We start from the raw sequence: 57,390 nt of genomic DNA on the forward strand, positions 1-57,390 counted from the left end.
CCCCCCCCCCCCCCCCCCCCCCCCCCCCCCCCCCCCCCCCCCCCCCCCCCCCCCCCCCCCCCCCCCCCCCCCCCCCCCCGACCCACCACCCGGCGCCAGGCGCTACGCGCGCGCCCCTCAGCCCGCGCCCGTGAAGTGCTCCCCCACCAGTACCCGCACCACATCCAGATCCCGGGCGATCAACGCGTCCAGCAACGCCGTGTGTTCATGCGCGTCCGCCACCAGTTCGGCCCGCCCCCGACCGCCCGGTCCGCCCCCGACCAGCGGCCACTGCGCCCGCCGGTGCAGGTCCTCCGCGATCTGGACCAGTTGCCCGTTGCCGGAGAGGGACAGCACGGCGCGGTGGAACACCCGGTCGGAATCCGCGTAGGTCGCGCGGCAGCCGGAGGACGCCGCGCGGACCGTCGCCTCGGCGAGCGGCCGCAGCTCGGCCCAGCGCTCGGCGGGAACGGTACGGGCCAGCTTCAGCATCACCGGGACCTCGATCAGGGACCGGACCTCGGCCAGTTCCGCCAGCTCCCGCGCCCCCCGCTCGACCACCCGGAACCCACGGTTCGGCACGACTTCGACGGCACCCTCGATGGCCAGCTGCTGCATAGCCTCCCGCACCGGCGTCGCCGACACCCCGAACCGCTCGCCCAGCACCGGCGCCGAGTACACCTCACCGGGCCTCAGATCCCCGGCCACCAGCGCGGCCCGCAGCGCGTCCACGATCTGCCCGCGCACGGAGGACCGCTGGACGACGGGCCTGGGCCGCGGGAGGGCCGGCTCACCGTGCGTGTGCTCACCGCGCACCGCGCCGTCGACCCCGGCCGCCCCGGCCTGCCGCGGCACCCGGGCCTGCCCGGCCGGCACAGCAGGCCACGGCTCCTCCGTCCCGGCGGAGCCCTGCGCGCCCTGCTTCAAGGGTCCTCCTCCGGACGTATCCCTACTTGGGGTCATTACGGCGGGTTGTCACTTGCCCGTCAAGCACCATAAGCGCCCCGAGCGCCAGTTCAAATCCCAGGGATCTTGAGTTAGGTTAGGCTTACCTCTGAGTAGATCGGTGATCCCATGCCCGAGCCCCGTTCGGCAGTCTCCGGCGCCTATGCCCGTCTGGCCGAGGTCCTCCCGGGGCTCGCCGTCACCGAACTGACCCCCGAGGACGCCACCCCGCAGGGCGGCGCCTGGGCCGCGGCCACCGACCTCGCGGCCGCCGGCCCCGCCCTCGAAGCCTTCCTGTCCTGGGACGAGGACCAGATACAGCGGGACTACGGCCAGCAGGCCCGCCCCGACGTCGTCGCCAGCTTCGGCCTGCACCGCTACGCCTGGCCCGCCTGCCTCCTGATCACCGCCCCCTGGTTCCTGAACCGCCGCGTGCCCCGCTACCCGGTGACGCACGTCTCGTACGACCGCACCGCCCCCGGCCACCCCATCGGCCGGATGGCCGTCCGCCCGGCCGGCTTCGCGTGCCTGCCCGGCGACGAGGCCGCCACGCTGCCCGGCGCCCGGGTCGTCCCGGACGAGGAGGCACTGCGGGCCGAGGTGCGGTCGGCGGTCGCCGAGCACCTGGAGCCGGTCCTGACCGGTTTCGGACCCCGGATGCGGCGTCGCGGCCGGGCCCTGTGGGGCATGGCGACCGACGAGATCGTCGAGGGGCTCTGGTACGTCGCCCAACTGTTCGGCGAGATCGAGGAACGGCGCGCGATGCGCGAGCTGGAGCTGCTTCTGCCGGGCGCGACGAAGCCGTACGTGGGCACGGCGGCGTTCCGGGAGCTGACCGGCCCCGGCGGCGAGCCGCTGCGCACCCGGGACCGCGCGAGCTGCTGCATGTTCTACACGCTGCGCCCGCAGGACACCTGCGCCACCTGCCCGCGCACCTGCGACGCCGACCGGGTCACCAAGCTGCTGGCCACCGCCAGTTGAGACGCCCTCGGAAAGAGCGGCTCCTCCCGTAAGATCATCGCGGAAACTCGCAGCAACTTTCCGCGGAACCACCCGTACGGGTAGTCTTGTTCGAACTCAACTCCCGCCCCTCACGCGGCAGTTCGAGCAGAACGCCGCCCTGAACATTCCCTTGCACTTCCTTGGCGGCCTCTTGCCCCGAAACCCCCTGAGGGCCGTTGGGATTGGGCCACTATGGCGGGCGTTACGCCCTATCCCAATGCAAGGGACCACCCAGATGAAACTGACCGACATATCGCTGAACTGGCTGCTTCCGGGCGCCGTGCTCCTCCTGGGCATGCTTGCGGCGATAGCGGTTCTCGCGCGCGGCAAGCGCTCCTCGGTCAAGGACACGAGCGCGGACGATTCCTGGGAGCGCAGCGAAGAACGCCGCAGACGCAAGGAGGCCCTCTACGGCACCGTCTCCTACGTCCTCCTCTTCTGCTGCGCGGCCGTGGCCGCCGCGCTCTCCTTCCACGGCCTGGTCGGCTTCGGCGAGCAGAACCTCGGCCTCAGCGGTGGCTGGCAGTACCTCGTCCCGTTCGGCCTGGACGGCGCGGCGATGTTCTGCTCCGTGCTCGCGGTGCGCGAGGCCAGCCACGGTGACGCGGCGCTCGGCTCCCGGATACTGGTCTGGACGTTCGCCCTCGCCGCGGCCTGGTTCAACTGGGTGCACGCGCCCAGGGGCATCGGCCACGACGGCGCCCCCCACTTCTTCGCCGGCATGTCGCTGTCCGCGGCGGTGCTCTTCGACCGCGCGCTGAAGCAGACCCGCCGCGCCGCCCTGCGGGAGCAGGGCCTGGTGCCGCGCCCGCTGCCGCAGATCCGTATCGTCCGCTGGCTGCGGGCCCCCCGGGAGACGTACAGCGCCTGGTCGCTGATGCTCCTGGAGGGTGTGCGCAGCCTTGACGAGGCGGTCGACGAGGTGCGCGACGACAAGCGCAAGAAGGACGAGGCCCGGCAGCGGCGCCGCGACCAGCAGCGCGTGGAGCGGGCCCAGCTGAAGGCGATCAGCCGCGGCCACCGCGGCCACTTCGGCCGCGGTGGCGGCCGGCAGCTGGAGGTGCAGGTGGAGCGCGGCTCCTCGCAGGTCTCCGCGGAGCCTGCCATATCCGCGCCGGAGCCGCTGCCCGTCCGCTCGCGTCCCTCCCTGCAGCCCGCTCGCAAAGGAGCTGACCCGGTGACCGTCGACCTCACCGCCGAGGACGACACCATGGCACTGCCGCGTCTGGACTCCCTGGAGCGCAAGCTCAAGGACCTGGAGCAGCAGTTCGGCTAGTCCGGCCGAACCGAGCCGGGAAGGGGGCGTGGCCTGCGGGCCGCGCCCCCTTCCCGTTCACGCCGCCTCGGCCTCCAGCTCGAACCAGACGGCCTTGCCCACTCCGTGCGGCCTGACGCCCCAGGCGTCCGCGAGGGACTGCACAAGGAACAGGCCCCTGCCGTTCGTACCGTCGTCGGCGATCGGTACGCGCAGCCGGGGTCTGCGGGCCACGAAGTCCCGTACCTCCACCCGTAGTCCACGCGGTCCGACCGTTGCCGTCAGGAGCGCGTCGCGATCGGTGTGGACGATCGCGTTGGTGACGAGTTCGCTGGTGAGCAGTTCCGCTACGTCCGATCGCCCGGTCCTCCCCCACTGCCCGAGCATTTCCCGCAGGGCCCTGCGGGCTTCCGGCACGGCCCGCAGGTCCGCCCGCCCGAGTCTGCGCCTCAGCTGAGGCACGGGCACCTGCTCCGTGTCGTCGTCGGTCTTGTCGTCCGCCGTCTTCGCCGAGAAGGCCCCGATCGTTATGGGACCGCCCCCTCGTGCCTGCCTCTCCATGACCCCCGCCCGCGCGCCGATGTCGGTTCCCCTCCTGCCTCGAACACGTTCACGGGGATCCATGCCCGATCGGACACGCGGCAGTCATGTCGAGTCGTCAACGACCGGGTGTTCGGCCAATCGGACGGGACCGGCGGGCCGGGCTGCGGGCCGCTGAGCGGTACGGCGGATGCGGAGAGGGGGACAAGAGAGTAGCCGGTACATGTCCTCGAGCGGATCGTGACCGCAGGAGATCGGCCGAAGTACCGAGGGCCGGCTGCCGATCCTTGCGTACGCGACGAAGGAGCGGGGCAGCCGGCCCCCGTGCGCGGCGGTCCGGTGAAGTTGGCCGAAGTACGACGGTCTCCCCCGGGCCCTTGACCGGAACAGAGCCGTCCTCCCCACCCCCGTGGCGGGAGGACGGCCCTGGTTCTCTCCGGTGGTCGCGCGGTCAGTACAGCTTCTTGACGGCGGTGGTCGTCGTCTTCTTGAAGGCGGCCACGGGGGCGTCGCCGAAGTCGCCCATCTGACCCCACTCCACGACGGTGACGGTCCGGCCGTCCTGACCGACGGACAAGAGCGCGATGTCCGTGGCCCCCCAGGAGGTCTCGGTGTGCAGTCCGCGGACGCGGGCGCCCTCCTCGACCGGCAGCGAGCCGTAGTCCCGGCCCTCGGCCTGGATGTCCGGGGAGGACTCCTCGATGCGGTCGGCGCAGGTGCGGATCAGGTCGTCGTAGTGCTTCGCCAGGGCCTTGGCCTGGGCGGCTGTGCCCGTCACGACGGTCAACTGCACTGCGCTGGTGTCCAGGTCGGTCCGGAACTCCCGGTGCCGGTAGTCGTAGTCGAGCACACCCTCCGTGCTCACGCAGAAGCCGAGTCCCTCCGGGAACCCCTCGGTGACCGGCCCGGCGGTCCAGGACGAGGTCGGGTGCGGCGGCAGCTGGGACGCCGACAGGAACTTGGGCGCGGCGGCCTTCGGCGCGGCGCCGGCGGCCGGTGCCGTGAGGACCGTGCCCGCCGCGAGGGCGGCGACGGTGAGTGCGGTGAGAGCGCTCGTTCGGATGCGCATGGACATGGGTGTTCCCCCGTGGATGAGTGCGTGGACGTGGATGCCGCGGCGACGCCGGTTGGTCCGTCCGGCCTGGTCGGTGCGACACCAAGAGCATCAGCGGTCACAGCCGGCGGGCGCAACAGCCCGCGGCCGATCGGTCACGGTGGAACCATCCCAGCCCTTCTGACGTGCAGGTACAGGGATGCCTGGGATGCCGTCCCGGGCCGGGTCGGACCTTACGAGGGCGGGGGAACCGTGTCGGCACAGGACGACATCGACGACGTCGGTGAGTTCGCGGCGCTGCTGAGGGCGCTGAAGGAGCGTACGGACCGCAGTTACGGTGCGCTGGCCCGCCGTCTGGCCATGAACACCTCGACCCTGCACCGCTATTGCGCGGGCGAGGCGGTCCCTGTCGACTTCGCCCCCGTGGAGCGTTTCGCCGCGCTCTGCGGTGCGACCCCGGAGGAACGGCTGGAGCTCCACCGCCGCTGGCTCCTGGCGGTGGCGGCCCGCCGGCGGCCTCGTACGGCGAGTGTGGTGGAGGAGGCGACACCTGCCGGGGAGGAAGCGGGCGACCCGGACCCGTCCCCGCTCCCCCTCATCCCCTGGTACCGCCGCAGACGCGTCGCGGTCGGACTGGCCGCCGCCTGCGCGTTGCTCGCGACGCTCGGGAGTCTGTCCGCGCTGCCGGACGGACGGCGCCCCGCCGCCGACCGTGCCCGTACGGCCGGACCCATCGCGTCCGGCACGACGGAAGCCAAGGCACCGGACCGAAGCAGCACCTCGCCCACCCCGAGCGGCTCCCCCAGCACCAAGCGGCCTTCTGCCACCCCGAAGAGCAAGAAGACGCCCTCCCCCGCCCCCTCCGCCCGGACCACCACCCCGCCACGCAGCGGGAAGAAGCCCGCCCTGCCTCTCACCTGGTCCGCCGACTCCCAGGCCTGGAAGCTCGGCTGCGGTCACGACTACGTCATCGCCAAGCCGCCCGGGCAGGTGCCCCCGCCCCCGGCCCCGCAGGACGCCGGTACCTGGGCGGCGACGCAGGGCGCGGTGCACGGCGGCGAGACGCTCGTGGAGCTGTCGGTGCAGGGGCGGACCGACACGGCCGTCGTGCTGAACGCGCTGCGCGTGCGCGTGGTGGGGCGCACGGCTCCCGCCCCGGGCAACGCCTACGCCATGGACCAGGGCTGTGGCGGTGCGGTCACCCCGCGCTTCTTCGACGTGAACCTGGACAAGGACCGCCCCATCGCCCACGCGGTCGCCGGGAGCGACACCGGCGTGCCGATCCCGGCGGTGCGCATGCCGTACCGCGTCTCGGCCGAGGACCCGGAGGTGCTGCTGGTCACCGCCAGGACCGTGACGTGCGACTGCCGCTGGTACCTGGAGCTGGACTGGTCCTCCCAGGGCCGCAAGGGCACGGTCCGTATCGACGACGCCGGCCGCCCGTTCCGCACCAGCGGCATCAAGGGCCTGCCCCGGTACATGTACGACACCTCGGCACGCCAGTGGGGGCCCTACAGCTGACCGCACTGACCCCGCTCAAGGCCGGGGCACGTTGCGCAGGTTGGAGCGGGCCATCTTGAGCATCCGGCCGACCCCGCCGTCCAGCACCATCTTGGACGCGGACAGGGCGAAGCCGGTCACCATCTCGGCCTTGATCTTCGGCGGGATGGACAGCGCGTTGGGGTCGGTGACGATGTCGACGAGGGCCGGTCCCTTGTGCTTGAAGGCGTCCTTGAGGGCGCCCGCGAGTTCCTTGGGCTTCTCGACCCGTACGCCGTACGCGCCGCAGGCCCGGGCGACGGCGGCGAAGTCGGGGTTCTTGTTGGCGGTTCCGTAGGACGGCAGCCCGGCGACCAGCATCTCCAACTCGACCATGCCGAGAGAGGAGTTGTTGAAGAGGACGACCTTGACGGGGAGGTCGTACTGCACCAGCGTCAGGAAGTCGCCCATCAGCATGGAGAATCCGCCGTCGCCGGACATCGACACGACCTGCCGCTTGCGGTCGGTGAACTGTGCGCCGATCGCCATGGGCAGCGCGTTGGCCATCGAGCCGTGGGAGAAGGAGCCGATGACGCGGCGGCGGCCGTTGGGCGTGATGTAGCGGGCGGCCCAGACGTTGCACATGCCGGTGTCGACGGTGAACACGGCGTCGTCGGAGGCCACTTCGTCCAGTACGGACGCGACGTACTCGGGGTGGATCGGCGTGTGCTTCTCCACCTTGCGGGTGTACGCCTTCACCACCCCCTCCAGCGCGTCCGCGTGCTTCTTCAGCATGCGGTCGAGGAAGCGGCGGTTCTTCTTCTCCCTCACCCGCGGGATCAGACAGCGCAGCGTCTCCCGTACGTCGCCCCACACGGCGAGGTCCAGTTTCGAGCGGCGGCCGAGGTGTTCGGGCCGGACGTCGACCTGGGCGATCTTCACGTCGTCGGGGAGGAAGGCGTTGTAGGGGAAGTCGGTGCCGAGCAGGATCAGCAGGTCGCACTCGTGGGTGGCCTCGTAGGCGGCGCCGTAGCCGAGGAGCCCGCTCATGCCCACGTCGTACGGGTTGTCGTACTGGATCCATTCCTTGCCGCGCAGGGCGTGCCCCACCGGGGACTTGACCTTCCCGGCGAACTCCATGACCTCGGCGTGGGCGCCCGCCGTGCCGCTGCCGCAGAAGAGGGTGACCTTGCCGGCCTCGTCGATCATCTTCACGAGCCGGTCGATCTCCTCGTCACCCGGGCGGACCGTCGGCCGGGAGGTGACGAGGGCGGTCTCGGCGGCCTTCTCCGGGGCGGGCTCGTCGGCGATGTCGCCGGGCAGGGAGACGACGCTGACACCGCTGCGGCCGACGGCGTTCTGGATGGCGGTCTGGAGCAGCCGGGGCATCTGCTGGGGGCTGGAGATCAGCTCGCTGTAGTGGCTGCACTCGGCGAACAGCCGGTCGGGGTGGGTCTCCTGGAAGAAGTTGAGGCCGATCTCGCTGGAGGGGATGTGGGAGGCGAGGGCGAGGACGGGTGCCATGGAGCGGTGGGCGTCGTACAGGCCGTTGATGAGGTGGAGGTTGCCGGGCCCGCAGGAGCCGGCGCAGGCGGCGAGCCCGCCGGTGATCTGGGCCTCGGCGCTTGCGGCGAAGGCGGCGGTCTCCTCGTGCCGGACGTGGATCCAGTCGATGGCGGAGTTGCGCCGGACGGCGTCGACGACCGGGTTCAGGCTGTCGCCGACGACTCCGTAGAGGCGTTTGACTCCGGCGCGGGTCAGGATGTCGACGAACTGTTCCGCGACGTTCTGTTTGGCCATGGTTCTCGTCTGCCCCTTCGGTCTCCTGGGAGTCCCTCCGGGTTCCATCAAGTCACAGGGTGCGCGCTCACGCCTCCCACACGGCGGCGGCCGTACGGTCGTCCGCGTAGCCCTTGACCCGCACCTGGGAGTCCGCGAGGAACGCGGCGAGGCCGGGCGGGTCGCGGCGGGACCACCGCTCGGCGAGGTAGTCGCCCAGTTCGGGTTCGCCGCGCAGCGGGTCGGCGAGGCCGCCGCTGCACAGCAGGAGCGTGTCACCCGGGCGGGCGACGGAGGTACGGAAGCGGAAGGGTTCGCGGGGTGGCTCGGGGGCCGGTTCGTAAGGGCTGGGCGGGGTCGGGATGCCCAGGTCCATGGTGAACCGGTCGCCCTCGGGCGTCTCGGAAGGCGGCGACCCGAACCCCATCACGGGCTCGCCCTTGATCTCGGCGACCTGCGGTTCGATGTCCTGCCACTCACCGTCCCGCAGCCGGAACAGCCCGCCGGGTCCGACGCCGAAGAAGACGCGCGTACGGCACTCCGGATCGGCCGACAGCAGGAGGCAGCGCAGGCCGGCGGCGTACTCCTCCGGGTCGACGCCCTGTTCGGCGGCGCTGGCACGGAGCTTGCCGAGGCTGCGGTCGGTGAGGCGGTGCAGTCCGGACTTGAGGTCGCCCCGCCGGCCGTCCCTTATGTCCGCGACGAGCCGGGCATGACTGCGCCCGACGGCCCGCCCGATCCAGTGACAGGCCTCGGCGGCGGCCCGGTGCGCCCCCGGCGTGGCACGGGCCCCGGTCGCCATCGCCACCAGCAGCAGCGCGTGCTCGCCCGTGCCGAAGCGCGCGGTCAGCAACGAGTCGCGCCGCGGCTCCCCCCGGTACCGCGCGGAGTCCCCCCGCACGGACACGGCCCGCAACGTACAGGCCCCGTACCGGGCCCCGTCGAGCACGGTGTCCGCGACCAGGTCATCGAGATCATCGGGGTCGGCCGCCGGAAGCGCGACGGGTTCGGCGTCGTAGGTGGGCGGCCGGGACCCCACGTACCCAAGGGGCCGCGGGGAGGACGCGGGCCGCTCGATCCGGGGGGCGGGCTGGTCGGAGGGGGTATGCGGCGGGGGCGGTGGCGCGGCCGGGCGAGGCGGGGCGAGCGCCGGGTCGGCGGGGCGGGGTGGCGCGGACGGCGCATCGGCTGGGCGTGGTGGCGCCGGCGGACGTTCGGCGGAGCGGGGTGGCGCGGACGGTGGGTCGGCCGGGGCGGGGAGGGCAGTCCCGCTGGGCTCGGTGGCCGGGAAAGCGGCCCTGCCGGACCCGGTGGCGGGGGCCCCGGTGCGGCCGGACTCAGCCACCGGAATCGCGGTCCCACCGGAGCCAGTCCCCGGAGACCCGATCCCACCGGGCTCAGCAGAGGGGAAGGCGGGCTCGGTGGGGCGGAATTCCGGGCTGGGCCAGGAGGGTGGGGTGGTGGGGAGGGGTGGCGCGGACGGGGGTGGGACCTCGGGGGTCCGCGAGGTGGGGGCCGTGGACGCGGAGGGCTCCGTCGGGCCCTCCGCGGACGGTGAGGTCGCGTCGGCCGTGGGGGGCCGGTCCGGTTCCTGCCCGGACCGCCCCGGCGGCTTCGCGGTGGTCGGGAAGGTCACCGGGTCCGTGAGCCGGGCCGACGGCGGCTCCCAGGGCGCGCGGCGCGGCGTGTCCGTGACCTCGGCGGCCCCTGCCCGGGGCGCCGGGACCACCGGCTCGGAGGCGGGCCGCTCGTCCGCCGGGTCCCCTACCGCCCCCGCCGCCGAGGCGAAGCGGTCGTCCAGGGAATCCGGGGCGGGTGTGGGGCCCGTGTCGTCGGTGGAGTCGTCGTACAAGTGCCTCCACCAGTCGTCGTCATGACCGGTGGGCCTTCCCCCCTGCTGACTCATGCCCCTGATTGTCCACCGCACGGCCGGGATGAAAACGGGGCTTCCGGAAAAACCGGCCCGTCCCGGCACGGTGAAACGGCGGCGCGAGTGATCCCTAGAACGGCCATGCGATATGGGCAGACGACGGGCCCCGGGCGGCTGACCTGCGGGTCCTGACCACCGCCACGCTCCTGACCTGCGTCTTCTCACGGATTCCGGCAGGCTGGTCAGATGGGAGTGTGGGACCTCCTGCTGGTCGGGCTGGTCATCCTGCTCGGTCTGTGCGGAGTGCTGCTGCCCGCGGTGCCCGGGTCGTTGCTGGTGTGGGCCGCGGTCATGTGGTGGGCGCTGAAGGATCCCCAGCCCGTCGCGTGGTGGGTCCTGGTGAGTGCCACGGTCCTGATGTTCGTCTCCCAGGGCGTGCGCTGGGCCCTGCCGCCCCGGCAGCTCCGGGCGAGCGGCACCAACCGCCGCATGCTGGCCTGGGCCGGAGCAGGATCCACCCTCGGCTTCGTCCTGCTCCCCGTGCTCGGCGCCATCCCCGGATTCCTGGCCGGTATCTACCTCTGCGAACGCCGCCGCCTCGGCCGCCACGGCGACGCGGTCGCCGCCCTGCGTCAGGTGATGCGCTCGGGCGGCTCCAGCATCCTGACCGAACTGTTCACCTGCCAGCTGATCGCGGCGGCCTGGATCGGCGCGGTCATCTGGGGCTGACACCACCCCGACGAGGCAGGCCTAGAGCACACCCTCGTGCGTGAGCAGCCGTACCTTGCGGTCCAGGCCGCCCGCGTACCCGGTCAGCGTGCCGTCGGCGCCGATCACCCGATGGCACGGCCGGACCACCAGCAGCGGATTGGCGCCGATCGCCCCGCCGACGGCCCGTACGGCCGCCCTGGGCGCTCCGATCCGCGCGGCGATCTCGCCGTAGGTCACGGTCGAGCCGTAGGGGATGTCGTCCAGCGCGGCCCAGACCTTCTCCCGGAAGGCCGTGCCCTCGGTGCGCCACGGCAGCCGGAACTCCTTCAGTTCCCCGGCGAAGTAGGCGGCGAGCTGTTCCTCGGCCGCGCGGAAGGGCCCGGCGTCCTGCCGCCAGTCGTCCAGCACCACGCGTCCGCCCTTCTGCCCGGGCACGGACAGCGAGGTCAGCTCGCCGGTCGGGGCGGCGGTGAGGAGCAGCGGCCCGAGGGGGCCGTCCGCGGTCGTCCAGTACGTCGTGGTCATCACAACTCCCACTCCCCTGCTGCGCGCAGGTGGTTCAAGGCGTACGAGCGCCAGGGGCGCCAGCTGTCGGGGACGTCGAGGCCGGGCGGGGCCACGTCCGGGTCGCCGAGGGCGCGGGTGCGGATCTCGGCGATGGTACGGGCGTCCAGGCCGGGCACGGCACACAGGGCGTCCTGCGCGTCGTCCCGGTCGGCGCCCGGGTCGAGGCGTACGGCGTGGTCGGCGAGGGCGGCGGTGAGCGCGCCGAGGGTGCCGCCGGGCTCGGCCCCGGCGAGGACGGCCGGCTCGGGGAAGAGGTGGGTGAGGCTGCCGCAGGGGGCGTCGAGCGCCTTGCCGTACCGCAGTACGAGCCGCTGTGCCTCCGTCCGGCCGGTCAGCGCGCGTACCGCGAGTTCCTCCGGGTCGGCGGTGCCCGGCGAGCGCAGCCCTGGCCGGGCACCGACCAGAGGCGCGAGCCGCGGGTCGGCGGCGAGGCGCTCGTCGACGGCGTAGGGGTCGGCGTCGAGGTCGAACAGCCGCCGCAGCCGCTGGACGGCGGTGGTCAGATCGCGGGGGTCGGTGAGGTGCAGCCGTGCGTCGAGCCAGCCGCCGGGGTGGGCGCCGAGCCCGGTCCGGGCGGTGCCGGGGCGCTCGTCGACGGCGACGATGCCGGTGCCGTAGGGGAGGCGGAGCGTGCGCCGGTAGGTGCGCGTTCCGGGCGGGCCGCTCACGTCCTCGACGCCGGGTACGGCCTCGCGTTCCAGCAGGTCGAAGACGGGTCCTGCCTGGTAGGGGCCGCGGTGGGCGAGCCGCAGCGGGATGCCGGCGTCCGGGGTGGCCGTACGACGGTTCCGGCCGCCCTTCGGGACGGCGGCGGCGCGCAGCTGGCTCGGGGTGGAGGCGTAGACGGCCCGGATCGTGTCATTGAATTGCCTGACGCTGGCGAAGCCCGACGCGAACCCGATCTCGGTGACCGGCAGCCCGGTGGTCTGGAGCAGCACGCGCGCGGTGTGGGCGCGCTGGGCCCGGGCTAGCGCGACCGGCCCTGCGCCGAGCTCGGCGGTGAGCTGCCGCTGCACCTGCCGTGCGCTGTAGCCGAGCCGTGCGGCGAGACCGGCGACGCCCTCCCGGTCGACCACGCCGTCGGTGATCAGCCGCATGGCCCGGCCCACCACATCCGCGCGGACGTTCCACTCGGCGGAGCCGGGCACGGCGTCCGGCCGGCACCGCCGGCAGGCCCGGAAGCCCGAGCCCTGCGCGGCGGCGGCCGTGGCGAAGAACCGTACGTTGGCCCGCTTCGGCGTGACCGCGGGGCAGCTCGGCCGGCAGTAGATGCCGGTCGTCTCGACGGCGAAGAAGAACACGCCGTCGAAGCGGGCGTCGCGGCTGCGTACGGCCTCGTACCTGGTGTCCTCGTCCGTTACCTGGTCTCTCACCCGTCCAGTCTCCGCTGTGGGCCGGACTGTCGCTGGCGGAAATCGGACATGGCACTTCGGGTGCCGGGCAGCGTCATGGAGCGGGCCGCGCCTCGCGGCGAGCCAGGTGGGCCTCCACGGCACCTCGGGCGACGGCGGCCACCCGGCCCTCGGACCAGGGCGTGGGCTCGGCCGTCAGCCGGTTGTGGTGCATGTGGAGCAGGGAGGCCAGCACCGCGTCGGCGTCGGCGGGCGCCTCGGCGAGACTCTGCCGCAGGCTGTCGGCGGCGGCCGCGCGGGTCTGCCAGGCGGCCAGGAGCGGCGCCGCCCAGGTCTCCTCGCGCAGGGCCGCGAAGTCACCGAACGGGTCGACGAGCCGCAGTGCCTGGGCGCGGTGGTCGCGGAAGGCACGGTGGTGTTCGTCGCGGGGCGCGACCGCGAGCAGGCACCGGGCGCGCTCGGCCGGGGTGCCCGGGACGAGGTGCCAGGCGAGATGGGCCCGGCCGGCCGCCGTCAGCGGCAGCGGGCCGGCCGGTGGCCGGGCGTGGTCGAGGAGGCGGAGTTGCGCGAGGGCCGCCGCGCTGTCGGCGTGGAACACCCGTTCCGCCGCCTCCATGGTCCGGGCGGTACCTCCGTACCGCTCCGTCTCCGGGTCGTAGGTGTCCAGGACCAGCCGGCCGACGAGCCTGTGCCGCCGCAGGTCCGCCGCCAGGTCGTGGAGCGCGGGGAGGATCTCCCCGTACAGCGTCCGGGGGGTGCCGTGCAGACGCAGCCGCAGGTGGGGGTCCGGGTCGGCGTACCGGACGAAGAACCAGCGGTCCGCCTCGGGCGGCAGGGCGTCCAGCAGCTCCGGCAGGTGGCGGGCGAGGACCGTGTCCTGGAGCGGGCCGGGGCAGTACAACTTGGCGTACAGCCAGGAGCCTCCCGGCAGGCCGCAGGCGGGGTCGTCGCCGCGGCGGACGAGCGGACGCCGGGTGCCAGCGGGGGCGGCCGGAGTCGTGGTGGCGGAGGGCGCGCGGCGCAGCAACGGTACGGAGATCTCGGCGGCGTGCGTGCCGTGCGGTCCGGTGAGCCAGCCCGTGCCGTCTCCGGTCAGGTCGGGCCGCTCGTGCAGCGGGGTGTCGGGATCGCGCCGCAGTTCCTCGCGCAGCAGACGGGCGTCCGCCGCGCGGGACAGGTCCAGCGGCAGCAGGCGGTCACCGCTGCCGGCCTCGACCACATCGGGCACCCGCAGCCGGTGCCGCCACGACCCCAGCGCCTCGGACCAGGCGGTGAACCCGGTGCGGTGGTCGAGGACATCGGCGTCCCGGACCAGCCACCGGGACCGGCACAGCACGGTCCGGCCGTGGCGTACGGCGGGCAGGTAGGGCCAGTCCCGCGCCGTCCCCCAGTCCCAGCCGAGCAACGGCCGGACGTGGTCCATGCTCAGCAGATGCAGCAGGCGTACGTGCGCGGGCGCCAGCCGCCTGGTGTCGAGCATGTGGAAGGTGCCCGCGGCGACCTCCTGCCCGTCGTGCCGGAGCGACACCAGCCGCAACCGGTCCGGCTCGCCGACCACCGCCAGGTCGTCGAGTGCGAGGTGACCCGGGTCCGAGCCCTCCCCGAACGTGCCGGTTGCCACGGTGTGTTCGACCCATCGGGGCGTGCGGACGACGTTGCCGGCGCGGGGCAACGCCGGGCGGAAGATCAGCTGGACCGGGAGGACCGGACCGTTCGGCGAGGCCGCACCGGCGAGCGCCGTGGGAGCCGTCCCGGCGAGCGCCGTGGGAGCCGTCCCGGCGAGCCGCCGCCCCGCCTCGGGCAGCAGGTGGGCGAAGCGCGCCGCGAGGGAGCCGGCGGGCCAGGTGCCGGTGAGATGAGCGGATACGACGAGGGTGAACTGCCCCGCGCCGAGCGCCTGTTCGGACGACGCCAGGAGCTGGAAGACCAGCTCGGCCGAGGGCGGAGGGACGCCGGAGTCGTCGCCGAGGGTGTCCAGGTCCCGGTCGCTCAGGACGATCTCCCGCACACCGGACGCGGTCGCCTCCTGGGCCAGGGCCGTCAGCACACGGTCCCGGGCACCCGCCCGCGGCGTCGCGTCCGGCAGCGGAGGGCCGAGTCCGCCGACCGGATCGAGGAGCTCGGCCACCGGTACCGCCCGTGCGAGGCCGTACCGTTCGAGGAAGTCGCGATGGTAGGAGGCGAGCGGACGCGTCGTCCCGGTGACCGGCGGGCCGAGGCGCCACAACAGGTCCGCCGCGCGCCGTGCCTCCTCGGCGACCGCGTACGGCAGGGTGATGTCCGCGTCGAGCGCGGTGTCCACGGCGAGGAGGTACGGGCGCTGGGTCAGGGCGTGCATGCGGTCCTCGGCCGCGCGCAGCGCGAGCAGCCCCTGGCCCGGCCGGCGTTCGGCGTAGTCGGCGAGTGCGGCGGCCACCCCCGCGAGCCGCCGTGCCTCGCCCGCAGCGGCCGGGACATCCGCCAGGCGGCCGGTCACATGGGCCAGCGGATCCGCTGCTCCGGGCGGCGGCGACAGGTCCGTCAGCAGGAAGCCGAGGGTGACGAGTTCCGTGACCAGGTTCTCGATCGCACCGGCGGGTGCGGCGGGCAGCCGGGCACGGAGATGTTCCGCGAGAGCGGCATGGGTCACGGGCCGGCGGGCGTGCTCGTAGGCCGCCGCCACGGCCGCCGTCCAGCGCACCGACACCTCACGCGGTTCCTCCGTCTCCGCCGGCCCGGCATCCGGCGCGGCAGGCGCGTACGGCAGGACCAGACGGTCGCCGCGGCGGACACACAGGCCGTTGGCCGACAGGCGCAGTCCGGCCAGGATCGCCGGGTCCCGCTCCCAGCGCCGCGTCAGACAGGCCAGCCACTCGGCGTCGGGGCGGGCCGACTTGCCGTGCGCCGAGCCGAGCCGCACCCGGGCGGTCTCGCCGAACCGGGCCTGTGCGACGCCCGCCAGCAGCCCGAACGGCGTGGGCCGGCCGGCCATTCGCGCGCGGTAGCGCAGCACCGCCCGCCAGGTGCGGCGCAGCGCGGACGGGGACACGTCCCCGCCCGCGCGCACGGACTCCAGCCGCCGGCCGAGGGACGGGCTGGACAGGGCCAGGGCCTCGTGCAGCAGCGGATCGTCGGTCAGTTCCGTGACGGCCGCGCGCAGCGCCTTGCCCTCGTCCGGCGCGTCCGTCACGTCGGCCGGATCCGGTGTGGCCGGTGTCCGCAGCGTGTCGACGGGGAGCAGCGGGGAGCGCAGCAGGGCCTCACCAAGGTGGTCGAAGACCGGGTCGGACGGCATCCGCGTCCGACCCGGTTCCGAAGGGCCGTTCCGGGTCACAGCGTCGGGAACGGCAGCGTGCCGTGCTGGGTCGCCTGCCGGGCCGCGCCGGACCAGGGGTTCAGAGTGCCTTGGCTGGTCAGCTGCCCGACGGCACCGGACCACGGGTGCAGGGTCTGGATGGTCGCCTGGCGGGCGGCTCCCGACAACGGGTGCAGGGTTTGGCTCGTCAGCGCGGCAGCGTGCCCCTCCCCCGCGCCGGTCTGCCGTGTGTCGAGGTCGAACGGATCGTCGTGCACGGTGTTCTCCTCTCGGTTCGTCGGATCGTCGTGGACCCGTCCACCGTCGCCCGGCCCGCTCTCGGCCCGGTCACGTCCGGCTCTCACCGGCACCCGCCACGCGAGAGTCACCCTGTGTAGCATCATGAACACGATGGGTGCGCGCTGCGAGTTCATGGTGCTGGGGCCGCTGGAGATCCGGCGGGACGGGGTGCCCGTGCCGATCGGCGCGGCGCGGCTGCGGGCCCTGCTGGCCGCGCTGCTGGTGGACGCCGGACGGACCGTGCCGGTGGAGTGCCTCGCCCGCCGGGTGTGGGGCGATCGGCAGCCCGCCCGCGTCCCCAACGCCCTGCAGAACTACGTGCTGCGTCTGCGCCGCGCCCTCGGCCGCGACCTTCTCCTGACCCGCCCGTCCGGCTATCTGCTCGACGTCGCCCCGCAGGACGTGGACCTGCACCGCTTCACGGCGCTGGTCCGGCACGGTCGTACGGCGCTGGAGGCTGGGCGGCCGGCCGAGGCGTCCGGCCCCCTGCACGAGGCCGTCCGGCTCTGGCGGGGCAACCCGCTGCCCGACCTGCCGGCGGAGTCACTGCGGGAGGTACTGCCGGCCCTGGGCGAGGCCCTTCTCGACGCCCTGGAACTGAGGATCGACGCCGATCTGGCGCTGGGCCGGCACGCGCGGGTGCTGTCCGAACTGCGCACCCTCGCCGGGGCACACCCGTTGCGTGAACGCTTTCACGAGCAGCGGATGCTGGCCCTGCACCGCAGCGGACGGCAGGGCGAGGCCCTCGACTGCTACCGGGAGGCGGCGGCCACCCTCGCACGGGAACTGGGCGTCGACCCGGGGGCCGGGCTGCGTGACGCGCACCGCCGGGTGCTGTCCGGTGACGACACTCCCGCCGCCTTCGCCGACCGGGACCGGACCGCGGGCCGGCTGCCCGCCGAGACCACGTCGTTCGTCGGCCGCGTGAGGGAACTCGACCACGTCGCCGACCTGTTGACGCGGACCCGGATGGTGACCCTGACCGGTGTCGGCGGGGTCGGCAAGACCCGGCTGGCGCTGCGCGCCGCGACCCGGTCGGCCCCTGTCTTCCCGGACGGGGTGTGGCTCGCGGACCTGGCCCCGCTGACCGATCCGGGCCTGCTGGACCGGGCGGTGGCGGAGTCGCTCGGCCTGCGCAACCACTCCAGCCGGCCCGTGGCCGACGCGGTGACCGAGCATCTGCGCGACCGACGGCTGCTGTTGGTCCTGGACAACTGCGAGCACCTGGTGGAACCGGTCGCCGCCCTGGTGCTGCGGCTGCTGCGGTGGGCGCCGGAGCTGACCGTGCTGGCCACCAGCCGGGAACGGCTGGCGGTCCCGGGCGAGCACGTCGTCGTGGTCCCCGGCCTCGCCCTGCCCGAGCGGGCCGACGACACCGGCTGCGAGGCGCTGCGGCTGCTCGCCGACCGGGCCGCGGCCTCGGCGCCCGGCTTCCGCGTCACGGAGGCGAACCGCGCCGCCGTGGCCGAGCTGTGCCATCGCCTGGACGGCATCCCGCTCGCCGTCGAACTGGCCGCCGTACGGCTGAACACCCTGGCCGCCGGGGAGATCCTGGACCGGCTCGACGACCGCTTCCGGCTGCTGGCCGCGCCCCGGGGCGGTGGCCCGGACGACCGGCGGCGCACCCTGCGCCAGGTCATCGACTGGAGCCATGATCTGTGCACCGAGGCCGAGCGGCTGCTGTGGAGCCGGCTCTCCGTCTTCACCGGCAGCTTCGACCTCGACGCCGCCGAGGCGGTCGGCACGGGCGGGGCGCTCGCCCCCGGGGACGTCCGTGATCTGCTGGCGGCGCTGGTCGACAAGTCGATCGTGTACGCCGGTCATACCGGACCGCGGGTCAGATACCGGCTGCTGGAGACGATCCGCCAGTACGGCCGGGACCGGCTCGACGAACGCGGTGACGTGTCGGCGGTACGGCTGCGCCATGTCCGCCACTACCGGGGCCTCGCCGCCCGGGCCGCCGCCGAGTGGTGCGGGCCGCGGGAGGTGGACTGGCTCACCCGGCTCCGCCTCGACCTGCCCAACATCCGTTCGGCCCTCGATCTGTGCGCGTCCGTTCCGGACCTGACCGGCACGGGCCTGGACATCGCGGTCGACCTGGGCCGTACCCGGTGCTGGTTCTTCAGCAGCACTCTCGGGGAGGGCCGGCACTGGCTGGAGCGGCTGCTCGCCCGCGCGGACGGCACCATCCGCCCGGACCAGGACGTCGCCGCCCGCGCGATGACGGCGTGGGTCGCCCTCTGCCAGGGCGACCGGACCGGTGTCCGGGCCTTCCTGGACGCGTGCCGGCCGGCCGGAGCCGCCGCGACGGCCCACCCCGCGGTCCGGTTCGTCGAGGGCGCCTGCGCGCTGCTCGTCGACGGCGACACCACGGCCGTCGACCGGCTCGCCCGGGCCCGCGAGGCGTTCCGGGCCGCCGGACAACCGGGGGACACCCACATGGCCACCATGATGTGGGCCATGGCCGCCGCCTTCCTGGGCCCGCGCGACACCGCCCTGGCCACCCGCGAGGTGTACGTCGCCGAGGCCGAGGCGTCCGGCGCCGAATGGGCCAGGAGCTGGGCGACCTGGTGTGCGGGGATCGCCGAGCTGCGGTACGGCGATCCGGTGCGGGCGCTGCCCCGGCTGCGGGACGCCCTGGCCCGGCAGCGGACGGTCGGCGACAACTGGGGGCCGGTGTGGGGAGTGGAGAGCCTGGCGTGGGCGACGGCCGCCGTCGCCCGGCCCGGCCCGGCGGCCACGCTGCTCGGTGCCGCCGAAGGGCTGCGCCGGGACATGGGGGTGGACCTGACCGGCCTGCTGCCGTTCCACACCGCGCATCTGTCCGCGGAACTGCGTGTCCGGGAGGAACTCGGCGACGAGGCCTACGTCGTGGCGCACGACGTAGGCTTCACGGCGGCCGACCGGGTGGCCCTGGCTCTGGATCTCACCTCGGCGAAGCGACCGGACGGTCTCTAGGGAACATAGAACTCGGTGTCGTAGTACCAGTCGTCGACACCGTTGAGCCGCAGCCGGCCGGCGACCACGAAGATCGACTCGTTGCCGACGTATTTGGTCGGCGCGAGGCATCCTCGGGTGAAGCCGGCGTTGAGCGTGAAGCCGGCGCAGTCCACGTTGCTGCCGAAGTTGCTGCTCACCGCACCACTGATCGACACCGCCACGCTCGCCGCGTTCTGCACGACCAGGACGGCCTGGCCGTACCTGCTGCCGTTGATGACGGCGCAGACCTTGAACTTGACGTTGTCGGAGACCTTGTGGGTCTTGTAGCCACCGCAGTGCCAGGTGGAGTTGGTGCTCACCGCCTGCCAGTTCTGCGCGGCGCCGGCCGGCGCGGCGGTGACCGCGAGGGCCCCCGCCACGGCCGCCGCCACACCCAGAGCTCTGAAACGCATATCGCCATCCCCCTCGATACGAACACTTGACCGCCCGTCGGGCGGCCGCTGATCATAGCGGGCCGACGGCGGCGCGCCTACGAACGCCAGTGCGATCCACGCTTGGCCTCCATCGCGGCCCGTCCGATCGCCCCCTTCCGCTTCCAGTCCTTGCGGATCTCCGCCCGGAGCCGGGCGTCCGTCTTGGCGACGATGCGCTGGTTCTCGCGCAGGAGCTTGCGGTAGCTGTCCAGCCGCCGCTCCGGCAGCTCACCGCTCTCGATGGCGGCCAGCACCGCGCAGCCCGGCTCGGCCTCGTGGGCGCAGTCGTGGAACCGGCACCGCTCGGCCAGTTCCGCGATCTCGGAGAACACCTGCCCGACGCCGGTCTCGGCGTCCCAGAGTCCGACGCCCCGCAGTCCGGGGGTGTCGATCAGGACACCGCCGCCGGGCAGGGCGAGCAGGTTGCGGGTGGTCGTGGTGTGCCGGCCCTTGCCGTCGGCGTCCCGGGTGGCCTGGACGGTCATGACGTCCTCGCCGAGCAGCGCGTTGGCAAGGGTCGACTTGCCCGCGCCGGACTGCCCGAGCAGCACGGACGTACCACCGGCGACGATCGCCGCGAGCACGTCGAGCCCGTCCCCGTCGAGCGAGCTGACGGGCACCACCGGCACGCCGGGCGCGCTGGTCTCCACGTCCTGGACGAGATGGGAGAGGGTGACGGCGTCCGGCACGAGGTCGGCCTTGGACAGGACGACGACGGGCTGCGCCCCGGACTCCCAGGCGAGCGCGAGGAACCGTTCGACGCGGCCGAGGTCGAGCTCGGCCGCGAGGGACACGGCGACGATGGCGTGGTCGACGTTGGCCGCGAGGATCTGCCCCTCGGACCGCTTGGAGGAGGTGGAGCGGACGAACGCGGTGCGGCGCGGCAGATACGTGCGGACGTAGCGCGGGTTCCCGCCGGGTTCGACGGCGACCCAGTCGCCGGTGCAGACGACCCGCATCGGGTCGTGCGGCGTGACGAACGCGGTGTCGGCCCGCAGGACGCCGTCGGCGGTGACGACATCGCACTGGCCCCGGTCGACCCGGATCACGCGTCCGGGCAGCAGTCCTTCGGTGTCGTAGGGGGCGAACTCGGCCGCCCATGCCTCGTCCCAGCCGTAGGGAGCGAGCGCGGAGGAAACGGATGAAGCAGAGCTGGAGGTCAAGGGTGACCCTTTCCAAGGTCGGCCCCCGGCCCGACAGTCGGTCGGGTCAGCCGGCGGCCATGGAGGTGGACTTGATGAACTGGATGCGGGCAGCGCTCATCGCAATGACAGCCATCGGTCAACACCTCCTCGTCCTTGGACTCTTCGGTTCTCTTCGGCTTCTCGTGGAACCGCCGTCACGGTATCCCGTCACGGCGGAGTCGCGTCAACCGGTTTTCGCGCAGTCCTCGCCGTTGAGCTCGAAGTCGTACGGCGGGGAGTTCTTGCCGCGCCAGGAGGCGAGGAAGCCGAAGGCCAGGTCGTCGCCCGCCTGGACCGACTTGTTGTAGTCGGCGGCGGTGGCGGTGACGCGGGAGCCGTTCTGGGAGACGGAGGCGTCCCACATCTGGCCGACCTGCTGGCCGTCCCGGAAGGACCAGGAGACGCGCCAGGAGTCGAGGGGCTCGTTGGTGGTGACGGTGACGGTGGCCTGGAAGCCGTCGGGCCACTGGTTGACCAGGTCGTACTCGACCCGGCAGGCGGGATCCTCGCTCTCGCGGTCCTCCGGGCGTTCTGTGGGAGAGGAGGTGCCCTGCGGTTCGGTCCGGCTGTCGCCGCTCTCCGGCTTGCCGGGCTTCTGTGACTTCCCCCTGTTCTCGGTGTGCTCGGTGGCCTTGCCGGCCGGCTTCGAGGTCGCGGGAGGCAGGGAAGGGACGGACGGCACGGAGAGGTCGGGGTCGGCCACCGGCTGACGGCCGGCGTCGCCGCGTGCTCCGAGGTCGTCGTCGCCGCCGAAGGGCATCATCGAGACGCCGAGCGCCAGGACGGAGACCAGGACGGCGGCGACGAGGAGGCCGTTGCGGGCGACACGCGCCTTCTGCGCACCCTCCTCCGATTCTCCGGGCGGCAGTTCCGCCCGGCCGGGACGGCCGGCGCCCAGACGCACCTCGGCGGCGCGGCGGCGGCGCTCCAGGTACGCGAGTCCGCCCCAGCCGATCACCCCACCGGCCAGCGCCCCGGGCAGTCCTCCGCCGTGCAGGCGAAGACAGGCGGCGGCCTCGGCGCACTGCACGCAGGTGGCGAGGTGCCGGGAGAGGTCGCCCGGGGCGTCGGCGGCGGGGGCACGGGTGACGGCGTCCAGCAGCCGGGCGTAGCTGCGGCACCGGGCGTCCATCGGCGTGTCGAGGTGGTTGCGGTGGCAGCGGTCCCGGAACAGGGTGCGCACCTGCTGGAGTTCGTCGTCGGCGGTGGCCGGGTCGAGGCCCAGGCGGCGGGCGACCAGGGACAGCGGCAGGGCCTCCACCTCGGCCAGCCACAGCAGTTCCGCGTCCGCCTGCTGCAGGTCGCGCAGTCCGCGCAGGGCCAGCGGGCGCTGCAGAGGCGGCCCGGTGTAGCGGGCGGCCTTGTCCGAGTTGAGCCACAGCCGCAGGTCGGGGTCGAGTTTGTGGCCCTGCCCCGCCTCCTCCCAGTCCGCGGCCGTGGTGCGTACGGCGGTCAGCAGCAGGGGTATGCGGGGCAGCCGGGCGGGACGGCGCCCGGAGGCACGGACCGGGCCGGCATCGGCGGCGCGTGCCTCACGTATGCCGTGTGCGAACGCCTCGCGGCCCAGCTGTGCGGCGGCCGTGGAACCGGACGTGCACAGGTCGGCGTACGCGAGGACCGCGTCCCAGCACTCGGAGAACAGCGCGGCCTCGGAGGCGTCCTGAGGGGTCGGCAGGTCGGGCATGAGTCTCCTGCATCCACAAGCGAGGTCAACTCACCATGTTGGCAAAGGAGTTGGGGGGAACCTCGGGGCGGGGGACGAGTTTTTCACGTTCTCGACACAACTGACAAGCCGCGTATTCAAATCCTGACGCGGCCGACTCCGGAAGTAGATACGTGCGGAACGCCGAAACGTCTCGACGGCGACCCGAAATCACATCGGGCCGCCATCGAGGCGCAGCAGGGCAGGAGTCCGGCGTCAGATCTCGACCGGCTCGTCCGCGGGCAGGCTGTCCATGAAGGAGCTGACCGAGAAGACCGCGTTGCCGGCGCCGGGGGGACCGTAGCCGGGGGGCGAGGAGAGGCCGAAGTCCTCCATCGTCTGCCGGTAAGCCTGGAGCAGACGGATGTGGTACTCCAGGGGCGCGCCCTGCGGGTTGGCCTTGCCGAGCGGGGTCGTCGGCTCCGGGCACCAGGTGGTGAAGCGGGGCGTGATGCCGTGGGACATGAAGAAGCGCAGGCCCTCGGTGGTGGAGTCGATGGCCTCGTCGACGGTCTTGAACCCGAAGGGCTCGGCCATCTCCACGCCCGCCACGAAGTTGGGGATGACGTTCCGTGCGCCGAAGATGTCCGCCGAGTCGAGGATGCGCTTGTGCCACTCGTCGCGGCCGACGTAGCGCTCCTTGCCCGGGCAGTACATCTTGAAGAGGTACTCGTCCCACACCTCGTAGTTGGGGTGGTAGATCTGCACGCCGTAGTCCTTGAACCGCTGGACGTCGTCCCTCGGCAGCGCCTGGGCCACCACCTTGCCGATCCAGCGGCCCGGGAAGTGCTCCTCGATGGCCTTGGCGTACCGCCCGTAGAAGTCCGCCTCGTCCAGGCCCTGGACCTTCGACGTGATCGCGCCACCGGTGAGCGTGTACGCGGTGGACACCTTCGCGGTGTCGTACCTGTCGATGATCTCGAGCGCCTCGAGGACTTCGTCTACGTCCTTCACGCCCGTGTACGGGCGGCCCGCCGCCTTGTGCTGGCGCCAGTTGTGGTTGATGTCGCAGTACTGGCACTCCTCCTTGGCACCGAAGTACTGGCAGACGCGGAACGCGGTCAGGTAGATCAGGTAGCCCCATTGGATGGTCGGGGCGACCTCCATGACCGACTTCCCGTTGGCGAGGGTGTGCCGGTAGTACTCGGGCATCGGCGGCACGCCGACGTCGGAGATCCGCTTGCCGTCGAGGTAGAGGCCGAGCACGCCGTCCTCGTTCGCGGCGACGCGGTAGGGCGAGGAGGGGTTCACCCGGACCGAGACGACGGTCCGCCGCAGGTCGTACGGGCCGCCGGTGAGGATGATCTCCTCGGGCGGTCGGCGCAGCGCGGCCTCGCCCAGCTCGGGCAGGGTGCCGTGGTCGAAGGAGAAGATGAAGTACGACTTCGGCTTGACCTCGCCGCCCTCATTGTCGCTGAGCGCGGACGGGTCGAAAGCCACTCCGCCCCGAAGCAGGTCCTCCTTGAAGACGGCCTCCCGCGGGACGTGCGGGAATCGCTCCATCAGATCCTCGACCAGCGCGGTACGGCTGCCGCTGCTCATCCCGTCTCTCCTCCCGACTCGGACGTACGACTCCTCACGGTATGCCCACGGCTGTGCGTGAGCGGTACCGGGTCCCCTCGAAGCGAGGCCGTTACCCCACCCCGGCGGGACACGCGCCGCCCCACGGCTGCCCGCGGACCGCCGCCCGGCCGATCGACGACAGTCCGTAGGTCCGCAACCGCTGGAGGGAACAGCCCCGACACGTCACCGACCGACGGCGACGCCAGGCCCGGTCGACGGCGACCATGACGGGCCGATGGGGCACGCGCCGGTCGGCGACACCGAGCCCCAGGAGCAACGGGCAGCGCCCGGCCGGCGGGGCACACGCTGCCCGCAACTGCCTGCAGACTGCAGCCCGGCCGGTCGGCGGGTGCCAACGGGCGGGAAACTGCCGGCGAGGACCCGGCCGCCGCGGAGGCACAGCCGGACACGAGAACGCCGCCGCCCGCACAGTCTCTCCCTCGGGGCGGTGGGTCTGTTCGCCCGGGCCGCCGCATCGGCGAGGGCCCGCCGGGTCACGCACCCCGCCCGGCCCATCGGGGCCCGCAGCAACCCGGCGGACAAGCACACGACAGCCGACCGGCTGCAGCCGATCCGAACCGGATCGATTCTGTCGATGTCAGCACATTCCGGCGCTGCTGACGCAGCGCACCGTCAGGCCTCGCGCTCCAGCGCCGCCAGGTCGACCGCGTAGGCCGGTTTCCCTCCGGCCCGCAGCCGTTCCGCCTCCTCCGCGACCGTCAGACCGAGGCGGGCCAGTTCGTTGCCCTGGGAGCCCGCGAGGTGAGGGGTGACGAAGGCGCCGGGGAGGTCGTAGAGGGGTGAGCCGGCGGGGAGCGGCTCGGGGTCGGTGACGTCGAGGATCGCGGTCAGGCGCTCGGCGCGCAGTTCCGCGACGAGGGCGTCGTGGTCGACGAGCGCGCCGCGCGCGGTGTTGACGAGCACCGCCCCGTCGGGCATCAGGGCCAGCTCGCGGCGGCCGATCAGGTGGTGGGTCTCGGGCGTCTCGGGGGCGTGGACGGTGACGATGTCGGAGGTGCGCAGCAGGTCGTCCAGCGGCAGCAGGGGGACGCCCAGCGCGGCGGCCTCCGCCTCGTCGACGTAGGGGTCGGTGAGGGCGGGCCGCAGATCGAAGGGGCGGAGCAGTTCGAGGACGCGGCGGCCGATGCGGGAGGCGCCGATGACGCCGACGCGGCGGCCGTAGTTGCCGATGCCGGGGACGATGCCCCAGCCGGAGGAGGTGCGGGACGTGCGCATCCGGTCGCGTGCGGCGAGGACGTCCTTCCCGGCGAGCAGGATCATGGCGAGGGTGTACTCGGCGACCGGCAGCGCGTTGGCGACGGCGGCCGAGGAGACGGCGATGCCGCGCCGCCAGATCCCGGGGGTGGCGAAGGACTTCACCGAGCCGGCCGAGTGCAGCACGGCACGCAGCCGGGGAGCCGCGTCGAGGACCGTCTCGTCGAGCCGGGGGCAGCCCCAGCCCGTCACCAGGATCTCGGTTCGGGACAGCGCGTCGAGCACTCGCGGATCGGTGAAGTCCCGCGCCACGAGGGCGGGATCGATGTCCACGGACTCCCGCAGCCGCGCCAGCACCTCGGGCGGGAAGACCTGCGGCACGTTCTCGGCGGCCATGGCGAACAGTGCCTGGGGGCGCTGGCTCAAGGAGGTGACCTTCCGGCTCGGCGGCAGAACGGCGCAACTGATGCGATAGAAAACGCTCTCTACAACGTCTCCACGGTAGGCCGGGCCGGGCGGCTGGAGCAATGGACACCCGGCCGAGGTAGGTTCCGGCCGGGGGCCTGCCGCCCCCACAGCCTCGGGGAAGGACGACGTGGATGACCGGGACCGTGACCAACTGGGCGGGCAACATCACCTACGCGGCCAAGGAGCTGCACCGGCCGGGCTCGCTCACCGCGCTGCGCGCGCTGGTCGCGGACAGCGACCGGGTGCGGGTGCTGGGCAGCGGGCACTCGTTCAACGGGATCGCCGAGCCGGGCGCCGAGGGAGTCCTGCTGTCGCTCGCCGCTCTGCCGCCGGAGGTGGACGTCGACACAGCGGCCCGTACGGTCCGCGTCGGCGGCGGCGTGCGCTACGCGGAGCTGTCCCGCCGGGTGCACGGGCAGGGTCTGGCGCTGCACAACATGGCGTCCCTGCCGCACATCTCGGTGGCCGGATCGGTCGCGACCGGCACCCACGGCTCGGGCGTCCTCAACGGCCCGCTCTCGACGGTCGTGCGCGAGGTGGAACTGGTCACGGCAGACGGCTCGACGGTGACGATAGGACGGGACGAAGAGCGGTTCGGCGGGGCCGTCACCTCGCTCGGCGCGCTCGGCGTCGTCACCGCGCTCACCCTCGACCTGGAGCCGGCCTTCGACGTCGAGCAGCACGTGTTCACCGAACTGCCCCTGGAGGGACTGGACTCGGGGACGTTCGAGACGGTGATGGCGACGGGGTACAGCGTCAGCCTGTTCACCGACTGGCGTGCGCCGGGCTTCCGGCAGGTGTGGCTGAAGCGGCGCACCGACCAGGCGCTGCCGGCCTTCCCCTGGGCGCCTCCCGCCACCGAGAAGATGCACCCGGTGCCGGGCATGCCCGCGGTGAACTGCACCGAGCAGTTCGGCGTACCGGGGCCGTGGCACGAGCGACTGCCGCACTTCCGGGCGGAGTTCGTCCCGAGCAGCGGGGCAGAGTTGCAGTCGGAGTATCTGCTGCCGCGCGGGCACGCCGTGGAGATGCTGCGCGCGCTCGACACGATCCGGGAGACGGTCGCCCCGGTGCTGCAGACCTGCGAGGTGCGCACGGTCGCCGGTGACGACCAGTGGCTGAGCCCGTCCCACGGCCGGGACACCGTCGCGGCGCACTTCACCTGGGTCGAGGACACGCGGGCGGTGCTGCCGGTGGTGCGGCGGGTCGAGGAGGCGCTGGAGCCCTTCGGGGCGCGGCCGCACTGGGGCAAGGTGTTCACCGTGCCCTCCTCCGTCCTGGGCGGGCTGTATCCGCGGCTGCACGACTTCCGCGCGCTGACGCGGGAGCTGGACCCGGAGGGGAAGTTCGCCAACGCCTTCGTGCGGGAGGTGCTGGCGCCGGCATAGGCCGCCGCCCTCTGACACGCCCCCCTCGCCGTGCCCCGCCCGCGCGCTCTGAGGCATCATGAACGAGCCACGGTCGGCCGCCACCGGTCCCACCAGGAGCGCACTTTATAAAGCCCCTTTCCAAACCCCTTGTCGAAAGTCCCGCCAGCCCATAGCCTTGCGCCGCGCCGGTGCCGACGACGACCCCGGCCAGGGCCGGTCCGGGAAGGAATGGGGCACTCCGGTGAAGCGCACATCACGCGACATCCGCACCGCGAACCGCTACGAGGTGCTGCGCCAGATCATCGCGGAGTCACCCACCTCCCGGCAGGAGCTGGCGGCCGCCACCGGCCTCAGCCTCGCCACGGTGGCCACGCTCGTGGGCGAGCTGCTCGACCTCCGCATGATCACGGAGGTCGGCTTCGAGGACTCGGCCGGCGGCCGGCCCCGGGGCCTGGTGGCGGTCAACGCCTCGGGGGGCGCGCTGATCGGTGTCGACATCGCCGAGACGTATGTCCATGTCGAGCTGTTCGACCTGGGGCTGAACGTCCTGGCTCGCGCCGAGGAGGACGTCCGCGCGAGTGAGAGCCTGCCCGAGCAGGTGGTCGGACATGTGGCCACCGCCGTCGGCTCGGTGGTCATGCAGGCCGGCATCGAGGGCGCCCGGGTGCTCGGGGTCGGGGTGAGCGTGCCGGGGCAGGTGGACCGCGCCACCGGCATCTCGGAGTACGCGCCCAACTGGGACTGGCACGACGTACCGCTGCTCGACCTGCTCACCGAGCACATCGCCTACCCGCTGTACCTGGACAATCCGCTGCGCGCCAGCGCGGTCGCCGAGCTGTGGTTCGGGGCCGCGCGCGGGGCCGGGACCGCCGTGGTGGTCAACCTCGGGACCGGGGTGGGCGCCGGGCTCGTCCTGGGCGGCGGGCTGCACCGCGGCGTGAGCAACAGCGCGGGCGAGTGGGGCCACACCACGATGGTGCTGGACGGGCGGCTGTGCCGCTGCGGCAACCACGGCTGTGTGGAGACGTACGTCGGCGCGCGCGGCATCATGCTGAACCTGCGGGAGATCGGCCCCGACAGCGCGCTGCTGCACGCGGAGGACCAGACGGCGACCATCGACGCGCTGGCCCGCGGGATCGCGGCGGACGACCCGGTGGCACGCCGGGCCGTCCACGAGACCGCCCGCTATCTGGGCGCCGGCGTCGCGGACCTGGTGAACCTGTTCAACCCCGAGATCGTCGTGCTGAGCAGCTGGGTCGCCCGCACCCTGGGCGAACCGCTGCTGCACGAGGTGCGCGAGGCCGTGACCCGGCACGCGCTGCCGCGGCCGCTGGCCGCCACCGAGATCGTCCTCTCCCCGATCCCCACCGATCCGGTGTGCCTGGGCGCGGCGACGTTCGCGCTGGAGGGCGCACTGCAGGCCGTCGGGCAGAAGAACGGCAAACGCACCGCCACCGTGAGGAGCCGAACCGCCGCCGCACCACCCTCATAGCGGCGGAAGCAACTCCTCCACTCCCCCCGCATGTTCGAAATCGCGAACCGGACACAACGCTTCGAACAGACTTCGTCCAACCCCTTGCCGAAGCCTTAGCCGAAGCTCTAGCGTCCCGCACCGCACCTCTCTTTGAGCCATCTGGCGCGAGCCCCCGGGCCCGTGAGCCAACAGGCAGTGAGCCGAAGAGCCGCAGCCGCACTCGAGACAAGGACGTCAGCATGTCGGCATCGAGCAACATGAACTGGGACCGCCGAACCGTACTGCGGGCCGCGATGGGCCTGGCCGCCGCCGGCGGACTCGCCGCGTGCGGCAGCAACACCGGGCGGGGCGGTGGGTCCGGGTCGGGCGAGGGCCTCACCCAGTACTTCCACGCGTACGGCGAGGCCGGCGTCGAGCAGGCCGTCAAGCGCTACGCGAAGGCCTACAAGGACGCCGACGTGACCACGCAGTGGATCACCGGCAACAACTACGAGCAGAAGCTCTTCGCCGCGCTGCTCACCAAGAACGCGCCGGACGTCTTCGAGTTCCACCCGCAGATCCAGCTCGTCAAGAGCGGTCAGGTGGCCGACCTGACGGACATCATCGAGCCGGTCAAGGACGACTTCAACCCGGCCGACATCAAGTCGCACACGGTCGACGGCAAGATATACGGCATCCGGATGATCGACGACCCGCAGTTCCTCTTCTACCGGCCCTCGCTGTTCGAGAAGGCGAAGATCGAGGTTCCGACCACGCTGGAAGAGCTGATCGAGGCCGCCGACAAGCTGACCACCAACAAGGTCAAGGGCATCTTCCTCGGCAACGACCTGACCTCGATCCAGCACAACGTGATCTGGTCGGCCGGCGCCGACACCCTCACCGCCGACAACAAGCCCGCCTTCAACACCGACGGCGTCGCCGACGGCCTCAAGCAGCTGCGCGGTCTGTTCACCAGTGGCAACCTGCTCCTCGACGCCCCCGCCGACTCGTGGGACCCGTCGGCCTTCAACCAGGGCCTGACCGCGATCCAGTGGTGCGGCATGTGGGCCATGCCGGCCATGCAGCAGGCGCTCGGCGACGACATCGGCATCTTCCCCTTCCCGAAGATCGGTTCCGCCGGCAAGGAGTCGGTCTACAACGGCGGCTGGTCGATGTTCGTCAACGCCAAGGGCGACAACGTCGAGGCGGCCAAGGAATACGTCAAGTGGCTGTGGATCGACCAGAAGAAGTACCAGGAGGACTTCGCCACCTCCTACGGCTTCCACATCCCGCCGCGCTCCTCCCTCGCCCAGTCCGCGAGCAAGCTGAAGTCCGGTCTGCCGGCCGAGGGCGTGAAGCTCTTCAACGAGTTCGGCCACTTCGACAACATCGGCTGGACCCAGGCCATGATCGCCGCGATCAACGACGTCATGGCGAACTCCGTCCGCAAGAACGGCGACCCCAAGGCGCAGCTCGCGGCCGCGGAGAAGAAGGTCAACGCCGAGCTCAAGAAGCTGTTCGGTTAGGCCCGGCGGACGGACCACGACATGTCGACCACCACCACACGCGGGGTCGCCCAGCCCGCCCCGGCCAAGGTCTCCGAGACCCGGCCGAGGCGGGGCCTGAGGGCGAGCAGCACCTTCAACTTCTGGCTTTTCACCGGGCCGTTCCTGATCGGCCTGGTGATCTTCGTCTTCGTGCCCATCGGCTGGAGCATCTGGCTCAGCTTCTTCGAGGCACGCTTCACCGTCACGCCGAGCGAGTTCGTCGGCTTCGACAACTACAGACAGATCCTGACGGACACGAACTTCCGGAACTCGCTCGTCACGTTCACCGTGTTCGCCGCGTTCATCGTGCCCGCCACCTGGGCCATGTCGCTGGGACTCGCCCTGCTGGTGAACCGGCTGCGGTTCATGCGGGCGTTCTTCCGTTCGGTGTTCTTCCTGCCGACCGCGGTCAGCTATGTCGCCGCCGCGCTGATCTGGAAGATGTCCATCTTCAACGGCGTCCGCTTCGGCCTCGCCAACACCGTCATCGGCTGGTTCGGCATCGACAACGTCGCCTGGCTGGCCAACCCCGACCCGCCCTGGTACTGGCTGGTCATCGTGACCGTCCGTCTCTGGCTGCAGTCGGGGTTCTACATGATCCTGTTCCTCGCGGCGCTGCAGAACATCCCGCGGGAGCTGTACGAGGCCGCCTCCATCGACGGAGCGAAGCCGGGCTGGCAGACCTTCCGGCACATCACGCTGCCCCAGCTGCGGGCCACGTCCACCGCGGTGATCCTGCTGCTGCTCGTCGCCGCCTACCAGGCCTTCGACGAGTTCTTCAACCTGCTGTCCAAGGCCACCTGGGGCCAGCCGCCCCTGGTCGAGTTGTACAAGATGGCCCTCGGCAACAACCAGAACTACGGCGCGGGCAGCGCGGGCGCGGTCGTCCTGACCCTGCTCATCTGCGTCGTCACACTGCTCCAGGGCAAGATCATGGGCTTCGGAAGGGGTGAGGAGTCCAAGTGACCACCACAGCACCCGACATCCGCGAGGGCGCGAAGCCGGCCGCCAAGGCCAAGCGTGGCGGCGGGGTCCTCGGCAACACCGGCCTGTACATCGCGACCGGCATCGCGGCCCTGCTCTTCCTGATCCCCTTCTATCTGATCGTCCGCAACGCGCTGATGACGGACCAGGAGATCACGGGCGAGGAGTGGAAGTGGTTCCCCACCTCCATCCAGTGGGGCAACATCACCGAGCCCTTCAACGACGTCACGGTCGACTTCGCCCAGTCCCTGTGGAACTCGGTGGTCGTGGCCGTCCTGCACACCGCCGGCATCCTGCTGATCTGCTCGCTGGCCGGGTACGGCCTCGCCCGGATCCCGTACAAGCACGCCAACAAGGTGTTCTACGCCGTCCTGGCGACGCTGATGGTTCCCACGGCGGTCACCTTCGTGCCGAGCTTCGTCCTGGTCTCGTCCCTCGGCTGGGTGGACAGTTACCGGGGTCTCATCATCCCGGGGCTCTTCAGTGGTTTCACCTGCTTCCTGTTCCGGCAGTACTTCCTGGGGTTCCCCAAGGAGCTGGAGGAGGCGGCGCGCGTGGACGGGCTCGGCTACTGGGGCGCGTACTGGCGTGTCGTCGTGCCGAACTCGCTGAACTTCTTCGCGGCCATCGCCACGATCACCTTCATCAACGGCTGGAACGCCTTCCTGTGGCCCCTGGTCATCGGCCAGGACCCGAGCGCCTGGACGGTCCAGGTGGCGCTGTCGTCGTACATGACGAACCAGACCGTCAACTATCACCTGATCTTCATGGCCACGGCCATTTCCATCCTGCCCCTGGTGTTCGTCTTCCTCTTCCTCCAGCGCTGGCTGGTGCAGGGGATCGCCCAGACCGGCATCAAGGGCTGAGCTAGGAGACCGATGTCTTTCCGCACCACCGTCGACTATGTCGAGGACGTCTCCCCGGGCAGCGGGGCGCTCGCGCCCCGCGCCTGGTACGCGGCCTCGGACGCCGCTTCCCTGTCGCTGAACGGCAGCTGGCGCTTCCGGCTGTCGGCCACCGTCGACGCCGAGGACGACTCGTTCGCCGAGGAGGGCTACGACGCCCGGGGCTGGGCCGAGGTCACGGTCCCCGGGCACTGGGTCCTCCAGGGCGACGGGGCGTTCGGGTCCCCGATCTACACCAACCACCTCTACCCCTTCCCGGTGGACCCGCCGCACGTCCCGACCGAGAACCCGACCGGTGACCATCTGCGCGTCTTCGACCTGCCGTCGGACTGGCCGTCGGACGGCGGGGCGGTGCTGCGGTTCGACGGCGTCGAGTCCTGCGCCCGCCTCTGGCTGAACGGCACGGAGCTCGGCGAGTTCAAGGGCTCCCGGCTGCCGCACGAGTTCGCGGTCGGGCACCTGCTGAAGCCGGGCGGCAACGTCCTCGCCGTGCGCGTGCACCAGTGGTCGGCGGGCTCGTACCTGGAGGACCAGGACCAGTGGTGGCTGCCGGGCATCTTCCGTGACGTGACGCTGCTGCACCGCCCGGCGGGCAGTGTGGGCGACTTCTTCGCGCACGCGTCGTACGACCACACCACCGGCGAGGGCACCCTGCGGGTCGACTCCGACGTCGAGGGGCGGGTGACCGTCCCGGCGCTGGACATCGATGTCGCGACGGGCGAGTCGGTGACGGTCGCCGTCGAGCCGTGGACCGCCGAGACGCCGAAGCTGTACGACGGTGTGCTGGCCACCGAGGGCGAGCGGGTGCCGCTGCGGATCGGCTTCCGTACGGTCGTCCTGGAGGACGGCCTGATCAAGGTCAACGGCAAGGCCGTCCTCTTCAAGGGCGTCAACCGGCACGAGTGGCACCCGGAGAAGGGCCGTGCCCTCGACCTGGAGACCATGCGCGAGGACGTGCTGCTGATGAAGCGGCACAACCTCAACGCCGTGCGCACCTCGCACTACCCGCCGCACCCGGCCTTCCTGGACCTGTGCGACGAGTACGGCCTGTGGGTCATCGACGAGTGCGACCTGGAGACCCACGGCTTCACCGAGCAGGACTGGCGGGACAACCCGGTCGACGACGACCGCTGGACCCCGGCCCTGCTGGACCGCGCGGAGCGGATGGTCGAGCGGGACAAGAACCACCCGTCGGTGGTGTTCTGGTCGCTGGGCAACGAGGCCGGCACCGGCCGCGGGCTCACCGCGATGGCCGAGTGGATCCACGACCGCGACCCCGAGCGCCTCGTGCACTACGAGGGCGACTGGAACTGCCGCGACACGGACGTGTACTCAAGGATGTACGCCTTCCACGACGAGGTCGACAAGATCGGGCGCCGGCTCGACGGCGGTACCGGAAAGCGCCGCGAGCTCCCCTTCATCCAGTGCGAGTACGGGCACGCGATGGGCAACGGTCCCGGCGGGCTCGCCGACTACCAGGAGCTGTTCGAGAAGCACGAGCGGCTCCAGGGCGGGTTCATCTGGGAGTGGATCGACCACGGCGTCAAGCACGCCGAGCTGGGCTACGCCTACGGCGGTGACTTCGGCGAGGAGCTGCACGACGGCAACTTCGTCTGCGACGGGCTGGTCTTCCCGGACCGGACGCCGTCGCCGGGCCTGATCGAGTACAAGAAGGTCATCGAGCCGGTCCACATCGAGGGCGACGGCGCGAACGGCATCGTGCGGATCACCAACAAGCAGGACTTCGCGGACCTGTCCGCGCTGGCCTTCGCGTGGTCGTGCCAGGTCGACGGCGAGACGGTCGAGTCGGGTTCGCTGGCGGTGCCGGTGCTCGTGCCGGGCGAGAGCGCCGAGGTGAAGCTGCCGGAGCCGCCCATGGACGGCCGGGGCGGCGAACGCCAGTGGACGGTGCGGGCACTGCTCGCGGACGACACGGTCTGGGCTCCCAAGGACCATGTCGTGGCCTGGGGGCAGTTCGCCGCGGGGGCACGGCCGCTGCCGTCCTTCCCCGCGAGTGACCGGCCCGTGGCCGACACGGACCGGATCGCCCTCGGCCCCGCCGAGTTCGACCCCCGCACCGGCGCCCTGCGCTCGATCGGCGGGGTGACGGTCGGCGCGGCACCGCGGCTGGACGTGTGGCGGGCGCCGACCGACAACGACGACGGCGCGGAATGGCAGACCGACACCCGCTACGGGATGCTGTGGCGCACGCTCGGCCTGCACCGTATGCGGCACCGCCTGGTCTCCGTCGAGGCCGGCGACGACGCGCTGACGGTCCGCACCCGGGTGGCGCCCGCCGCCCGCGAGGTCGGTCTGGACACGGTGTACCGCTGGACGTCCGACGGCGAGCGGCTGCGGCTGACCGTGTCCGTGACCCCCCAGGGCGACTGGACGGTGCCGCTGCCCCGGCTCGGTGTCCGCTTCGGACTGCCGGAGGCCGACCGGGTGGAGTGGTTCGGCGGCGGCCCGGGCGAGGCGTACCCGGACACCAGGACGGCGTCGATGGTGGGCCGCTGGCAGTCGACGGTGGACGGGCTGCAGACCCCGTACGTCCGTCCGCAGGAGAACGGCGCCCGCGCCGATGTCCGCTGGGTGGAGCTCGGCGGGCTGCGGATCGAGGGCGACCCGGAGTTCTGGTTCACCGCGCGGCGCTGGACGACCGAGCAGCTCGAAGCGGCCCGGCACCGCACCGACCTCACGGCCGGCGACACGGTGTGGGTCAACCTCGACCACGGGCAGCACGGCATCGGCTCGCAGTCGTGCGGCCCGGGCCCGCTGCCGCGGTACTTCCTGAAGGCGGAGCCGACGGAGTTCTCGTTCGTGTTCTCGACCACCGGGTGACTCGACCGCCGGGCGAGAAGAACACCAGGTAAGAAATCGTTTAATCGATTGACCAATTGATCGACATTACGACAGTGTCGGGACGTCATCCGCGGCCGGTCGGCCCTCGAAGCCGACCGGCCGCACCTGTGTTCACCGCAAGGAAGTGGGTGGGTCGATTGAGTGTCTCCATCGAGGTCCGCGGACTGTCCCGGACCTTTCACACCACCGTCCGCCGCCCCGGTTTCCTGGGCGCCGTCCGCTCACTCGTCAACCCCGAGCGGGTGGCCAAGCACGCCGTCGCCGACATCACCTTCGACGTGGCCCCGGGCGAACTCCTCGCCCTGCTCGGCCCGAACGGCGCCGGCAAGTCCACCACCATCAAGATGCTGACCGGCATCCTCACGCCCACCTCCGGCGAGGCCCGGGTCGCGGGCGTCGTGCCGTACCAGGAGCGGGAGCGCAACGCCCGGAACGTCGGCGCGGTGTTCGGTCAGCGCACCCAGCTGTGGTGGGACCTGCCGGTGCGCGAGTCGTTCGCGATCCTGCGGGACATCTACGAGGTGCCGAAGGCCGAGCACGCCGCCCGGCTGAAGGAGTTCGACGAGATCCTGGACCTGTCGGCCTTCTGGGACACCCGGGTCCGCCACCTCTCCCTCGGCCAGCGGGTGCGCAGCGACCTGGCCGCCGCGCTGCTGCACGATCCGCCGGTGGTCTTCCTCGACGAGCCGACCATCGGCATGGACGTGGTGGTCAAGGAGCAGGTGCGGGAGTTCCTGCGCCACCAGGTGGAGCAGCGCGGCCGTACGGTCCTGCTCACCACGCACGACATGACGGAGGTCGAGCGGCTCGCCGAGCGGGTGGTGCTGGTCAACCACGGCCGGCTGATGATGGACGGCACCCTCGACGAGATCCGCCGGAAGTTCGGCTCCACCTGGCAGGTGCGGGCCACTCTCGCCGACCCGCACGCCGAGGTCGTGCCGCCGCCCGGGATCACGCTCCTGCGGCAGACCGGCGCTCAGGTCGTCTTCGGCCCCGACGGGGCGGACGCGCCCACCGTCCACCAGGCGCTCAAGGCGGTGATCGAACGGTACGAGGTGACCGACATCGCCTTGGACGAGGCGGACCTGGAAGACGTGATGCGGGCCGCGTACGTGCACGCCGGGGAGGTCTGACATGGCCGTGCTGCACGCCTGGCGCGCCGCCCGCGTGACCCCGCTGGGCGAGCTGAACGCACCGCCCAGGATGACGGCCGTCGCCCTGCGTCTGGCCGTGCAGGTGGTGCTGGTCTGGTCGCTGTGGCGCGGCCTGTACGCGCACTCCGGCACGACCGCCGGCCTGAGCCGCGACCAGGCCGTCACCTACGCCGTGCTGGCCGTACTGGCCTCCCGGCTGCGGGAGCTGGACCAGTACACGGGCCGGGACACGGTCCTCCAGCACATGCACTTCGGCACCATCGTCTACTGGTATCTGCGCCCGCTGCCGCCGCAGCGCTACTACGCCCTGCGGGCCGCCGGCGAGCAGCTGTACGGGCTCGCGTGGGCGCTGACCGGGTACCTGGTCTGTCTGACCACCGGGCTCGTCGAGCCGCCCGGCTCCGCAGCCGTGGCCGGGGTGTTCGTGCTCAGCATGCTGCTGGGCCAGTGGGTCCTGTACTACGTCATGCTCACGCTCGACCAGTTGTGCTTCTGGACGATCCGCAACAACGCGGCGATGCTCATCCTGCTGTTCGCGCAGAACCTGCTGTCCGGGGTGTACGCGCCGCTGTGGTTCTTCCCGGACTGGTTCGTGACGATGAGCGCCTTCCTGCCCTTCCAGGCCACGCTGAGCGTGCCGCTGTCGCTGTACGTGGGCCGGATCCCCTTGTCCGACGCGGCCTTCCAGCTCTCCGTACAGGCGGCCTGGGTGGTGGCGCTGGCGTTGTTCACCCGGCTGCTGTGGCGGCGGGCCGCCCGGCGCGTGATCTCGCAGGGAGGCTGAGATGTCGTTGAAGGCTCTGCGGATCGTGTGGCGCGTGACGGCGCTCAACTTCCGCGCGCAGATGGAGTACCGCACCGAGTTTCTGCTGATGATCGCGATCGGGGCGATCTGGCAGGTGTCGGTGATCGTGTTCGCCACGGTGCTGCTGACCCGGTTCGCCGGGATGGGCGGCTGGGACAGCTCGGACGTACTGCTGATCCCGGCGACGCGCATGCTGGCGCACGGTCTGTTCGTGCTGCTCCTGGGACGGGTGCACTTCGCCGGCCGGCAGATCCAGGAGGGCCGCATCGACATCTACCTGATGCGCCCCATGCCGGTACACCGGCAGATCCAGCTGGCCTACTTCCCCACCAACGCCATCGGGGACCTCACGGTCGCGGCGGGGCTGATGGTGGGCGCGCTGTCCCGCAGCGACCTGGACTGGACGGCGGGCCGGATCGGTTATCTGATCGCGGCCGTGCTGGGCGGCATGCTGCTGGAGGCGGCCCTGTTCACGGTCGTCGCCAGCGCGGCGCTGCGTTTCCCGGCGGCCGACTACTGGGGCCGCTGGCTGGAGGAACTCCTCGGCACGTTCGGCAGCTACCCGCTGAACGTGCTGCCCAAGGCGGTGGGCGGCTTCCTGACCTATGGCCTCCCGCTCGCGTTCGTCGCCTTCTTCCCGGCGGCGGTACTGACCGGCCACGGGCATACGACCGGTGTGCCCTACTGGCTGGCGGCGGTCTCACCGCTGCTCGGGCTGCTGGCGTATCTGGGGGCGCGGCTGCTGTGGCGGTGGAGTCTGCGGCACTACAGCGGGGTCAACGGCTGACGGTCCGGCCCGCCCCGCGGACCGGGGTGAACAGGGCGCACACGGCGAGCAGGACGCAGGTCGCTCCGGCGGCCAGGGCGACCGGCGTCGTGCCCTGTTCCTCCGCGGCCCAGGTCAGCACGGCGGCACCGATCGGTGCCGCCGCGTAGTGCAGGGTCCAGAACGCGGAGGTGACCCGGCCCAGGAGGTGTTCCGGAGTCACCTCCTGGCGGAGCGACATCGAGCAGGTGCCTCCCATGGCGGCGCAGGCCAGGAACGCGGCGCACAGGGCCGCGACCACGGGCACGTCACGGGCCCAGCCGAGACCGGCGAAGGCGAGTCCGCACACCGCGACCGAGCCGGTCCACGTCGGCCCGAACCCGAGGCGGCGGCGGATCCTGGCCACGAGCAGGGCACCGACGATGGTGCCGAGCGCGCCGGCCGCCATGACGGTGCCGACCGTGCCGTCGTCCTGGCCGAGGTCGTGCTTGAGGTGGTAGATGACCAGGTCGTGGATGCCGAGGGTGAGGAAGCTGAAGACGAACAGCAGCACGGTGAGCGAGCGCAGCACGGGGTGGCCGTAGAGGAAGGCGATGCCGGTGCGCAGGTCCTGCCACAGTCCGGTGCGCTTGCCCGGCTGGTCGTCCGGGGCGCGCCTGCGGAACCGCACGAAGAACAGGAGGGTCGCCGACACCCCGAAGCTGGCCGCGTTCACGCCGACGGCCGCGGCCGGCCCGGACCAGGCGGCGACCAGCCCCGCGCACAGCGGCCCCAGCACCCCCGCTGCGGCGGCCGTGGCATTCAACCGGCCGTTGGCCTCGGTGAGTTGATCGGTGCCGACCAGGCCGCGCACGACGGTGACGTAGCCGACCGCGAACAGCATGCCGACGGCCTCGCACAGCGGCAGCACCGCGTACAGCAGCCAGATCCGCGGGCCGAACAGCCAGACCAGGGGGATCACCCCGTACAGCCCCATGCGCACGAGGTCGCAGGTGATGAGCAGCCGGCGCCGGTCCACCCGGTCCACCACCGCCCCGGCGAACACGGCCGCCACGACGGACGCCGCCCCGCCCACCGCGGTCAGCAGCCCCATCCGCGCGACCGAACCCGTGGCCTCCAGGACCAGCAGCGGCAGGGCGATCAGGGCGAAAGAGTCGCCGAGGACGGAGAGGGTCTGCGCGGTCCAGAAGATCCCGAAGTCCCGCTGCCGCCACAGCGGGCGGGTGTCGCGTAAGCCGTCGTCGCCGGCGGCCGAGGGCGTGCCGCTGCCGGGCTCGTCCTCGCGCCGTGCCGCCTCGTGCGCCATGCGCCCTCCCCCGTCGCCGATGCACGGCAATCTTATGGCCGGCCGCGGCGATCGGAGGGTGTCGCACCCGCGTCCCCAGCCGTGCCGCACTCCGCGAGAGGCCACCGCCGCCGCGCCTTCCGTCCGCTCACGCCGGTAGCGGAAAACCGCTACCGGCGGGCGATGCCGGCGGGCTATCGTCCGCCCCGTGAGCTGATCTCTCCCGCGGTGTCGCGGACACCGCAGACGCGCAACGAACTCGTTTTGTCGTGCCCGTTCCACAGGGAGAGATCATCATGCACATCGTCCTGGGCACCACCCCCGACGACACACTCTCGGCCTTCGCCGCACGGGCGGCCGAGGATCCCGGAGTCGTAGGTCTGGTCCTCAGCGGCTCCCGGGTCCACGAGGGCATGCCGACGGTCCACTCCGACTACGACCTGCACGTGATCCTCCGGGACCGGCAGGCCTCAGAACTCGCCGGGCTGGACTGGTTCCGCTCGGCCCACCTCGACCTCGTGGTCATCCCGCTGGCGGAGTTCCGCACCCGCGGCATGCCCGGCCGCCCCGACCACTTCGCGCGCTACTCCTACGTCCACGCGGAGGTACTGCTCGACCGGCTCGACGGGGCCATCGCCCGGATCCTCGACGAGAAGCGGAGCCTGGGCCCCGAAGAGGCCCGGGCCACGGTCGACGGCTGGCTCGACGCCTACGTCAACCAGACCTACCGCTCCCTGAAGAGCTACCGCGACGGCCACCCGGCCATGGGCCATCTGGACGCCGCCGAGTCCGTGCCGTACGCCCTTGAGGTGCTCTTCGCGCTGCACCGCCGCGTCCGGCCCTACAACAAGTACCTGCGGTGGGAGCTGGAGCGGAGCCCCCTGGGCGACCGGCGGTGGGGCGTGGACCGGCTGCTGCCCGTCGTGGAACGGCTGCTCGCCGACGGCGACCCGGACACGCAGCGCGCGCTCTTCACCGAGGTCGAGGAGGCGGCGCGGAAGGCCGGGCACGGCGAGGTCCTCGACTCCTGGGGCACGGACCTGGAGCTGCTGCGCGTCTCCTGACGCCGGGACGTCTCCCACTGTTTTCCCGACTTCTCTTGCGTACCACGGGTGTTGCCCCCGAACCTGAGCACCGTTCACCTTTCATCTCTCCTCCGCTCCCTCCCCTCCCCTCCCCGACCGGAGACACCCCCCATGAAGAGACTGATCGGCACGCTCATGGCCGCCGCCCTGGCCGTCACGGGCCTGGCCACCACCGCCGCGGCACCCGCCGTCGCCGCGGACTCCGGCTCCTTCAACGTCCTCACCTACAACGTCGCGGGCCTCCCCGAGGGCCTGAGTTCCGGCAATCCGGAGAAGAACACCCCGCTGATCTCCCCCCGCCTCGGGGCGTACGACATCGTCAATGTGCAGGAGGACTTCAACTACCACGCGGCCCTGTACGCGGGCGACGACCACGCCCACCGCACCGCGACCAGCGGCGGGGTCCCCTTCGGCGACGGCCTCAACACCCTCTCGGACCATCCCTTCGAGGACTTCCAGCGGGTGAAGTGGAACAACTGCACCGGCACCAACTGCCTCACCCCCAAGGGCTTCTCGCTGGCCCGGGTACGGCTCGCCGAGGGTGTCTTCCTGGACCTCTACAACGTGCACACGAACGCCGACGCCACCGACGACGCGCTCGCCGCCCGCCGGGCCAACGTCGAGCAGCTCTCCGACTTCATCCAGGCGAACTCCGGGGGCAACGCGGTGATCGTCATGGGCGACACGAACACGCGGTACACGCGCTCCGGCGACAACATCCGCACGCTCCTGAGCGAGAACGGCCTGACCGACGCGTGGGTCCAGCGGGTGAAGGGCGGGACACCCCCGGCCCAGGGCAGTGACGCGCTCGTCTGCCCCACGACAGCGCCCACGAACGACTGCGAGGTCGTGGACAAGGTCCTCTACCGCGGCAGCAGGCTGCTCAGCCTGAACGCGACCCGCTACAGCAACGAGTGGGCGTCCTTCCTCGACCCGGCCGGCGCCAACCTCTCCGACCACTTCCCGCACACGGTCGACTTCTCCTACACGCTCGACTCCTCCCTGCGCGCGAGCGACTTCTTCGGCGGCCCGCACGGCACGGCGTTCAACGACGCTGACGACCTGCCGGCGAACCCGGCCCCTCGCACGCTGACCCTGCGCGGCGGCGCCCGCCTGGACGCGGTGTCCCTGGCCCACGACGGTGGTACGACCGTGGCCCATGGCGGTACGGGCGGTACGGCGACGTCCCTGACGCTGACGGCCGGTGAGCACCTGACCTCCGTGAAGCTCACGCAGGGCCAGAAGGACGGCCGGACGCGCCTGTTCTCGGCGGCGTTCACGACCGACAAGGGGCGCACCCTGTCCGCCGGTGCCGCCACGTCCGACGCCAAGACCTTCACGGCCCCCGCCGGCCGGCAGATCGTGGGCTTCACGGGCCGGGCGGGAGACGAGGTCGACAAGCTGGGAGTGGTGTACGCGCCGATCCGCTGAGGTCAGCGAGTCATCGTCGCGGCGGGCGCAGGTCCGTCAGGTCGGCCGGCAGCAGCTCCGGGTGGTACGTGGCCAGGGCCGCGCCGCCGAGCCACCAGCCGCGGTGGACCAGGGCCCGGCACAGGCCCGGGTCGAGGCGGTCGAAGACGGTCGGGACCAGGGCCAGGTGCCGGCCGTCGAAGGCGGGGTGTTCGGCGAAGGCCGCGTGCCAGCGGCGCAGGGCGTCCGGGCCGTCGGCGGGGAAGTCGGTGGAGAGCTGGACGAGAACGCCCCGGCGGGCACCGCGCGGCAGTTCGCCGTCCGGGCCCGCCGCTCTGGCCTGCTCGAAGCGGTCGACGACGGCCCGGGTCCGCAGCGTGGTGCTCTGCCGGTACAGCAGTGAGTTCGCCCGGGCCAGATCGCGGACGACGGGGACGCGCCCGTACACACCGGGGCGCAGCAGTCCTCCGGCGTTGAGGGCGCACAGGAAGGTGTGGCGGTAGCGGTCCCCGTCGATGGCCTCCAGGCCGGTGTTGTCGTACGTACCGCCGTCGAGCAGCGAGGGCGAATGAGTGGCGCACGGGAAGGGGCGTCGGTCGAGGACGACGGGCGGGAAGGCGCCGGGCACCGCCGCGGAGGCGGACACGGCCCGGCTCAGCCGCAGCCGCGAGCCGGCCGTGGGAACGAGCCCGATGGTGTAGTCGCCGTACACATCGCGTTCGAAGGTGAAGCGGGCACCGGTGGTCAGGTTGGCCGCGTTGACGATCCAGCGCACCTGCGGGTCCAGCGACTCCAGTTCGGTCTTCTCGAAGAACCACTCGTCCAGAGTCCTGGCCAGGAGGTCCGTGCGGGTCGTGGGGCCGGGGGTCCGCCACAGGCCCCGCAGGAGGGCACGTTTGAGGGAGCGGGAGGACACACGGTCGACGACGGGTGCGATGACGAGTTCGTCCACGGCGTGCGCGGTGAAACCCTCCCGCCGCAGCGCGGGCCAGGCCGTGGCCAGGCAGCCGTTGGCGATCGAACCGCCGGACACGGAGGAGGAGTACCGCAGCCGGGACAGCAGCCCGGTGTCGGCCAGCAGCCGGACGAAGCCCAGTGCGGAGAGGGTGGCGCGGAATCCGCCGCCGGACATCGCGAGCGCGACCGGGTGCGCGGTGGCGGGCGGTTCGGCCGGGCGGAGGGTGTCACCGCACGGGCGGGCCACGAGGCCGGTGCCGACGGCGGGCGAGTCGACGATCCATCCCGGGCCGGCGGCCGTCACGGTCTCAGCCGGGGGCGCGGGAGGGGCGGGGGCGTGCCGGGAGGAGGTCATGGCCGGTCTCCGATCGTGACGACGAGCGCTTGCTCGGCGGGCTCCCGGACGTCCACGTCGAAGGCGCGGCCCTCGCCCAGTCGCGTCAGTTCCTCCTCGGCGAACGGGATGTGGTTGGTCAGGTGGATGACGTACTCGTCGTCCGGTGCCCGGGACTCGACGAGCCAGCGCAGGGTGTCCTCGTTCGGATGGTGGTGGCGGATGCCGTCGGCGGAGACGACGTAGTGGTCGGCCCGCACCTGCTCGAAGAAGCCCGCTTCCACGTTGCGGTCGCTGCCGTGGTGCGGCAGTTTCAGCAGGTCGACGTGGAGCGGTTCCGCGTCGTCGAGCAGGCCCAGCTCGCGCAGCCCGGCCAGGACGTGGTCGCCGCGGGCGTCGCCGGTGAGCAGCGCGGTGCGGCCGTCGTGGCGCAGCAGCAGGACGATGCTGGAGAGGTTCTGCACCGACGAGTCGGAGTACGCCGCCGTGATGACGTCGGGGTCGCCGCGCTGTTTCGCCTTGCGCCAGCGTTCCTCCAGTTCCTCCAGCGCCGCTTCGTCGGGCGCGACGACCGTGACGTCCAGGTCGCCGAGGGTGGCCTCGGCGCCCTCGGTGAGCGGCCCGCCGAACGGGGCGTTGCCGTCCAGGTGCAGCGCGCCGGCCGCGTTGCGGATGTCGCGGCCCTGCTGGTAACTGGCGGCGACCGCCGCGTCGGTGGCGGCACGTTCGAGCAGCGGCCGGACGGAGGCGCTCAGCCCGGGGGCGCGCTTGTCGACGAGGTCCTCCACGGAGTTGAACCACAGGGCGTCCACCGCGTACGGCAGGGCCTCCCCGTCCTGCTGGGCCTGCCGCATGTCGCGGAAGAGCCGTACGAGCCCGCCGGCGTGGTCGTCGTCGACGTGGGACAGGCAGACGACGTCGAGGTGCGGCGGGGCGTCGCCGCCGGGTGTTCCGAGCTGCTGGAGCCGGCCGCGGAGCGTGGCCCGGTAGACGCCGCCGGGACCGCCGTCGACGAGCATGACCCGCTCGTCGGGTGCGCCCCAGCGGACGAGGAAGCAGTCGCCGTGCCGGGCGTCGAGGAAATCGAAGGTATACATGTCAACCTGCCTGGCTGGTGGTTCGGCCCGTCAGACGGACTGCACGGCACGCAGGACGTCGACGAGCCCATGGCCCTGGAAGTGGCGTTCGCGAGCGAGGTCGGTCGCGGTGGCGCAGAGGATCTCCTTCACGCGTTCCGGGCGGCCGAGCAGCTCCCGGTGGCGGGCGAGCAGCATGGCGGCGGCTCCGCTGACATGGGCGGCCGCCTGGCTGGTCCCGTGCATGGCGGCGATGCCCTCGCCGGGGATGGGGCCGTCGATGTCCTCCCCCGGCGCCACCAGGTCGGGCTTGAGCCGCCCGTCGCCGGTGGGGCCCCGGCTGGAGAAGTAGCTGACGCCGTGGCGGTGCGGATTGCTGCGGTGGGTGGAGCCGACCGTGATGACGGACTCCGCGTTGCCGGGGTCGGAGATGCTGATGTCCCGGTAGTCGGCGCCCACGGTGTGCGCGGTGCCGCCGGTGAACCCCGCGTTGCCGGCCGCGGTGACGACCACGACACCCGACCGGGTCAGGCGGTCGCACTCGACGCACACGGGTGTCCATCCGGTGGAGTGGCTGGCGACGTCGTGCGGGACGGACAGGCTGAGGTTGACCCCGGCGACGATGAACCGCCCGGCCTGCTCGTTGATGTGACGGATCGCCTGGAGCGCGGTGACGATGGAGAACTCGTCGCCCCCGCCCTCGTCGTCGAGGACCCGGAAGTCGTAGAGCCGGATGCGCGGGCAGATGCCCCGGAAGTCCAGCTCAGGCCACCAGCCGCCGATGATGCCGGCGATGTGGGTGCCGTGCTGGTCGCCGGGCGGTGGCCGGGCGGGCTGTCCCGGGGCCGGGGTGGTCTCGACGGACGGCAGGGCCGCGGCCCAGTTGACGAGGCCGCCCACGAGGACGTCGGCGGAGAGCTTTTCCCGTACGCCGGTGAAGTCGAAGGAGCGGGCGATGCGCGTCTCCAGCGGCTGCGGCGTAGGGCCGGTGGTGTCCCAGTCGTGGAAGGCGGGGTGCCGCGCGTCGATGCCGCTGTCGACCACCGCCCATCCGATGGTGGCGGTGTCGACCGAGAAGACCTGCTCCGCCGCGTCGGCCTTGATCGTCCGGCGGGACCGTACGACCGCGCGGGTCGCCGGCCGGTTCGTCGTCACGGAGACGACCGGGTACTTCTGTCTGCGGTCGGCCACGCGCCCGACGGCTGTGTGCGGCCCGCGTACCGGGCCGGTGTCCACGACGACGTCGTTCAGCATGTCGACGAGTACGCCGGTCACCTCCTGTTCCCGTGTCGCGCTGCGGGCCAGGTCCGGCCACGCGTTCTCCACGACGGTGCGCAGCAGCCGCAGGAGCCAGGCGAGTTGACGGCCGCGCTCCTGCCGGCGCTCCATGCTGTCGTGGATCTCGCTGGTGGCCGGGGTCCTGACGTGTCCGGCGAGGGCCGCTTCGATGCCGTCCGCGCCGCCGGTCCCGGCGAGTTCGTGGGCGACCCGCACCGCGCCGGCGAGACTGGTCAGGGGCAGCAGGTCGCTGACGAGTTCCTTCAGGGTCAGCTGGGCCGCCACGAAGCTGCCGGCGGCGATCGGACGGCACTTCTCCATCAGGCCGCGGCTCTGGAAGCGTTCCAGTACCCGCTCGACGCCGTACTCCTCACGGATCGCGAGGATCAGGTCCTGCCGCCCCTGCGAGGACGACCGCGGCGGCTGGGCGAACGCCAGCCACACATCGAAGTGGACGGGGCAGTAGGTGGCCCAGAGGACAGGTACGGGTCCCTCCCCATAGAACACCGCTGCGAGATCGGCTCGGTCCATGTGGATTCCCGGTGCGCTGTGCGTACGGCCCTGCGCGTGGCGGTGCGGGACGGCGATGGCGGCCGAGGGCCTGTTCTCATTTTCCGCCCTGGTCATGGGCACTGCAACCGCTGGCCCTCAGGCTACGATCACCGTGCGCCTGTGGGACCTTCACACCGACGCGGCAGCACCGTCGTGGCCCTCTTCGAGAGGTAACCTCCGGAACCCCCATGCCCAGAGCCGGCCTCACCCCCGACCGCCTCGTCGCGGCCGCAGCCGACCTCGCCGACGAGGCCGGCTTCGAGCGTGTCACCCTGTCCGCGCTGGCGCGGCGCTTCGGCGTGAAGGACGCCAGCCTGTACACCCACGTCCGGAACCTCAAGGACCTGCGCACCCGCATGGCCCTCCTCGCGGGCGGCGAGATGATCAACCGGATCGCGGCGGCGGTCGAAGGGCGGGAAGCCGGCCGGGACACGCTCGCCGCCTTCGCCGGTGCCTACCGGGCCTACGCCCTCGAGCATCCCGGCCGGTACGCGGCGACGCAGTTCCCCGTCGACCAGGACCTCCTCGCCGACTCCCCCGCGATGCGCCGCACGGCCGACATCACCTACGGCATGCTCCGCGCCTACGGCCTGGAGGAACCCGACCTCACCGACGCCGTGCGCCTGCTGCGCAGCACCTTCCACGGCTACTGCGCCCTGGAGTCCAACGGTGCCTTCGGCGCGCCCCGTGACGTACAGGCGTCCTGGGACCGGGCCATCTACGCCCTGCACGCGCTGCTTCTGAACTGGCCCCGCGAGGAGAGGATCCCCGATGCGTGACACAGCCGACTCCATAGCCGAGATCTACTCGCTCGGCACCGGGCCCTGGACGATGACGCCCGTCACCCGGGGCGCCCTGGGCCAGATCTGGAGGCTCTCCGGGAACGGCTCCTCGTGGGCCGTGAAGGAGCTCCTCTTCGGCTGCGACGAGGCCCAAGTTCGACGCGAGGCCGCCTTAAGGGACTCCGCGGAACGCCTCGGCATCGCCTCGCCCCGGCTCCACGCCGGCCGGCACGGCGCGCACGTCTCCCGCCTCGACTCCCCGAGCGGCAGCTCCTGGGTGAAGCTGTACGACTGGGTCGACGGCAACCCGGCGGACGCCTGCGACCCGGACGTCCTGGACTGGTTCGGCCGGACCATGGCGCTGCTGCACCAAGCCGGGGAGGGCGCCGTCGAGTCGCCGCACGACTGGTACGAGCGGTGTCCTGACGACGCCGAGTGGGAGGACGTGCTCAAGAAGGTGCGGGACGCCGGCCTGCCCTGGGCGGGCGAGCTCGGCGGCTTCATCGCCACCTCCGCTCCCCCGCTGGCCCACTGGGTCACCCCGTCCAAAGCACGCGGCCTCGTCACCTCGCACCTCGACCTCCAGCCCCAGAACGTCCTGGTCGGCCCGGACGGTCCGGTGCTCCTCGACTGGGACAACGCGGGGCCGGTCTCGGCGGAACGGGAGTTCGCGCGTGCCGTCCACGTCTGGTCGGGCGGCAACGAGGTGGACATCGAATCCGCGCGGCGGCTGGCCCGGGCGTACCGCGGTGCCGGGGGCCCGGCCGTCATCACCGGCCCGGAGTCGTTCTCGATGCTCTTCGCCACGGCCCTCAACTACGTCCATGTGCAGGCCGAGACGGCCGTCGATCCCGCTGTGACCGATGCGCAACGCGAGTTCGCGGGCGGGCAGGCCGTCGCCTTCCTGCGCGGTGTGCCGGACCTGGCCGCCGTCGCCCTGCTGGTCGCCGCGCTCGACACCTAACGGGTCGGGGGCAGGGCCACATCGTCGTACGACGGTGTCGCCCCCTTCGGCGGCCGCCCCGCCCGGATGTCCGCCACCGCCTCCAGCGCCGCGCCCAGCGCCCTCCGGTACAGCAGCGAGCCGAGGCTGATCCGGCGGACGCCGACGTCGGCGAGGTGGGCGACGGTCGGGCCGCCGGGCGAGTAGAGGACGTTGAGGGGGACGTCCACGTGGTGCACCAGGGCGGCGATCCGGCGTAGGTCGGTGAGGCCGGGGACGAACACGCCGTCCGCGCCCGCCTGTCGGTAGGTGTCGAGGCGGGTGAGTGTGTCCGTGGTGTCGCCGTCGCCGAGCCAGTGGGTGTCCGTGCGGGCGTTGACGAAGAGGGCGGGCGCCGCCTTCTTGACCGCGGCGATCTTCGCCGCGTGCCGGGCGACGGGCCCGAGGCCGTCCTCCAGGTTGATGCCGACCGCTCCCACGGCGTACAGCTCGCGCGCGAACTCCGCCACCTCGTCCGGGTCGTCGCTGAAGCCGCCCTCCGCGTCGACCGACAACTGGAACGGTTCGGATCCCAGGGCGAAGGCCAGCCGGAGCGTCTCCTCACGGGTCGCCGCCACACCGTCGGGCAGTCCGGCGACCGCGGCGACGCCCAGGCTCGTCGTCGCGATGGCCCGGAAGCCCTGCCCGGCGAGGGCCCGGGCCGAGGCGTGGTCCCAGGCGTTGGGCAGCAGGAGGGGCTCGTCTTCGTGGTGGAGGTCGGCGAAGGCAGTCATGGCGCCACGCTAGGACCGGCTCACTTCGGCGCACACCGAAGCACGGCGTCCGGGTGCCGTGGCAACCTTCCCCGCCCCCACGGCAACCACAGGCCATGACATCAGCACAACCGGGAACACAGCCCCACCGCACCACACGCCACCGCCGCGTCCGAGCGGCCCGCAAGCCCGCGATCGGCGCGCTCGCGGCGGCCGGTCTGCTGGCCGGGGCGTGGTACGCGACCGCCGGTGCGGCGACAACCCCCGCCCTCGCGGTCACCAGCACGGCCGTCGGCCTGCCGGCCGCTTTCCCCTATCTGTCGGCGGGTTACAACAACACCCGCGAGTGGACCCGCACGGCGACGGCGGCCGCGCCCGACGGCACGCTCCGCGTGGCCTGGCCCGCGGCGGACGGCATCCACGTCACCCCGCTGACCACCGCCGGAAAGCGGGCCGGCGCGGACAGCGTCGTCAAGGGCGCCAAGGAGGTCGGCGGCCTGGTCGCGCACAACGACGGCTTCGCGCTGCTCACCCGCGTCTCCGACAGCAACAAGTGGAAGGAGACGGCTGCGGCGCTGGTCCGCTACCGGAACGGCAAGCAGACCTTCCGTACGAAGCTCACCGGCACCGCGTCCAAGGACACGGCCCCGCTGCTGGACGGGCAGCTCACCTGGAACGGCGGCAAGTACGGCGCGTACTTCGTCGTGCACGGCGCGGGCGGCGCGGCCGACGGGCACTTCGGCGACAAGCTGGCGTACGTCAGCGCCAAGGGCGCCGCGCTGAGCGGCGGCTGGAGCTGGGGGTGCAGCCACAACGAGGGCATCGCGCTGCACGCCGAGAAGACCGGCGCCTTCACCTCCCTCTGCTTCGACGACTGGCGCTCGGGCCTGTTCGTGTCCACCGGCATCGGCGCCCCGGACAACGCGCCGGTCGTACAGCGCGAGCAGTGCTGGGCGGGCTACTGCGGCGGCACCTTCCCGAGCCGTACCGGCGACCTCGTCAGGTCGGCCACCGGCCGCTACGCCACCGCCTTCGCCTCCCGGGGCGCCGCCTCCGCCGAGAAGAACCCGGACGACGCGAGCGGCCGCGGCTGGACGGTCAGCCCGAAGACGGGCACGCACCAGGTGGCGGTGGCGTTCCTGAAGGACCGCAACTCCGGCCCCGGCAAGGCGATCCGCCTGTCCGAGACGAAGGGCGTGGAACACGTCAACGTCCACCTCGCCCCGTACGGCAAGGACCGGCTGCTGCTGTCCTGGGAGTCGGTCAAGAACGCGACGTGCAAGGAGGGCACCTGCACCGGCACCTTCGCGGGCACGCGTCTGCGCCTCATCGACTGGAACGGCAAGTTCCAGAGCGCGGCCAAGGTCGTCCAGGACAGGATCACGGGCGATATCGCGGTGTCCGCGGACGGCACACTGACCTGGGCGTACGCCCCGGCCACGCCCTCCTACGCGAAGCCGCTCACCGGTGCGTCCCCGACGTCCACGACCCTGAAGGTCGCCCGTCTCAAGCCGTGACGTCCACGCCCGACTCCGTCAGCCGGACCCGTGTCACGCCGCCGTCGCTCCAGCGGACCTCCAGTCCTGCGTCGTCGTCCGCGCGGACGGAGACCAACTCCTCCAGCGGGACCGGGTCCGGCTCGGCCGTCAGCCGGGCCAGGGCGACGAACAGGGTGGCGGTCTCGCCCACGACGCCCGTCAGGGATTCCGTGAGTCCGATCGCCGGTACGAGTTCGGCCCGCAGGCCCTCCCCCGTCGGCCAGCCGGTCACCCGGACCGGCGTCCCGGGCTCCGCCCCCGTCACCAGATGCGCCCGTACCTCCGCGGCCCCGCGCGCCAGCACGGCACTCGTCACCCGCGCTCCCCCGCCCGCCGTGTGCCGTGAGGCCGCCCAGCCCTCGCCGACGCCCAGCGGTTCGATGCCGGTGCGGCTCGGGTCGTCGCCGACGATCACGCTGTTGTCGCACAGGGCGGTCGATGCGGGCGACGCGGACGGGGCCGTCACCGTCGAGTACGCCAGACGCGTGTAGTACGGGTCGTAGCGGACGTCCTCGCTGCCGTGGTTGTGGAGGCGCACCACGCCGTCCGAACGGGTCGACTGGAGCAGCCAGTTGGGAGGGCCGACGGGGGTGACGGCGTCCGCGCGCTCGGCCGGGCCGGGTTCCTCCGCCGCCGTCCACACCTCGTGGTCCGCCGGGAGCAGCAGGCCGAGGAAGCCCTTGCTCGCCCAGTAGGGGGAGGCCGGGCCCGAGTAGCCCTGGAGGACGGACGTGTCGGGGCCGTGCCAGCCCAGGGACAACAGGCCCCTGTCGTCCACCGCGCCCCGGTCGAGGAAGTACCGCAGCGCTCCCGAGGCCAGGCGCCGGGTCTCCCCCGGCTGCAGGGGCGTACGGCCGGTCAGCGCGCCCAGCCACAGGGGGGCCGTCGTCGCGAAGCGGTACGTCAGGGAACGCCCCTGGTGCATCGGTGCGCCGTCGCCGCCGAACAGCCGGGCGTAGTCGGTCAGGTGCCGCGAGAGGCGGTCGCCGTAGAGGTCCAGCAGGCGCTCGTCCCCGTCCAGCCAGGCGTGCAGCACCGGGTAGAGGTGCATCGCCCAGCCGTTGTAGTAGTCGAACTTGCGGCCGTCGCCGTCGGTGTACCAGCCGTCGCCCAGGTACCACCGCTCGATGCGTTCCAGGCCGCGGTCGATCGCCGCGCGGGACGCGTCCGGCTCGTGGCCGATCTCGGCCAGGAAGCCGCCCACCGTGACCGGGAACAGCTCCCAGTTGCAGGGCCACGCCTCGGCGGTGAGCGCGTCGCCGAGCCAGGCGGCCGTCCGCTGCCGTACGCCGTCGTCCAGCCGGTCCCACAGCAGGTCCCGGGTCAGGCGCAGGGCGAGCGCGATCGACGCCGCCTCCACCAGGGGCTGGCTGCGGTCCTCGATGCGGGGCCAGACGCCCGAGACACCGGCGGCGAGGCCGGTGGCGTAGCGCTCCAGGGCCTTCTCGTCGCGGCGGAAGGCGGCCAGGAGCAGGGTGCGGGCGTAGCCCTCCAGGCCGTCGGAGAGGCGGCCCGACCAGCTGGTCCGGTCGCCGGGCAGGTGGTACAGCGCACGGTCCTCGGTCGCGTACGGCTGGACGGCGGTGAGCAGGGCGTCGGCCGCCGCCTCCCAGTGGGCGCGGGTGTAGCCGGTGAACGCGGACGTCGTGCCGTCGGCCGGAGGCAGGTGCATCGGTTCTCTTTCGTGCGCGGGTTCGTGCTCAGACGCTGGGATCGGCCGGAACGGGTCGGACCTGGAGCGCCCCGGTTCCGGTCGGGGCGCCCCAGGGGCTCTATCCCACCCGCACTGTGCCCTTCGGCACCAGATGCCGGGTGACGAGTTCGTCGCGGACCAGGCCCGCGTAGGCCGTGGCACCGCGCACGGAGGTGTGCGTGTTGTCCCGCGCCTCGTTGTAGAGGTACAGCGCCTTCGAGCCCTCCACGCCCAGGGACTCCACGAGCGCCTTCGTCTTCGCGGTGAGGTCGATCAGCGGGACGTTCCGCGCGGCGGCGACGGAGCGGGTGACCGCCGGGTGGTCGACGCCGAGGCCGTTGACCAGGAGCGCGGTTCCGTTGTTCAGCGTGCCGTCCGGGTTGAACCAGCGTCGCACGATGGGAGTGACAAGGACCGGCTGTCCGCCCCGCGCCCGGACGCCTTCCACCAGGGTCTCCAGGTTGGCCCGGTAGGTGGCCTCGTCCGTGGTCTTGTCGTTGTGGGCGAGCTGGACCAGGACCAGATCGCCGGGGCGGATCAGGGGCCGCACGGTGGCCCACAGTCGCGGGTTCCCCAGATACGAGACCGTACTCTCGCCGGAATCGGCGTAGTTGGCGACGGACACGCCCTCGCGGAGGTACTGGGGCAGTTGCTGGCCCCAGCCGGAGTACGGGTCGCCGGACTGGTCGCAGACGGTGGAGTCGCCGACGAGGAAGATCTGGCGGGTGTGCCGGGCGGGGGTGACCCTGATGTCGGCGAGGGCGGGCGCGGAACCGCCGATCCGCAGGTCGAGGCCGGGGGTTCCCTCGGGGCCGGTGGGCTCGCCCTCGGGGGTGCGGACGTTCACGGTGAAGCTGCGGGTGACGCGCTTGCCCGCCGGGGCGGTCGTCTCGGGGAGCAGGGTGCGGCGGGTCTCGCCGCCGACGCTGGTGGCGGACGCGGACTCTCCCCCGAGTACGACCCGCACGTCGTACGTGCCCGGGGGGACATCGAAGTGACAGGTGTGTGCGGCGCACTGTGCGAGGCCGGTGTGGGCCTGCGCCGGTACGGACGGCAACGCGCTGCCCAGGGCCATCGCCGCCACGACGGCGATGCTGAAACGTCTCACTCGCGGCTCCTCCCAGCGGACGACAAGACCTGGAGGTGGACCGTACCGCTCTTGACAAGCGCTTTCTAGACCCCGAGCAGCATTCACGAGATGGACAACTTCACATGACCGAAAGCCCTTTCGCGAAATCGATTCAACTGTCACCCTCACTCCCACCCGAACTCCCCCCACCTCCCGAGGAGGCCCCCATGTCCGGATCCGCGAACAGACCGGTCGGCCGCCGCACCTTCGTCCTCGCCGCCACCGCGGCCGGGACGGCCCTCACCGTCGGCGCGGCACACGCCGCCGCCTTCGGCTACAGCGACGACGGCTCGAACTACGTCGTCGACACCGGCGCCCAGCTGGTCTTCAAGGTCAGCAAGTCCACCGGCGACCTGACCTCGCTGGTCTACCGGGGCACGGAGTACCAGGGCTACGGCGGCATGAACTCGCACATCGAGTCCGGCCTCGGCGCCTCCACCGTCGGCATCAAGCAGTCCGGCTCGACGATCCTGGTCTCCGTCACGCACGGCACGCTGAAGCACTACTACGCGGCCCGCAGCGGCGAGAACAACGTCTACCTGTGGACCGACAAGGCCGACACGTCCGTCTCCGCGACCCGGTACATCGTGCGTGTGAGGAAGGGCGCGTTCCTCAACGACGAGCCCGACTCGTACACCTACGCGCCGACCGCCATCGAGGCCTCGGACGTCTTCCGGAAGTCCGACGGGCAGACCCGCTCGAAGCACTACTCCAAGCGGCGCGTCATGGACTACGACTACGTGGGCTGGTCCGCCGGCGGGGTCGGCCTGTGGGTCGTGCGCAGCAACCACGAGAAGGCCTCCGGCGGCCCCTTCTACCGCTCCCTGCTGCGCCACCAGAGCGCCGACGGCGGCGGCCTCTACGAGATCCTGTACTACGGCCAGAACCAGACCGAGGCCCAGCGCTTCGGCCTCCAGGGCCCGTACGTCATCGCCTTCACGGACGGCGGGGCTCCCTCCTCGGCGCTGTTCCCAGGCACGCTGACCACGCCGTGGGCCGACTCGCTCGGCATCTCCGGGTACGTGCCGGCGAGCGGCCGGGGCAAGGTGGCGGGCGTCGGGATATCGGGCCGGAACTCGGCGTACCCGTACACGGTCGGACTGGCCAACTCGGCCGCGCAGTACTGGGGTTCGGCGCGCGCCTCGGACGGTTACTTCTCCGTCCCGGGCGTGCTGCCGGGGACGTACACGCTGACCGTCTTCAAGGGTGAGCTGGCGGTGTACACGACGTCGGTGAGCGTGTCGGCGGGCGGGACGACCACCCTGAACACGATCGCCCTGCCGTCCTCCAACGACCCCGCCAACGCGAGCGTGATCTGGCGGATCGGGGACTGGAACGGCACGCCGGGCGGGTTCAAGAACGCGGACCTGATGACGTACGCGCATCCGTCGGACGCACGGGCCGCGTCCTGGACCGGGAACGTGGTGATCGGCGGCGGCGGTGAGACGGCGGCCTTCCCCTGCTACCTCTGGAAGGACGTCAACAGCGGGCTGCTCGTGTACTTCAGGCTGACCGCCGCGCAGGCCGCCGCCGCGCACACCCTGCGCATCGGCGTGACGACGGCGTACGCGAACGGCCGGCCCCAGATCACCGTCAACGACAATTGGACCTCGGCCGTCCCCTCGCCGCCCACCCAGCCGAACACCCGGTCGCTGACCAACGGTTCGTACCGCGGCAACAACCACACGTTCACGTACAGCGTCCCGGCGTCCGCCTGGAAGACGGACACGAGTCAGTACAACGTGCTCAGGATCGACGTGGTGAGCGGGTCGGGGGCGGCCGGCTTCCTCAGCGCCGGGACGGCGATCGACGCGATCGATCTGCTGGCCTAGACAGTCTGGGGCTTGTCATGTCCCGCGCGTCCACTGCTGGTTGGTCGCTCCGTTGCACGTGTACGTGATGACCGCGGCGGAGTTGGCGGTGGACGCGCCGTTCACGTCCAGGCACTCGCCGGTGGCCCGCGACTTGACGTTCACGTACGAGCCGGTGGTGGTCAGGGACCACTGCTGGCTCGTCGCGGAAGCGTCGCAGTTCTCCTGCGTGACGGTGCTCGCGTTCTCCCGCACGCACAAGGAGCTGTTGCGGACCACCAGCTGGTAGAAGCCGCCGCCGACGGACTTGAACCAGTACTTCTGGTTGGTGCCGCCGTTGCAGTCGTACTGCTTGAGCTGGGCACCGGCCCACAGCGACTGGCTGGTCACGTCCGCGCACTTGGCGGAGTGGCGGGCGATGAGGGTGTTGTAGGTGGCGCTGGTGCCGGTGACGGTCCCGGCGGCCGTGTCGATGGTGACCTCCGGCGACCAGGACATGGACATCGTGGTCGAGTTGGAGAAGGCCAGGGGCAGCCACACGTACCGCGAGTCGTTGACGGTCCCGCCGAAGGAGTTGCCCCAGCGGTCGCCGAGGTAGAGGTACGAGGTCCCCGAACCGCCCTGCACGGGCACGACGAACGCCGTCTGCGAGCCGTAGGTCGTCGAGTCGCCGATGTTCTTCATGGCCGACCAGGGTCCGCCGATGCTCGTGGCCGTGGCGTACTGCTGCTGGTTGGGGTTCCAGCCCGTGGCGCCCGAGGTCAGCATGAAGTACACGCCGTTCCGCTTGAACAGGGCCGGAGCCTCGCGGTGGCCGCCGGGCCAGGGGTTGGCGACCAGGCTCGCGACGCCGGTGTAGTCGGCCGTGAGGCGGTAGATCTGGAGGTCGTAGTTCTCGCGGGCGGCGGAGATCATGTAGCCGGCGCCGTCGGTGTCGACGAAGACCGTGATGTCACGGGACATGTGCTGGCCGAGCGGCCGGAAGCTGCCCTTCCAGGTGTAGTTCCCGTCGACGGTGTCGGAGACGGCGACGGCGGCGCGGGCCTCGCTGTAGTCGGTGCCGTTCTCCTTGTGCATCCACATCACGAACTTGCCGGTGGACGCGTTGTACATGACCTTGGGCCGCTCGATGTTGGCGGTCGCGAGCTCCGGGTCGCTCGCCTCGGTCAGGACGTGGTTGCGGAACTCCCAGTTCTTCAGATCGGTCGAGCGGTAGGCGTCGACGTACCGGAAGGTGTTGTCGGCGTTGCGGTGCTCGCCGAACCAGTAGTAGTACGAGCCGACCTTGAGGACTCCGCCGCCGTGCGCGTGGACGGGGTTGCCGGAGACGTCCTTGAACTGGGTGCCGTTGGTGATCGTCTGCGGCGCGGCCTGGGCGGGGCCGGCGGTGGCGAGGGCGCCCGCCAGGGCCAGGCACAGGGCGAGCAGGGTGGCGTAGGCACGTCTCATCTCAGTCACCCGCCTTTATGGCGTCGGCGACCGGGATGCCGAAGTCCGGGGTGCCGTCCGGCTTCCAGCCGAGCTTCTGGATACGGGTGTGGCGGTTGGGGTCGTTCAGCGGGTCGCCGTTGATCTCCTTGTACTGGCGGGCGTGGTAGACGAGGACGTCGGTGCGGCCGTCCTCGGCGACCGTGAAGCAGTTGTGGCCGGGGCCGTACTGCTTGGTCGTGTCGTTGCTGGTGAAGACCGGGGTCGGCGACTTGGACCAGCTGATGGGGTCCAGGAGGTGGCTGTCGGCGTCGGCGGTCAGCAGGCCCACGCAGTAGTTGAAGTCGGTGGCGCTGGCCGAGTAGGTCATGAAGAGGCGGCCGTTGCGCTTGAGGACGTACGGGCCCTCGTTGACCTTGTAGCCGATGCGCTCCCAGTCGTACTCCGGGGTGGAGAGCCGCACCTGCGGGCCCTTCAGGGTCCAGGGGTTCGCCATCTCGGAGAGGAAGATGCCGGTGTTGTTGTCCATGCCGGGCTCGTGCTGCGCCCAGGCCAGATAGCGGGAGCCCCGGTGGGTGAAGGTGGTGGCGTCCAGGGAGAAGGTCTCCCAGGCCGTCTTGACCTGGCCCTTCTCCACCCAGGTGCCCTTGAAGGGGTTGGGGTGGGCGTTCTCCAGCACCCAGATGCGGATCGCCCAGACGTCCTCGGCGGGCGCGGAGGCGAAGTAGATGTACCACCTGCCGCCGATGCGGTGCAGTTCGGGCGCCCAGATGTGCGCGCCCATGTTCCCGGTGGGGTGGGCGCGCCAGATGACGGACTCGGCGGCCGTGCCCAGGCCGTTCAGGGTGCGGGAGCGGCGCAGGATGATGCGGTCGTACTCGGGGGCGGTGGCGGTGAAGTAGTAGAAGCCGTCCTTGTGCCGGTGGATGTGCGGGTCGGCCCGGTTGGGGACGAGCGGGTTCACGAAGGGGGCCGGCTTGGGGTGCCTGGCCGGGGCGGCCGCCTGGGCCACGCCGGGGACGGCGGGCACGGCGGCCAGGGCGCCGGCGGCTGCGGCACCCTTCAACAGCAGTCTGCGGCTGGGGGGTTCGGGCAGAGCGTGGTCGCGGTCGCGGCTCATGCGGGGGGCTGCCTCTCACTGGCTTTGCCTGATATTTCGAACACCATCTGTCATTACGAACGCCGAAAAGGTAAGGGTGTGTCACGGGGAGGTCAACGGGTCTGACGGGACGAAGACTGCCGCGTCTCAGAAGGGACGGCTGTACGGGTACTTGTCCACACGGTCGTAGATCGCGCGCAGCCATGGCTCACGGACGGCGGGCAACCGGGCCAGTGTGTGGAGGAGGATGCGCGGATCCGGCCGGAACAGCCGCCCCGGCCGCAGCGGCAAGGGATCGTCGCGCTCGACTCCGTCGGGCAGGCCACCGGTCGTGGGCGTGGGCAACTGCGCGGGCTGGAGCGCAAGGTGGAGCCACACGTCGGCGGGCAGCGGAACAGTGTGCGCGGCACCGGGCGGTGCCTGCCACACCTCGCCGGTCCGCGGGTGGCGGGGGACAAGGACGATTTCCGCGGGGTCGGGGACGCGCAGGCCCGGTCCGGCGAGGGCGGCCGTCTTTCTCGGTGAGCGCCCCGGCGGGAGCAGCAGGTCAAGCGCACGGCCCAGCGTCTCGGCGAGGAGTCCGTCGGGAACGCTCACCGGTGTGCCCGCCGAGGCGGCCAGCAGGCGGGCTAGGGCCGACCCGAGGGCCGCCTCCCAACGGGGATCCCACCACCCGCCCTGCTCGACGGGCGGGATGGCCTCGCACTCCCGGCCCAGCGCCGCCCAGTCCGCCGGGAGAG

At 72.1% G+C, this 57,390-nt stretch carries 45 protein-coding genes (1 of these 45 only partly in view); 21 read left to right on the forward strand and 24 right to left on the reverse strand.

Features of this window, described 5'->3' with window-relative positions; genetic code table 11:
- Positions 1–117: 117 nt before the first annotated feature.
- Positions 118–906, reverse strand: coding sequence for a GntR family transcriptional regulator (locus ACZ58V_RS28185; RefSeq protein ID WP_471293316.1), 789 nt, complete (start codon positions 904–906; stop codon positions 118–120).
- A gap of 147 nt (positions 907–1,053) precedes the next feature.
- Between ACZ58V_RS28185 and ACZ58V_RS28190 the strand changes: the two genes are divergently transcribed.
- Both ACZ58V_RS28190 and ACZ58V_RS28195 read left to right on the forward strand, forming a co-directional pair.
- Positions 1,054–1,905, forward strand: coding sequence for a (2Fe-2S)-binding protein (locus ACZ58V_RS28190; RefSeq protein WP_471293318.1), 852 nt, complete (start codon positions 1,054–1,056; stop codon positions 1,903–1,905).
- Between the two features lie 256 nt (positions 1,906–2,161).
- A complete protein-coding gene (locus ACZ58V_RS28195) occupies positions 2,162–3,202 on the forward strand; it encodes a DUF2637 domain-containing protein (protein ID WP_468199045.1) in 1,041 nt (346 codons plus the stop codon).
- A 57-nt stretch (positions 3,203–3,259) separates the two neighbouring features.
- Here the strand turns inward: ACZ58V_RS28195 and ACZ58V_RS28200 are convergent, their stop codons facing one another.
- Together ACZ58V_RS28200 and ACZ58V_RS28205 are read right to left on the reverse strand one after the other, a co-directional pair.
- Entirely contained in the window at positions 3,260–3,742 is a 483-nt protein-coding gene (locus ACZ58V_RS28200) for an ATP-binding protein (protein WP_468199046.1), read from the reverse strand.
- A 430-nt stretch (positions 3,743–4,172) separates the two neighbouring features.
- Positions 4,173–4,796, reverse strand: a complete 624-nt coding sequence (locus tag ACZ58V_RS28205; RefSeq protein ID WP_471293320.1) for a hypothetical protein — start codon at positions 4,794–4,796, stop codon at positions 4,173–4,175.
- Positions 4,797–5,027: 231 nt separating this feature from the next.
- On the opposite strand from ACZ58V_RS28205, the gene ACZ58V_RS28210 reads away from it, so the two are divergent.
- Complete coding sequence (locus ACZ58V_RS28210; RefSeq protein WP_468199051.1) at positions 5,028–6,296, forward strand: helix-turn-helix domain-containing protein; 1,269 nt, start codon at positions 5,028–5,030, stop codon at positions 6,294–6,296.
- 15 nt (positions 6,297–6,311) lie between these two features.
- Here ACZ58V_RS28210 and ACZ58V_RS28215 read toward each other — a convergent pair whose 3' ends face one another.
- Positions 6,312–8,054, reverse strand: a complete 1,743-nt coding sequence (locus tag ACZ58V_RS28215) for a pyruvate dehydrogenase (protein ID WP_471293323.1) — start codon at positions 8,052–8,054, stop codon at positions 6,312–6,314.
- A gap of 67 nt (positions 8,055–8,121) precedes the next feature.
- Positions 8,122–9,072, reverse strand: a complete 951-nt coding sequence (locus ACZ58V_RS28220) for a protein phosphatase 2C domain-containing protein (RefSeq protein ID WP_468199055.1) — start codon at positions 9,070–9,072, stop codon at positions 8,122–8,124.
- 478 nt (positions 9,073–9,550) lie between these two features.
- Between ACZ58V_RS28220 and ACZ58V_RS28225 the strand changes: the two genes are divergently transcribed.
- On the forward strand, positions 9,551–9,910 hold the full coding sequence (locus tag ACZ58V_RS28225; RefSeq protein WP_468199057.1) for a hypothetical protein: 360 nt from the start codon (positions 9,551–9,553) through the stop codon (positions 9,908–9,910).
- 239 nt (positions 9,911–10,149) lie between these two features.
- Positions 10,150–10,632, forward strand: coding sequence for a DUF456 domain-containing protein (locus ACZ58V_RS28230; RefSeq protein ID WP_468199060.1), 483 nt, complete (start codon positions 10,150–10,152; stop codon positions 10,630–10,632).
- A gap of 21 nt (positions 10,633–10,653) precedes the next feature.
- On the opposite strand, the gene ACZ58V_RS28235 is transcribed toward ACZ58V_RS28230, so the two are convergent.
- From ACZ58V_RS28235 to ACZ58V_RS28250, 4 genes are all read right to left on the reverse strand, one after another.
- The gene (locus ACZ58V_RS28235; RefSeq protein ID WP_468199061.1) at positions 10,654–11,139 is read right to left on the reverse strand and encodes a methylated-DNA--[protein]-cysteine S-methyltransferase; all 486 of its coding nucleotides are present in this window, start codon (positions 11,137–11,139) and stop codon (positions 10,654–10,656) included.
- Positions 11,139–12,554 (reverse strand): DNA-3-methyladenine glycosylase 2 family protein, encoded by a 1,416-nt coding sequence (locus ACZ58V_RS28240; RefSeq protein WP_468199063.1) that lies wholly within the window; start codon positions 12,552–12,554, stop codon positions 11,139–11,141. The genes ACZ58V_RS28235 and ACZ58V_RS28240 overlap by 1 nt, the downstream gene beginning before the upstream one ends.
- Before the next feature lie 73 nt (positions 12,555–12,627).
- Positions 12,628–15,807 (reverse strand): lantibiotic dehydratase, encoded by a 3,180-nt coding sequence (locus ACZ58V_RS28245; protein ID WP_471293327.1) that lies wholly within the window; start codon positions 15,805–15,807, stop codon positions 12,628–12,630.
- 35 nt (positions 15,808–15,842) lie between these two features.
- Complete coding sequence (locus ACZ58V_RS28250) at positions 15,843–16,085, reverse strand: hypothetical protein (RefSeq protein WP_471293329.1); 243 nt, start codon at positions 16,083–16,085, stop codon at positions 15,843–15,845.
- 124 nt (positions 16,086–16,209) lie between these two features.
- Between ACZ58V_RS28250 and ACZ58V_RS28255 the strand changes: the two genes are divergently transcribed.
- Positions 16,210–19,065: an AfsR/SARP family transcriptional regulator gene (locus ACZ58V_RS28255; RefSeq protein WP_471293331.1), complete on the forward strand. Its 2,856-nt coding sequence runs from the start codon at positions 16,210–16,212 to the stop codon at positions 19,063–19,065.
- On the opposite strand, the gene ACZ58V_RS28260 is transcribed toward ACZ58V_RS28255, so the two are convergent.
- From ACZ58V_RS28260 to ACZ58V_RS28280, 5 genes are all read right to left on the reverse strand, one after another.
- The gene (locus tag ACZ58V_RS28260) at positions 19,062–19,499 is read right to left on the reverse strand and encodes a hypothetical protein (protein WP_471293334.1); all 438 of its coding nucleotides are present in this window, start codon (positions 19,497–19,499) and stop codon (positions 19,062–19,064) included. The genes ACZ58V_RS28255 and ACZ58V_RS28260 overlap by 4 nt on opposite strands.
- A gap of 77 nt (positions 19,500–19,576) precedes the next feature.
- Positions 19,577–20,683: a ribosome small subunit-dependent GTPase A gene (gene rsgA, locus ACZ58V_RS28265; protein WP_471293337.1), complete on the reverse strand. Its 1,107-nt coding sequence runs from the start codon at positions 20,681–20,683 to the stop codon at positions 19,577–19,579.
- Positions 20,684–20,888: 205 nt separating this feature from the next.
- Positions 20,889–22,388, reverse strand: coding sequence for a cellulose-binding domain-containing protein (locus ACZ58V_RS28270; RefSeq protein ID WP_471293340.1), 1,500 nt, complete (start codon positions 22,386–22,388; stop codon positions 20,889–20,891).
- Positions 22,389–22,622: 234 nt separating this feature from the next.
- The gene (locus ACZ58V_RS28275; RefSeq protein WP_468199078.1) at positions 22,623–23,948 is read right to left on the reverse strand and encodes a radical SAM protein; all 1,326 of its coding nucleotides are present in this window, start codon (positions 23,946–23,948) and stop codon (positions 22,623–22,625) included.
- A 654-nt stretch (positions 23,949–24,602) separates the two neighbouring features.
- Positions 24,603–25,610, reverse strand: coding sequence for a hydroxyacid dehydrogenase (locus tag ACZ58V_RS28280; RefSeq protein ID WP_471293342.1), 1,008 nt, complete (start codon positions 25,608–25,610; stop codon positions 24,603–24,605).
- A gap of 173 nt (positions 25,611–25,783) precedes the next feature.
- Between ACZ58V_RS28280 and ACZ58V_RS28285 the strand changes: the two genes are divergently transcribed.
- The 9 genes from ACZ58V_RS28285 (at position 25,784) to ACZ58V_RS28325 (ending at position 37,519) form a co-directional block, all read left to right on the forward strand.
- Complete coding sequence (locus ACZ58V_RS28285) at positions 25,784–27,040, forward strand: D-arabinono-1,4-lactone oxidase (RefSeq protein WP_468199083.1); 1,257 nt, start codon at positions 25,784–25,786, stop codon at positions 27,038–27,040.
- Positions 27,041–27,263: 223 nt separating this feature from the next.
- Entirely contained in the window at positions 27,264–28,514 is a 1,251-nt protein-coding gene (locus ACZ58V_RS28290; protein ID WP_471293346.1) for an ROK family transcriptional regulator, read from the forward strand.
- Positions 28,515–28,735: 221 nt separating this feature from the next.
- Positions 28,736–30,001 carry an ABC transporter substrate-binding protein gene (locus tag ACZ58V_RS28295; protein ID WP_189721422.1) on the forward strand — a complete coding sequence of 422 codons (1,266 nt, stop codon included), beginning with the start codon at positions 28,736–28,738 and terminating at the stop codon, positions 29,999–30,001.
- A gap of 21 nt (positions 30,002–30,022) precedes the next feature.
- On the forward strand, positions 30,023–30,988 hold the full coding sequence (locus ACZ58V_RS28300; protein ID WP_468199089.1) for a carbohydrate ABC transporter permease: 966 nt from the start codon (positions 30,023–30,025) through the stop codon (positions 30,986–30,988).
- Positions 30,985–31,872: a carbohydrate ABC transporter permease gene (locus tag ACZ58V_RS28305; RefSeq protein WP_359888195.1), complete on the forward strand. Its 888-nt coding sequence runs from the start codon at positions 30,985–30,987 to the stop codon at positions 31,870–31,872. The genes ACZ58V_RS28300 and ACZ58V_RS28305 overlap by 4 nt, the downstream gene beginning before the upstream one ends.
- 12 nt (positions 31,873–31,884) lie before the next feature.
- A complete protein-coding gene (locus ACZ58V_RS28310) occupies positions 31,885–34,752 on the forward strand; it encodes a glycoside hydrolase family 2 TIM barrel-domain containing protein (protein WP_471293350.1) in 2,868 nt (955 codons plus the stop codon).
- Between the two features lie 158 nt (positions 34,753–34,910).
- Positions 34,911–35,906: an ABC transporter ATP-binding protein gene (locus ACZ58V_RS28315; protein WP_468199212.1), complete on the forward strand. Its 996-nt coding sequence runs from the start codon at positions 34,911–34,913 to the stop codon at positions 35,904–35,906.
- A 1-nt stretch (position 35,907) separates the two neighbouring features.
- Positions 35,908–36,711 carry an ABC-2 family transporter protein gene (locus ACZ58V_RS28320; protein WP_468199093.1) on the forward strand — a complete coding sequence of 268 codons (804 nt, stop codon included), beginning with the start codon at positions 35,908–35,910 and terminating at the stop codon, positions 36,709–36,711.
- A 1-nt stretch (position 36,712) separates the two neighbouring features.
- The gene (locus ACZ58V_RS28325; protein WP_471293353.1) at positions 36,713–37,519 is read left to right on the forward strand and encodes an ABC transporter permease; all 807 of its coding nucleotides are present in this window, start codon (positions 36,713–36,715) and stop codon (positions 37,517–37,519) included.
- On the opposite strand, the gene ACZ58V_RS28330 is transcribed toward ACZ58V_RS28325, so the two are convergent.
- The gene (locus tag ACZ58V_RS28330; protein ID WP_471293356.1) at positions 37,509–38,804 is read right to left on the reverse strand and encodes an MFS transporter; all 1,296 of its coding nucleotides are present in this window, start codon (positions 38,802–38,804) and stop codon (positions 37,509–37,511) included. The genes ACZ58V_RS28325 and ACZ58V_RS28330 overlap by 11 nt on opposite strands.
- 275 nt (positions 38,805–39,079) lie before the next feature.
- On the opposite strand from ACZ58V_RS28330, the gene ACZ58V_RS28335 reads away from it, so the two are divergent.
- Both ACZ58V_RS28335 and ACZ58V_RS28340 read left to right on the forward strand, forming a co-directional pair.
- Positions 39,080–39,847 (forward strand): hypothetical protein, encoded by a 768-nt coding sequence (locus tag ACZ58V_RS28335; RefSeq protein WP_471293359.1) that lies wholly within the window; start codon positions 39,080–39,082, stop codon positions 39,845–39,847.
- A gap of 132 nt (positions 39,848–39,979) precedes the next feature.
- On the forward strand, positions 39,980–41,299 hold the full coding sequence (locus ACZ58V_RS28340) for a jacalin-like lectin (RefSeq protein ID WP_471293362.1): 1,320 nt from the start codon (positions 39,980–39,982) through the stop codon (positions 41,297–41,299).
- 10 nt (positions 41,300–41,309) lie between these two features.
- Here the strand turns inward: ACZ58V_RS28340 and ACZ58V_RS28345 are convergent, their stop codons facing one another.
- From ACZ58V_RS28345 to ACZ58V_RS28355, 3 genes are read right to left on the reverse strand one after another with little or no spacing between them, the layout of a single operon-like run.
- On the reverse strand, positions 41,310–42,590 hold the full coding sequence (locus tag ACZ58V_RS28345; protein WP_471293364.1) for a patatin-like phospholipase family protein: 1,281 nt from the start codon (positions 42,588–42,590) through the stop codon (positions 41,310–41,312).
- On the reverse strand, positions 42,587–43,666 hold the full coding sequence (locus ACZ58V_RS28350) for a ComEC/Rec2 family competence protein (protein ID WP_471293367.1): 1,080 nt from the start codon (positions 43,664–43,666) through the stop codon (positions 42,587–42,589). The genes ACZ58V_RS28345 and ACZ58V_RS28350 overlap by 4 nt, the downstream gene beginning before the upstream one ends.
- A 30-nt stretch (positions 43,667–43,696) precedes the next feature.
- Complete coding sequence (locus ACZ58V_RS28355) at positions 43,697–45,454, reverse strand: S8 family serine peptidase (protein ID WP_468199107.1); 1,758 nt, start codon at positions 45,452–45,454, stop codon at positions 43,697–43,699.
- A gap of 209 nt (positions 45,455–45,663) precedes the next feature.
- Between ACZ58V_RS28355 and ACZ58V_RS28360 the strand changes: the two genes are divergently transcribed.
- Together ACZ58V_RS28360 and ACZ58V_RS28365 are read left to right on the forward strand one after the other, a co-directional pair.
- The gene (locus tag ACZ58V_RS28360; protein WP_468199109.1) at positions 45,664–46,254 is read left to right on the forward strand and encodes a TetR/AcrR family transcriptional regulator; all 591 of its coding nucleotides are present in this window, start codon (positions 45,664–45,666) and stop codon (positions 46,252–46,254) included.
- The gene (locus ACZ58V_RS28365; RefSeq protein WP_471293370.1) at positions 46,247–47,221 is read left to right on the forward strand and encodes an aminoglycoside phosphotransferase/kinase family protein; all 975 of its coding nucleotides are present in this window, start codon (positions 46,247–46,249) and stop codon (positions 47,219–47,221) included. Before ACZ58V_RS28360 ends, ACZ58V_RS28365 begins: the two co-directional genes overlap by 8 nt.
- Here ACZ58V_RS28365 and ACZ58V_RS28370 read toward each other — a convergent pair.
- Positions 47,218–47,973, reverse strand: coding sequence for an isocitrate lyase/PEP mutase family protein (locus tag ACZ58V_RS28370; RefSeq protein WP_468199113.1), 756 nt, complete (start codon positions 47,971–47,973; stop codon positions 47,218–47,220). The genes ACZ58V_RS28365 and ACZ58V_RS28370 overlap by 4 nt on opposite strands.
- Positions 47,974–48,068: 95 nt before the next feature.
- On the opposite strand from ACZ58V_RS28370, the gene ACZ58V_RS28375 reads away from it, so the two are divergent.
- A complete protein-coding gene (locus ACZ58V_RS28375) occupies positions 48,069–49,469 on the forward strand; it encodes a hypothetical protein (RefSeq protein WP_471293373.1) in 1,401 nt (466 codons plus the stop codon).
- Here ACZ58V_RS28375 and ACZ58V_RS28380 read toward each other — a convergent pair.
- The gene (locus tag ACZ58V_RS28380) at positions 49,459–51,162 is read right to left on the reverse strand and encodes a DUF2264 domain-containing protein (protein ID WP_471293375.1); all 1,704 of its coding nucleotides are present in this window, start codon (positions 51,160–51,162) and stop codon (positions 49,459–49,461) included. The two genes, ACZ58V_RS28375 and ACZ58V_RS28380, sit on opposite strands and share 11 nt — an antisense overlap.
- Before the next feature lie 100 nt (positions 51,163–51,262).
- Positions 51,263–52,291: a rhamnogalacturonan acetylesterase gene (locus ACZ58V_RS28385; RefSeq protein WP_468199118.1), complete on the reverse strand. Its 1,029-nt coding sequence runs from the start codon at positions 52,289–52,291 to the stop codon at positions 51,263–51,265.
- Positions 52,292–52,479: 188 nt separating this feature from the next.
- On the opposite strand from ACZ58V_RS28385, the gene ACZ58V_RS28390 reads away from it, so the two are divergent.
- The gene (locus ACZ58V_RS28390; RefSeq protein WP_471293378.1) at positions 52,480–54,144 is read left to right on the forward strand and encodes a rhamnogalacturonan lyase B N-terminal domain-containing protein; all 1,665 of its coding nucleotides are present in this window, start codon (positions 52,480–52,482) and stop codon (positions 54,142–54,144) included.
- A gap of 15 nt (positions 54,145–54,159) precedes the next feature.
- Here the strand turns inward: ACZ58V_RS28390 and ACZ58V_RS28395 are convergent, their stop codons facing one another.
- The 3 genes from ACZ58V_RS28395 to ACZ58V_RS28405 all read right to left on the reverse strand — a co-directional run.
- Positions 54,160–55,572, reverse strand: coding sequence for an RICIN domain-containing protein (locus ACZ58V_RS28395; protein ID WP_471293380.1), 1,413 nt, complete (start codon positions 55,570–55,572; stop codon positions 54,160–54,162).
- Position 55,573: 1 nt separating this feature from the next.
- On the reverse strand, positions 55,574–56,671 hold the full coding sequence (locus ACZ58V_RS28400) for a glycoside hydrolase family 43 protein (protein WP_468199125.1): 1,098 nt from the start codon (positions 56,669–56,671) through the stop codon (positions 55,574–55,576).
- 126 nt (positions 56,672–56,797) lie between these two features.
- Positions 56,798–57,390, reverse strand: the 3' portion of a protein-coding gene (locus tag ACZ58V_RS28405; RefSeq protein ID WP_468199127.1) for a hypothetical protein. Its footprint extends 466 nt past the window's final position; the window shows 593 of its 1,059 coding nt (coding positions 467–1,059); the start codon falls outside the window, past its right edge; its stop codon occupies positions 56,798–56,800.

This window comes from Streptomyces sp. NPDC040589 (assembly GCF_055594445.1).

Excerpts from the sequence above, each read along its gene's own strand:
- ACZ58V_RS28190 (WP_471293318.1), top strand. The coding sequence starts at position 1,054 with ATGCCCGAGCCCCGTTCGGCAGTCTCCGGCGCCTATGCCCGTCTGGCC.
- ACZ58V_RS28195 (WP_468199045.1), top strand. The coding sequence starts at position 2,162 with ATGAAACTGACCGACATATCGCTGAACTGGCTGCTTCCGGGCGCCGTG.
- ACZ58V_RS28200 (WP_468199046.1), bottom strand. The coding sequence starts at position 3,742 with ATGGAGAGGCAGGCACGAGGGGGCGGTCCCATAACGATCGGGGCCTTC.
- ACZ58V_RS28205 (WP_471293320.1), bottom strand. The coding sequence starts at position 4,796 with ATGTCCATGCGCATCCGAACGAGCGCTCTCACCGCACTCACCGTCGCC.
- ACZ58V_RS28215 (WP_471293323.1), bottom strand. The coding sequence starts at position 8,054 with ATGGCCAAACAGAACGTCGCGGAACAGTTCGTCGACATCCTGACCCGC.
- ACZ58V_RS28230 (WP_468199060.1), top strand. The coding sequence starts at position 10,150 with ATGGGAGTGTGGGACCTCCTGCTGGTCGGGCTGGTCATCCTGCTCGGT.
- ACZ58V_RS28235 (WP_468199061.1), bottom strand. The coding sequence starts at position 11,139 with ATGACCACGACGTACTGGACGACCGCGGACGGCCCCCTCGGGCCGCTG.
- ACZ58V_RS28245 (WP_471293327.1), bottom strand. The coding sequence starts at position 15,807 with ATGCCGTCCGACCCGGTCTTCGACCACCTTGGTGAGGCCCTGCTGCGC.
- ACZ58V_RS28255 (WP_471293331.1), top strand. The coding sequence starts at position 16,210 with ATGAACACGATGGGTGCGCGCTGCGAGTTCATGGTGCTGGGGCCGCTG.
- ACZ58V_RS28260 (WP_471293334.1), bottom strand. The coding sequence starts at position 19,499 with ATGCGTTTCAGAGCTCTGGGTGTGGCGGCGGCCGTGGCGGGGGCCCTC.
- ACZ58V_RS28270 (WP_471293340.1), bottom strand. The coding sequence starts at position 22,388 with ATGCCCGACCTGCCGACCCCTCAGGACGCCTCCGAGGCCGCGCTGTTC.
- ACZ58V_RS28275 (WP_468199078.1), bottom strand. The coding sequence starts at position 23,948 with ATGAGCAGCGGCAGCCGTACCGCGCTGGTCGAGGATCTGATGGAGCGA.
- ACZ58V_RS28285 (WP_468199083.1), top strand. The coding sequence starts at position 25,784 with ATGACCGGGACCGTGACCAACTGGGCGGGCAACATCACCTACGCGGCC.
- ACZ58V_RS28295 (WP_189721422.1), top strand. The coding sequence starts at position 28,736 with ATGTCGGCATCGAGCAACATGAACTGGGACCGCCGAACCGTACTGCGG.
- ACZ58V_RS28300 (WP_468199089.1), top strand. The coding sequence starts at position 30,023 with ATGTCGACCACCACCACACGCGGGGTCGCCCAGCCCGCCCCGGCCAAG.
- ACZ58V_RS28310 (WP_471293350.1), top strand. The coding sequence starts at position 31,885 with ATGTCTTTCCGCACCACCGTCGACTATGTCGAGGACGTCTCCCCGGGC.
- ACZ58V_RS28320 (WP_468199093.1), top strand. The coding sequence starts at position 35,908 with ATGGCCGTGCTGCACGCCTGGCGCGCCGCCCGCGTGACCCCGCTGGGC.
- ACZ58V_RS28325 (WP_471293353.1), top strand. The coding sequence starts at position 36,713 with ATGTCGTTGAAGGCTCTGCGGATCGTGTGGCGCGTGACGGCGCTCAAC.
- ACZ58V_RS28330 (WP_471293356.1), bottom strand. The coding sequence starts at position 38,804 with ATGGCGCACGAGGCGGCACGGCGCGAGGACGAGCCCGGCAGCGGCACG.
- ACZ58V_RS28335 (WP_471293359.1), top strand. The coding sequence starts at position 39,080 with ATGCACATCGTCCTGGGCACCACCCCCGACGACACACTCTCGGCCTTC.
- ACZ58V_RS28340 (WP_471293362.1), top strand. The coding sequence starts at position 39,980 with ATGAAGAGACTGATCGGCACGCTCATGGCCGCCGCCCTGGCCGTCACG.
- ACZ58V_RS28345 (WP_471293364.1), bottom strand. The coding sequence starts at position 42,590 with ATGACCTCCTCCCGGCACGCCCCCGCCCCTCCCGCGCCCCCGGCTGAG.
- ACZ58V_RS28350 (WP_471293367.1), bottom strand. The coding sequence starts at position 43,666 with ATGTATACCTTCGATTTCCTCGACGCCCGGCACGGCGACTGCTTCCTC.
- ACZ58V_RS28355 (WP_468199107.1), bottom strand. The coding sequence starts at position 45,454 with ATGGACCGAGCCGATCTCGCAGCGGTGTTCTATGGGGAGGGACCCGTA.
- ACZ58V_RS28360 (WP_468199109.1), top strand. The coding sequence starts at position 45,664 with ATGCCCAGAGCCGGCCTCACCCCCGACCGCCTCGTCGCGGCCGCAGCC.
- ACZ58V_RS28365 (WP_471293370.1), top strand. The coding sequence starts at position 46,247 with ATGCGTGACACAGCCGACTCCATAGCCGAGATCTACTCGCTCGGCACC.
- ACZ58V_RS28370 (WP_468199113.1), bottom strand. The coding sequence starts at position 47,973 with ATGACTGCCTTCGCCGACCTCCACCACGAAGACGAGCCCCTCCTGCTG.
- ACZ58V_RS28375 (WP_471293373.1), top strand. The coding sequence starts at position 48,069 with ATGACATCAGCACAACCGGGAACACAGCCCCACCGCACCACACGCCAC.
- ACZ58V_RS28380 (WP_471293375.1), bottom strand. The coding sequence starts at position 51,162 with ATGCACCTGCCTCCGGCCGACGGCACGACGTCCGCGTTCACCGGCTAC.
- ACZ58V_RS28390 (WP_471293378.1), top strand. The coding sequence starts at position 52,480 with ATGTCCGGATCCGCGAACAGACCGGTCGGCCGCCGCACCTTCGTCCTC.
- ACZ58V_RS28395 (WP_471293380.1), bottom strand. The coding sequence starts at position 55,572 with ATGAGACGTGCCTACGCCACCCTGCTCGCCCTGTGCCTGGCCCTGGCG.
- ACZ58V_RS28400 (WP_468199125.1), bottom strand. The coding sequence starts at position 56,671 with ATGAGCCGCGACCGCGACCACGCTCTGCCCGAACCCCCCAGCCGCAGA.